Genomic DNA, 56688 nt, shown 5'->3' on the forward strand with positions numbered 1-56688 from the left:
CCGCTGTTCACGCCCGGTGGGCCGCCTCTCGCGCCACTTGTAGAACCACGACTCGCTCACGCCCAGGGCGCGGCACGAGACGGTGTGCGGGATGCTGTGCTCGGTCCTGTTGTCGCTGATCACCCCGGCCACGGCGGCCGGGTTCGCCGCAGCTACTTCACCCACAGGACCATGCAGCGTTTGAGGACATCACGCTCCATCCCCAGCTCCTTGTTCTCCTTCTTCAACGCCGCGTTCTGCGCCGTCAGCCGCGCGATCAGCGCTTCCTTGTCCTGCGGCCTGGCCGTATCCGCCCGCTTCGCCCGCGAGACCCAGCTCGCCAGCGTCGTCTCGTTGATCCCCAGGTCCTCCGCGACCTCGGGGACCGACTTCCCGGTCTCCATCACGATCCGTACCGCCCCCTCACGAAACTCCGCCGTGAACTTGCGACGCTTCTCCGCCATGACAACCAACATCCCCTGCTGTCACGGACTCCACGCTACGAGGGAAACCTCAGGCGTACTGGCGCTGCCAGTCCACCGTCCACCCGAGCGTGCCCGGGTTCCAGTCCGGATCGATCGCCGCGAGCGCGGCGGCTCGCCGCTGGGCGCGTACGGGGTCCTTGCCGAGTCCGCCGGGCCGGCGGACGTTCGTCAGCCACTGCCCCACCGCCCGGTCCAGGGCGGTCGCGTGCCGCGGCGCGGCCAGCGTCCCGTGCTGCTCGTAGTAGGCCCGTGCGGCGGCGAGGTTCTCCGCGAAGCCGGCGTCGGCGGTGGGGCCTGTCCGTTGACACCGCCGAGCGCGAGGCGCTGCTGCGCTACGCCGCCGACCGTCCGAACGCCACCCTCGCCTACGCCCCGGCGGAATAGCCGGCCGCAGCGTCCAGGTACGGAAAGGAAGCCTTCAGCATGCCCGGAGATCACCTCCACCATGTGCTCGCCATCGGCCTCGGGAAGCACGAGGTGGAAAGGGTGCCGAGCGGCAGCGGCCTGACCCTGGGGTTCGACACCGTCGAGACCAAGCAGGTCGGCAAGAACGGTCAGCTGATCATCAGGAAGCAGGCCGGTCACGAGCAACCTGCGGACATCACCGTCGTGCGCGGGATGGACAAGAGTCCCGCCTTCACTGACTGGGTGAAGAAGACCTTGGCCGAGTAGAAGCCCGACGAGGAGCACCCGGATCTGACCGTCACGCAGTACGACCCGCAAGGGCAGCCAGCGCACCGCGTCACGCTCAACGGCGCCACGGCCACTGGCTGGGACGGCGCCCGCCTCGACTCCTCCGCAGCGATCTGGCGAAAGAGACCCGTCACGATCGCCTCAGATCACCATCGAGTAGCACGCCACCCGTGCGCGCGGGGCCGGGCCCCGGGGCCCGCCCCCGCCGCAACGCGCCGGCTGGCCGGCGCGGTGGAGGCCCGGCCGGTCCCCGAGGGCGGCAAGACCGTCCACGTGCACCTGACCGCCGGCCCCTGAGCAGGGGACGCGCCGGCACGTCGTCCTCACACGCCCGGTGCAGGAAGCCCAACTGATGTGCCGGGAACGGGAACCGGAGTGATCGTGCCGACGTCAACGTCGGTGACGGGGCTTAGCGTGCACGGACGGAAGCGGGGGGCCGTTCACGCACGGACGCGTGATCCCGGACACACACATGACGTGTGCCAGGGCAGAGCCCCACGGCTCGATCCTCAGGGGGGATCTTGACTACATCGCACCGCACGTCACCGCAGCGCAGACGGCTGCGCGCCCTGGCCGCCGGGAGCGTTCTCGCCCTGGCCGCCGGCGCTCTGGCCGCCGCACCGAGCGTCGCCGCGCCGAGCCTGGGCGCGCCGAGTATCGCCGCGCCGAGCTTGGCCGTGCCGAGCCCGGCCATGCCGGCGCCGGGACCGTCGGCCGCGACCGGAACGGCCGGAGGCCAAGGGCTCCCGACCGTCGTCATGCCGGCCAGGGTCCCGGCCCAGGTGGCCGCTGCCGCCAAGCCGCGGCACGACGTCGACGGCGACGGCGTCAGCGACATGATCGTCATGGAGTACGACCAGGTCACGGCGGTCTACCTGTCGTCGATCAAGGCCTGGAGCGACTACACGATCTACAAGACCGATCCGGATCCCGAGGCCTCGTTCAAGGACCTGCTGCCGGTGGGCGACGTCGGCGGCACCACCCAGCCCGAACTCCTCTCACTCACGTTCGACGGCGTGCTCACGCTCTATGAGGCGGGTGTGAAGAGCACCTCGGCGCCCCTGTGGTCGGGCCGCGGCTGGCAGATCTACAACCGGCTCATCGCCACCGGCGATCTGACCGGCGACCGCCGCCCCGATCTGCTGGCCCGGGACCCCGCTGGTGACCTGTGGCTGTACACCGGAACCGGGACGGTCAGCAAGCCCTTCAACTCCCGGGTCAAGGTCGGCTCCGGCTGGGGGATCTACGACCAGGTCGTGGGCGCCAACGACGTCGACGGCGACGGCATCGGCGACGTCCTCACCCGTACCCTGGCTGGCGAGCTGTGGTTCCACAAGGGATCCGGCAGCGCCACCGCCCCGCTCAAGCCCGGCGTCAAGGTCGGCACCGGCTGGAACACGTACAACGTGATCACTGGCTCGGACGACGGCGACGGCGACGGCCGCAGCGACCTGCTCGCCCGCAACCACGACGGCGTGGAGTACTGGTTCAAGTCGATCGGCGGCGGCAAGTTCGCCGCACCCGCCTACTTCGGCAGCGGCTACGAACTCAACAAGTTCATCGTCGGCGCGGGCACCACATCGCTCTTCGGCAAGGGCCAGAACGTGATGACCCAGGCCGACAACGTCCTGGCCAAGTACTACGCCCTGGCCAACGGCGACTACCTGTCGCCGCCGGTCGCGGCCGGCAAGGAGACGCCCGGCTCCCGCAACACGTACGCCACGGGCCTCAACAGCCACAACCACGCCAGCTACGTGCAGAACATCGGCACCGACCTCTACGTCCGCGGCGTGAAGGTCAGCACGTCGTGGAACTACACCATGATGGCCGGCCCCGGCGACCTCACCGGCGATGGGAAGGGCGACCTGGTCAGCCGTGACTCCGCCGGCGTCCTGTGGCTACACCCCGGCGACGGCCTGCTGTACACGAAGTTCGGCACGCGCATCAAGGTCGGCACCGGCTGGAACGGCTACAACACCCTCGTCGGCGCGGGCGACTACTCCGGGGACGGGCGGCCCGACCTGCTCGCCCGGGACACCGCCGGCGGCCTCTTCCTCTACAAGGGCACCGGCACGGCCAGCGCGCCGTTCGCCGCCCGGGAGCAGGTCGGCAGCGGCTTCAACCAGTACGACACGCTGTTCGTCCCGGGCGACATCAACGGCGACAGCAAGGGCGACCTGATGGCCCGCCTCCCGGGAGGCGACGTGTACACGTACACCTCGACGGGCAAGACCGGCACCGCCACCTTCGCCCCCCGGGTGAAGTTCGGCACCGGGTGGAACATCTACAAGAACATGCTCTGACCCCCGCGGCCCCGGGCCGCTGAGAGCGACGGCGCGGGCTCGCCCGTCGGCCCCGGCCGGCGACCGGGCCCGCGCCCGCGCCCGACTCGGGCCGGCGCGTGAGCCGGCAGGGGGCCACCCCGGGAGGCGTCGTTGGTTCTGCACAGGCGGCGACAAGGGCTTTCACCGCGTACGTAGACGGCATGGCGTGCCTGTGGGGGAGCGGGTGTCGCCGGTCAGTGAATCTGAGCAGTCGTCACGCCTGTGACCTGGGGTTGTGCGGGTTGGTTGAGCGGGATGCAGGCTTGGTGGCTCACTGAATCGGACTTAACGCCTACTTAGGGCGGGGAGTGGAAGTCAAACGAGCAGCACCCGTGTGCGCGCGTCTCCGTACGGGGCGTGCGAATGCTGCGCAGAGCTGCATCGTGGAGGAGGCCGTGCTGCACCCCGGCCGGACAGCAGTAGCACGAGCAGCGAATTCGCCTTGCCCCTATTTACTCCGCTGCCGGTCCCGTCCCGAGAGCTGCCTTGCACCCCATTACTGAGGTTTTCAGGGTGGCGTCGGTGGGGTGATAGCCAGGCTGGGGTTTGCCCCCGTTTGTGGACATCTCTTGAAGATCGGATCGTGGGGGGGGTGAGCGCGTTCAGGGTCTCCGAATCCATGGTGAGCGTGATGTCAGGAGCAGGGCTCTCACCTTGCTTCACCTCGCAGGTACGGCCCGGCACCTTGATGAGTAGCGTGTACTTCTCGCTGTCGTCGATGACCAAGTTGACGTTCAGGTCCGTCCCCTGGTAGCAGCTTGCCTCGAAATTCGCCTTCAAGGTCTGGATGGTGTCAGCGATGGTGGTCACTGGCTCTCCCCAATCTGATGATCAAGATCAAGGGACCGTCTAAGCCGCAAGACTGACCGCTCCAGAGCAGCCGACGTGGACCCCCGCCCGATCTGACTGGTATCAGACCAGGGATGACCAGACTTCGATGGCGCGCCCCCCGCGCAGTCCACAACGGTGACTGGCGGCGCAAATACGCTGGCGTTTCGGCGGCAGGATCGACGGAGTCAACCCCGGCCACTGCCGAGATGAGCTGAGTACAGCTCCCTCCCGCGTGGCGCTGTCACCGGCCGTAGGTCTGGTGGCACCCACAGCGCAGTGAGGGAAGGGTTGGTCACGCCGTGCGCGGCGCGGCACAGCTCGGCCATGTCCACGCTGCCCGCGGCACGGCTGGGCGCGGGTAGAGCCGGGCGGGGTGATGTGGGCGTGCGGTGGCTCGGCCGGACCTTCTCCCTCTTGGGCTTGGCCGCGGCGGCGGTGCGCACCGCCAGCCTGCGTTCGGTGGCCTTGCGAGGCCGGGCGGGAGCGGATGCGACTGCCCGGCGGGGCGCCGGCTCGGCGCGCTGGTCCTTGTCGGAGGCTTCCCGGACCGAGAGGGCGGGCCGACGGTTGTTGCCGGCCGCAGGATCCGCTTCAGGGAGCCTCAGCGTCCGCGGCATCAAGACGGGCTCCAGTGCACCGGCCGGCGGCGTACTGATGTGGGCGGCCTACGAGTCGGTCGGCGACGAGACCCCTCTCATCCTCGGCACTTTGATGCAGCAGCGCGTGGACGGCCCGGACCCGTACGCGACCCAGAGCCTGGCTCTGGCGCTGACGAACAGCAGGAAGATCACCGAGGCGGTACGTATGGCCCTGACCGAGCCCTCGGGCGGCACCCGGCTCACCCGCCTCGGCGGAGCGGGCCCGCGCTTCGGCCCGTGGGGCCGGGCCGGCGGAGCCGGGAGTGCGTCAGAGGCTCCCGTGTACCGCAGGAGCCTTCGCAACCGCCACGCCCCCCGCGGCAGCCAGCCCGCCCTGGGGCCGTAGGCGGTCAACTCCCCATCCCGAATGTCGGGCTGTCAGACCGTCATGACAGCATGATTCGCACAAGCATTGGGGGAACGTTCATGGATTCGGGGGTGGGGCATGTCGGTCACGGTGCCCGACTGGGCGGACACATTGCTGGACTTGATCGGTGTGGCTTGGCCGAATGTCGACGAGGACGCGTACCGGGAGATGGCCGACTCGCTCCGCGAGTTCGCGGATGACCTCCTGGACGACGGCCAGCTGGCCAACAACCATGTCGAGCGCCTGCTGTCGGCCAGCAAAGGCGAGTCGATCGAGGCGCTGAACGAGCACTGGAACAAGGTCAAGGGAAAGCACTTCAAGGACATCGCAGGTGCGGCCCGCACCATCGCCGGGGCGATGGACCTGGCCGCCGGTGCGGTCGTCGGTATGAAGACCGCCGCTTTGGTGCAGCTCGGGTACCTCGCCTCCGAAGCGGGTATCGCACTCTCCCTCATTCCGGTCACCGGCGGTCTGTCGATGCTGATCGGCGCGGGGGCCATGCGCGCAACCCAAGAGGTCATCAAACGCCTTATCAAGGAGTGTGTCGAGGAAGCCGTCGGCTACATCGTCTCTGCGATGACCGAACCGGCCGTCGCGGCCCTGGAGGGCATGGCCGCCGACCTCGTCGTCCAGCTCGGCTCGATGGCCCTCGGCTTCCAGGATGGCGTCGACCTCGACCAGACGAAGAAAGCGGGCAAGGACGGCTTCAACGACGGCGTCCAGTCCGGCAAGGAGTCCCTCCACCTCGCCTCCGCAGGCGGCAGCGGTTCCGGAAACGGTGGAGGGACCGGCCTGGTCGACCTCCACATCGAGCACCCCGAGCATGCCCGTGCCGGTACCAACCTCAACCACGTCAGCACCAACATCCACGGCAAGACCACCGCGAAACTGACCAAGGCCAAGCACCACCACGGCCGCACCCGGGGCCGCGACTCCATCGCTCAGGCCATCGACCCGGTCGCAGACAAGGCCATGGCAGCCCTCACCAAAGCCACCAAGGCCATGGGCGACCACGTCGGCACCACCCTGCCCAAAGCCGTCAAACAGATTTCCACCGACCACAAGAAGAACGACCAGGCCCTCCAAGACGACTTCAACCGCATCAAGAAGCACGGATCGGGAGGGAGCGACCGGGACAGGACCGGCGCCGGCAGCAAGGACGCGAGCAGCCGCACGAAGCCCGATTCCCTGGACAAGGCCAAGGACGAGGCCCGCCGCAACGGCATCTCGCTGGACAAGAAGCGCTGCGAGAACGACCCGATCGACGTGGTCACCGGTGAGATGACACTGCCGCAGACGGACCTCGCCCTCCCCGGCACTCTGCCGCTCGTCCTCCAGCGCACGCATCTGTCCGAGTACTCCTACGGCCGGTGGTTCGGCCGCAGTTGGGCCTCCACCCTCGACGAGCGTCTGGAAGCCGACCCGGTCGGCTTCGGCGCCGTCTGGGCCCGGGAGGACGGCTCCCTCCTCGTCTACCCCCGCCTGCCGCAGGCCGGTGAGGAGCCCGTACTGCCCCTTGAGGGCCCTCGTCTCGCGCTCGCGCACGACGGCGAGCACGACGGTGAGACGACCTACACGGTCACCGACACCGGATCAGGGCTGACGAAGTCCTTCACCGGCAGCCCGTACCGCGCCTCGACGGCCTACTGGCTGACCGCGGTCTCGGACCGGAACGACAACGCCATCACCTTCCGGCGGGGCACCGATGGAGCTCCCACCTCCGTTTCCCACAGCGGTGGCTACCAGGTGCAGCTGACCACCGACGACGAGCGCGTCACCGCCCTGGCCGTGCGCGCGGACGACGGCCCCATCACCGTCATGTCGTACGGCTACGACGAGCCCGGCAACCTGACGGCCGTCACCAACTCCTCCGGTTCGGCTCAGCGTCTGACGTACGACGAACGCGCCCGCGTCACGTCCTGGACCGATCGCAACGGTTCTACCTTCCAGTACGTCTACGACACCGCAGGCCGCGTCGTACGCACCGTCGGACCGGACGGCTTCCTGTCCTCCACGTTCGCCTACGACACCGCGTCGGGGACGACCCGCTACACCGACTCCACGGGCGCGACCACCGTCTTCCGCTTCAACGACCGCCTCCAGGTAATCGCCGAGACCGACCCGGCCGGGCACACGAGCCGGCGCCTCTGGGACCCGTTCGACCGGCTGCTCGCCCACACCGACCCGCTCGGTCGGACCACGACCTACACCTACGACGGGCGCGGCGATCTCGTCCGTGTCGTCCACCCCGACGGCGCCGCGGCCACCGTCGAGTACAACGACCGGCACCAGCTCACCTCCGTCACCGGCCCCGACGGCGGCAGGTCGCACCAGGAGTACGACGACCGCGGGAACCCGACCCTCTTCACCCGCCCGAACGGAACGACGACCCGGCTCTTCCACACCGCACATGGCCACCTGACCGGCGTGGACGACTCCCTCGACGGGCTGGAGCGCATCCACTTCGACCCCGCGGGCCTGCCCCTCGTGATCCGCACCGCTCAGGGCACCGTCACCCGCTACGCGCGGGACGCGTTCGGCCGCGCCACGCGGATCACCGACCCGCACGGGGGTGTGACGGAGCTGGAGTGGACGGTCGAGGGCAAGCTCGCGTGCCGTACGGACCCGGACGGCTCGACGCAGTCCTGGACCTATGACGGCGAGGGAAACTGCCTGACCCACACGGACGCCGCGGGCGGCGAGTCGCACTTCGAATACACCCACTTCGACCTGGTGTCCGCCCGCACCACACCCGAGGGCGCCCGCCACTCGTTCGCCTACGACACGGAGCTGCGCCTCACCCACGTCACCAACCCCGCCGGTCTGACGTGGAGTTACACCTACGATGCGCTCGGCCGCTGCACATCCGAGACCGACTTCGACGGCCGCAGCCTCCACTACACCCACGACACGTTCGGTCGGCTGACCAGCCGTACCAACGGGCTCGGCCAGACGGTCCACTACGAGCGCGACTCCGCCGGGCGGGTGGTCGTGAAGGACGCCGAGGGCGCACTCACCCGCTTCACCTACGACGCCTCCGGTCGTCTGGTGCGCGCCGTCAGCCCCGACGCGGACCTCTCCTACGTACGCGACGCATCGGGCCGGGTCCTGCGCGAGCTGTGCAACGGCCGGGAGCTCACCCACCTCCACGACGAGACCGGCCGTCGTATCCGCCGCACCACCCCGAGCGGTGCGGTCAGCAGCTGGGACTTCCGGGGCGACCGCAGCGCCCTGCTCGACGCCTCCGGCCGGCAAGTGAGCTTCCGGTTCGACGAGGCGGGCCGCGAGACCGTCCGACGCGTCGGCGAGGACCTGACGATCGACCACGCGTACGACGACCGGGGGCGCCTCACCGGGCAGCTGGTCCGGGCCGTCGGCGACCGCACCGTCCAGCACCGCACGTACGCGTACCGGCCGGACGGGCACCTCACCGAGGTCGACGACCGGCTCACCGGCCCGCACCGGTTCGAGCTGACCCCGGAAGGCCGGGTCACGTGCGTGTCCACCGCGCAGGGGACCGAGCGGTACGCCTACGACGTGGCCGGCAACCAGACCGAGGCCTCCTGGCCGGCGTACGATGGCTCCGCCACGGGGCCGCGAACCTATGCGGGAACCCGGCTCACCCGGGCGGGCTCCGTCCGCTACGAGCACGACGCCCAGGGCCGCGTGGTGCTGCGCCAGAAGCAGCGCCTCTCGCGCAAGCCTGACACCTGGCGGTACGAGTGGGACGTGGAGGACCGCCTGGTCGCGGTCACCACCCCGGACGGCACCCGCTGGCGCTACCTGTACGACGCGCTCGGACGCCGCATCGCGAAGCAGCGCCTGTCGGCGGACGGGGGGTCCGTCACCGAGGCGGTCTCCTTCACCTGGGACGGGGACACCCTCGTCGAGCAGGTGAGCCATGTGCCCGGCTCACCGGAGTCCGTCGCGCTGACGTGGGACCACGACGGCGTGAAGCCGGTCACCCAGGTGGAGCGGCGGTTCATCGGTCCGGCGGAGGTCGACAGCCGCTTCTTCGCCATCGCCACGGACCTGATCGGGACCCCGCGCGAACTGATCGACGAGGACGGGGAGGTGGCCTGGTACACACGGGCCGCGCTCTGGGGCACCACCACCTGGAACCGCGACGCGCGCGCCTACACCCCGCTCCGCTTCCCCGGCCAGTACTTCGATCCGGAGTCGGAACTCCACTACAACCGCCACCGTCACTACGACCCGTCCGCGGGCCGCTACGTCTCCCCGGACCCGCTGGGTCTGGCCCCGGCTCCGAACGCGTTCACGTACGTGGACAACCCGACACGGTGGATCGACCCACTGGGGCTGGCCCTGTGCCCGCACCGCAAGAGCGACGGCCCTCGACACAGCGTGGTGCTGGGCTGGAACCAGCCGGCGCCCAACGGCCCCTCGAACAGGCTGGCACGGCACCTGCGCAACGATCCGAACGATCCGGACCACGATCCTGACCGGCCCCAGGATCCCGGAGCGCACACGTACAACGATCCTGCCTACGCCGCGATCGAGGGCGGAGCTCCGGTGTGGATGACGAACGTCATGGATGCCGTCGGCGACCGGAACACGACTCTCTCGATCACCCTGGACGGCATGCCGAACCGCGCCGGCGACCGAGGCAACTGGAACACCCCCGAGACCATCGTCGAGGCGTTCCAGCGCGCTGTCGCGGACGGTTCGCCCTACTCGACGCAGGAGGGGAACCGTCCGGAAGGTGTCGGCACGGCCTGGGAGATGAGCATCGTTGCCCGTAATGTGCGGATGCACGAGGCCGACGTCGCGGACGGTGACCCGAATCCCATGGGGCGGTCGTGGGACTCCATCCACTGGTATTCGGAGAATCAACGCATTGAAGTTCCCCGACCCGACATTCCCGAACTGAGTCCGCCGGACACCGGCAACAAACCGAAGAGGAGGTGAGCTCGCAAGATGACGGACAGTGAGAGCTCTCAGAAGGCTGCAGAGATCGTCGCGGAACGGTGGCAGGAGTTCCTTGGGTTCGGGGGAGACGTGATCGACCCGGCCATGGTGCGGGCCGCGTACGCGCAACCGCGGCTGCGGGTGCTCTTCCCCGGTGTCAGCCACGGCATTCTCTACCTCAGCCGGTGCACCGGCTACCCCGCCTCCCACGACGTGCCGCTCGTGTATCCGCTCGCTGCTGGCGGGTTCCAGGTCACGGGCCGGGCCGGGGAAGGTGTCCTCGGCGAGGTGACGACCTTGGAGGAAGCGTTCGCCCTGGTCGTGGCACACCTTCCGGAAGGCACCGGCCCCGCCGTCCTCGGAACGAAGGACGACCTGTGACCGTGACCTCGGCGGTCGGCCTCGTGGCCACTCGCAGGCCGGCCGCCTGCCGCGGCGTCCAGCGGGACTTCGGGTACCGGGCCGGAAGGATGAGCCGAGCAGTGAGCCGCACAGGCTTCGCGGCCGCCTGACGTCCGGTTTCACCGCCGTGCGCTTTCGCTCTCGCCGGTGCGGGGGTGGCGTAGGGCCTGGACCAGCCAGGGCTGGAAGGGCATATGTCCGGGGACGATGTGCCAGTCGTTGACGGTCCAGACCAGGCGCCAGTATCGCTCGACGAGCGGGTCGTGTCCCGTCTCGAACCGTTCCGCCATCCACTCGCGGAGTTCCGGGCCGGCCGGGCGGCCGGGAGGTCGGGGATGGCCGTGCGCAGCGCGGCGGCCGTGGGGTGGGCGGAGGGTGTACCGGCAGTGAGGCGGTCGATGAAGTCGGTGACCAGACGGTGTCGTTCGTCACGGGTGAGGCGGGTGAATCGGTGCACGAGAGAGGTCTCCTCGGGGCCGGCGCTCCGTCGGGCGAGGTAGCGCAGGATGCTCTGACGGGAGCGCAGTACGCGGACTTGCAGGTCGATGGCACCGGCATGTGCGGTGGCGACTTCGGCGACGGACAGGTCCCCGGTCAGGACACGGCGGATGGTGGGAAGGCCGACGTCGAGGTCGCGCAGGACGCAGATGGTCCTGAGGCGTACCGTCGGCCCCCGAGCAACGTGATTGAGACGTCAGACATCTCGATCAACAGCTCGGGGGCCTCGTTCGTTTGCGCTTCACGGCCCATCACCCGATCGGTGGCCAGCTCGAAGAAGCTCATTGAGCCCTTTCAGAACGGCCACCAATCGGGTGACGGCTGCGCTGTCGGTGTGAGGGCATGACGAATGAGGCCCCCAGCGGTTGAGAGAGATGTCTGAAGTCTCAACTGTTCCGCCAGGGAGCCCCGTTGGTCACCTATCCTGCCGGACTGGACCTGCCGCACGCCCTCGTCGAGTGGGTCACCATGCTCATCCTCACCCGGGAGGGTGACCGCCGGTGCAAGCTCCGGCCCTCGCAACGGGCGATCGTCGCGCTGGTCTATCTGCGCAAGCACGACACCCTCGCGCAGATCGCTGCCCAACACGGACTCGGTGAGCATCCGGCTCTGGATGCCGACCGACACGCTTCCGCTCTGGCTGGTACTGGCCGTCACGCTGCTGGTCGGCGGCGCCATCGGCTGGCTGGTCGCCCGTCGGCGGGCGAAGGGGTAGCCCCCGTCGTCAACGACGGAAGTCCGCCCGGTGCTCCTGCAGGAAGGCGTGCAGCGTACGGGGCGGGCGGCCCAGGAGGTCCGCGACCGTGCCGGTGGGACGTTCGGGGCGGGCCTTGGCCAGTTGCTGGATCTCGGTCACGTGGTCGGCGAGCCAGTCGGGCATCCCGGCGTGGCGGACCAGGCTCTCGCGCAGCTCCTGCGCGGGCAGGTCGACGTACCGGACCCGAGTACCGGTCAGCGCGGTCAGCCGGTCCGCGAGTTCGGGGTGGCTGACGGCTTCGGGGCCGGTCAGGGTGTACGTGCCGCCGGCGAGCTCGGCCCTGGTCAGTGCGGCGGCGGCGACGTCGCCGATGTCGCGGCAGTCGACGTAGTTGCAGGGCGCGTCACCCATGGCGCCGAGGAACGCGGACCGGGCCACCACGGCCGGGGCCAGGCGCAGCAGGTTCTGCATGAAGGCGTAGGGCCGCAGGACCGTGTGGGCGGGGCCGGCGGCGCGCAGGTGCTCCTCGACGGCGTGGTGCCCGCGGGAGATGGCGACGGGCGAGTCGGGTTCGGCGGCCGGGGCGGAGATCTTGACGATGTGGCCGATGCCGGCGGCTGCGGCGATGTCGACGGCCCGGGTTTCGAGTTCGACCTGCGCGGGGCCGTTGGCCATCGCGAGGAAGAGCTGGGTGGCCCCCTCGAAGGCGGCGTGCAGCGACCCGGGGTCGGTGGCGTCGGCGTACCGGACCTCGACGAGCGGGTCGCCGGCGCCGTCGCGTATCCGCTGCGGGGTGCGGGTCAGCGCGCGGGCGGGCACGCCGAGCGTGCGCAGGCTCTGGAGCAGCGCCCTGCCGGTGGCTCCGGTGGCTCCCATGACGGTGATCATTGTGCGTCCATTCCTCGGGTGTCGGTGGGGTGACGGTCCAGGTCAGGCGCGCCAACGGCCGATGGCGGCCCGCCAGCGCAGTGTGACGATGGTGGTGGCGAGGGCGGCGGAGATCGGCAGGTCCAGGCGGAGCCGGTCCAGCCACTTCCCCGTCGGAACGGCGGTGTGGGCGGGCAGCCAGCCCGCGGCGAACCAGCCCAGCAGGGCAGCCGCGGCGGTCGTGGCGGCGGCCAGCAGCCCCGTCAGCACCGGGCGCGGCAGGGTGGTGGTCCAGCGCCGCGGGCGTCCGCCGTGCCGCAGCCAGGCGCCGAGCAGGTACGCCACCACGGCGGAGGTACCGGCGATGGAGGTGAACGCCGCCAGGACCAGTCCGCTCTGGCCGGTGGCGAATCCGGCCGCGCCGGCCATCAGTGCCGGGGCGGTGTAGGCGGTCAGGACTTCGTGCCACAGCGTGAACGGACGGGCGTCCGCACGGCCGGGGGCGACAGCTTCCTTCGTTGACGTCATGCGGGCCTCTCTCTCGACCCGGGGCGGGGATACGAACCCACCTGGGGCAATCTAATTAGGCAGCTAACTATTGGGCCGGAAAACAGGCCCCTCCGAGATGCGGAGCCAGGACGGACGCGGGCCGGGCTACTCGTCGGTCAGGGCGGAACTGCCCCGCACTACGCGCGCGAGCAGATCCAGGAAGACCGCGCGCTCCTCGACGCTGAGGCCGCCCACCATCTCCTCCAGCCGCCCGAAGTGCTCGGGCGCCATCTCGCGCAGGCGCTGCGCACCACGGGCGGTGAGCACGACCACCGCGCCGCGCCCGTCCTCGACGGACGCACGGCGGGCGACCAGGCCGTCCCGCTCCAGGCCGTCCACCAGGCCGGTGACCGTGGCCCGGGAGACATCGAGGTCGGCCGCCAGCTGGGACGGGGACTTCTCCCCGCCGCAGTCCTCCAGATCGGCGAGCAGTCGGTAACGCCCGGTCGACAGGCCGAACCGGGAGAAGTGCGCCTCGGTCGCCCGGCCTACCCGCGCACCGGCGGAGATCAGCCTCACCGCGACCAGCACCGCCTGCGGATCGACGTCGAGACCGTAACGCCCGACCTGCCGCCTGGCCTGGTCCAGCGTGGGCGCCTCGCGATCCGTCCCGCCATTCGTCATGCAACTAATATGGCTCCTAACTACCTGGACCGTCAAGGCGTCGCAGTCGGCAACGGCGGGGCCACCAATCGGGTGACAGCTGCGCTGTCGGTGTGAGGGCTTGACGAATGAGGCCCCCCAGCGGTTGAGAGAGATGTCTGAAGTCTCAACTGTTCCGCCAGGGAGCCCCGTTGGTTACCTATCGTGCCGCACTGGACCTGCCGCACGCCCTCGCAGGCGGACTCACGCACACGCATGTCTATCTGCAGGGATCGCTGTAGCGCGCCCTGGTTTTGGTCACCCCTCGCAGCGATTCCATCGAAGGTGAGCCGTTCAAAAGCGGGGCCCGGCACAGAGGGGGCCTTGACCCAAGGCCGGGTAGTTAACGTTTTCGCAGGTCACGCAAGGGGTGTTGGGGTCCATGCCGTGGCGGCGTAGAGGCCGGAGCCGAGTTTGTGGATGAGGCCGGTCTCGGCCCATCTGGAGAGCTGCTGTCCGCGTACTTGTCTGTGTGCACCGCCAAGTACAGAGATATGTGCACCGCGTTAGCCCCCGTTCGCTGGCCTGCTTCAGTCCCGTAACGTCAGCTCTCTCAAGTGTTGGAGAGCGATGGAGGGCGCCTCTTGGAGGAGAGCGAAGCACGGAGTCTCGCGGAAGAGTTCGGCCGGACCCTGACCGATCGGTGGGACGAGTGGGCCTTCAAGCTTGGCCTATGGGCGACCCCGGCTGTCACGGGCATCTATGGCTTCACCTGGTATCCCACGGCGAAGGACGAGCAAGGGCGCCAGATCAGGATCGGGGGGAATTGGCCCATCCTCGTGGACCAGGACACGGGGTCATGCCGAATCGTGCAGGGGCCGAAAGAGATGGCTGCACTCAGAGGCACGTCAGAGGTTCGCACTGCACGTTGGCGTGACGCCACCGCTCGTCGGCAGCCCCGCCCCGACGCCCGCTAGCTCGTCCGGGGGCAGCTGCCGAGAGGAGCCGCTTTTCGTCAGGCTGCGTCTGCGTCTCGTTTGATGGCGGCGAGTCGGTTCTTGAGGCGATAGCTGGGGCCGTTAATGGAGATGACGTCGCAGTGGCGGAGGAGGCGGTCGAGGATGGCTGTGGCCAGGACCTCGTCACCGAACACCTGCCCCCATTCACTGAAGGTCTTGTTCGAGGTCAGGATAATCGAGCCCTTTTCGTAGCGCTTTGAGATCACCTGGAAGACCAGGTTGGCCTCCGCACGTTCGAGGGGCTGGTAGCCCACCTCGTCGACCACGAGAACGGCCGGCCGGAGATAGCTGCCGAGCTTGCTGGTCAGCCGTCCGGCGGCCTCGGCGGCTTTGAGGTTGCGGACCATGTCGTCGAGGCTGGTGAAGTAGATCGAGTAGCCGGCCCGGCAGGCCGCGACCGCGAGAGCGACGGCGATATGCGTCTTGCCCACTCCCGGCGGCCCGAGCAGGGCAGCGTTGGCCTTGGCCTCGACGAAGGAGAGGGTGGCGAGGTCCTTGACCTTGCGCGGGTCGAGCTCGGGCTGGAACGAAAAGTCGTAGTCGTCCAGCGTCTTGTGGTGAGGCAGTTTCGAGATCCGCAGGCCGGTGCGGAAGCGGCGGTCCTCACGGACGGCGAGTTCTTCGGAGAGGACCAGGTCGATGAAGTCGAGGTAGCCCATCTTGGCCTCGTCGGCCCGCTGGGCGTACTGAGTCAGGGCCTCGGCCAGGTGGGGCAGGCCCAGCTTGCCGGCCGTGTTGCGGATGCGGGTGGAGACCAGCTCGCTCAAGATGATTCCTTCGCGCTCGGCTTGGTGGTGAAGGGGCGGGTGCCGGTCAGCTCGTCATAAACCGACAAAGGCCGACGGCCAACCTCGACCTGGGTGACCGCGGCCCGGTTCAGCAGGGCCGACAGCGGCCCGGTCTGCGAGCCCGGAGCGTCGTGGCGGCGGGGCCGCGGCAAGCCACCGTCCCCGGCGGTGACGCGGCGGCCGGCCCCTGTGGGCAGGCCGTCCCAGTGCTTCTCGTCCACGATCCGGGCGCCTCGGCCGACCGCCCGCGGATGGACGGCCAGCAGCGTCTCGCCGACGTGATCGGGGGCAGTGCCATGGAGCATGATCTGGGACTTCGTGGCCCTGACCTCGACCAGCTGGCGGGGGCGGACCTTGCAGGCCGGCACCGAGTAGAGATTCGCGTCGAAGGCGACGAGGCAGTCCTTTCCAACGTGGCGGAGATGCCGTTGGGTGACCACATAGGGCGTCTGCGGCAGCGGGCGGAGGGCAACGTGGTCGCGGATCGCCCTCAGGCCGATGACCTCGCCGTGGGTTCCGTGCACCTTCGCCCGCCGCAGCGGCACCCAGGCGGTGAACGCGGCGTCGAGTTCCTCGATCGAGCAGAAGGCCCGGCCTGCCAGGACGTGGTCGCGGAGAATCAGCACCTGGCGCTCGACCCGGCCTTTGCCCGTGGGCCGGTAGGCGGCCAGTACGTCGGGATCGAAGTCGTAGTGCCCGGCAAATGCGACGGCCTCTGGATGGAGCGGGACGGCTTCACCTGGTGCGACGTGTCGGCGGACCACCGTTTTGGTGCGGTCGTAGACGATCGACATCGGGACGCCGCCGAAGTGCGCGAATGCCTGGCGGTGGCAGTCGAAGAAGGTGGCCAGGTCCTGGCTGGTAGTGAAACAGCAGAACGGATCACGGGAGTAGGACAAGGTCATGTGGAACGAATAGACCTTCGGGATCCCGACATGGGCAAGGATCCTTCCCTCGTGTCGGGTAGGAGCGCCGCATTGCTGCGGCGCTCCCCCCTCAGAACCGGGCTAGCAGGTTTCCCCGCACCACGGCTCAAGCAAGCCGCGAGGGCGTCACGAGAGTGCAACTGCTGCTGGTTTCCTGCGCTTTCGGACCCGGAGGCCGCGATGGCAGGAGGCGTGCACGAGGCGTGTTCGGTTCCCGTCTGGCGTGTCGGGCCGTCCATGATGGGTGAGATAGTCGGCGGCTATCGCCCTCTTGACGACGTTCAGCCACCATCGCTCCCATTCCTGGGGTGACTGTGGCGGCTGGTCGGCGGTGAGGAGGTGTTCCCCGCAGAGCGGACAGCGGCCGTCCTGCTTGGCGAGCAGGCGCAAGTTGTAGCTGTCCAACGGGGGTTTGACCCTTCTTCGCCGCTTGATCCAGTAGTCCGCCAGCTCGGGATCGTCGGGTGACGCCCCGCCTGCGATCAACTGGTGCCGGACGATGTTCGTCCAGGAGAACTTGATGAGGATGGGGATCTCCCCGCGGTCGTTGAGCACATTGCCGCGGTCGCCGAATACCCACCGGTCGTTCCTGAACTTGTTGAACCTGCCGAAGTAGCGTCGAACGATCCACTTCTTCGACTTGTTGGGGTGCATGCGTCTGGCCCACCGGTAGGTGAGCCACCACACGTAGTGATCCAGCGCCGTGAAGATTCTGCTGGCCACCACCCCCCGGTAGTAGGCTGCCCAGCCCCGAATGATCGGGTTGAGCTTGGCGATGACCGCCGTCGCGTTCAGGCCGCGCAGAGCGCGCACCTCGTCCGCGAGCCTCTTCCGGATGCGCCTGACCGCGTCCGCGCTCGGCTTGATCAGCAGCTTGCGATGTCGATAGCGGCGGAGGCTGAACCCGAGGAAATCGAAGCCGTCTTCGAGGTGGACGACGCGCGTCTTGTCCTCGTTGAAGACCAGTCCTCGGGGCGCCAGCCACTCCGCAAGCCGTGCCTTGACCTGCTCGATCTGCTCTCTGGAATGACAGCAGGCAACCATGTCGTCGGCGTACCTCACCAAGATCGGAGAACCCGCCACCACATCCCCGGCGTGTGTGCCGGTCGTGAGATAGCGGACCCCTGCGGCCTCCTCCAGCCCGTGGAGAGCCACGTTCATCAGCAACGGACTGATCACGCCGCCTTGAGGGGAACCCTCTTCGGTCGGCGAGAACTGCCCCTTGTCGACCACCCCGGCCTTCAACCACCGTTCGATCAGGTCCCTGGCGGGGAACGAACCGAGCGCGTCGAGCAGCCGTGCGTGGCCAATTTTGTCGAACGCAGCTGACAGATCGGCGTCCAAGATCCACACCCGTCGGGCGAGTGGCCCGCTGAGCGTGGAGAACAGGGAGCCGATCGCATCCGCGCAACTTCGCCCGGGGCGGAACCCATAGGAACGGGGCTCGAACCGGGCTTCCCACTCGGGCTCCAGCGCGCTGCGGACCCGTGCCTGATGACACCGGTCCAAGATCACAGGAATGCCGAGCGGCCGCTGCTTGCCATTGGCCTTCGGAATGTACACACGTCGTACCGGCATAGGGTCCCAGGAAGAGCGCGAACGGTGCACCCGCACCGCAACCGCCGCCCTGGTCTCGGGCGACAAGGCAGTCTCCCCGTCGATCCCGGCCGTCCGACGCCCAGCGTTGCGCTGAGTGACCTGCCGCACGCTGACCAGCGTGTTCGACCAGGACCTCAGCATCAGTTTCTGCAAGGACCGGACCTGAGCCCAGTCCTCTTCTCGTGTCGCCTTGAAGATCCTCCGCCGCAGCCTCGTTACGCTCTCTTCGTGAGTCCGCCAACTGACGGCGTCCCAGTCGAGAACGTCCTCGGGTCCGTTCACCGAAATGGTGTCCAACATGTCCCTCGGTTCGAGAGGCCCTCGGCCTCGGCGTTCAAAGGCTCACCAGCCCACGTCAGCGCCCTTTCGGGCCCGGTCGTCTTGACCGGCATCCGGCCGGTTCCCCGTGACAGCTACCTGGAGGGGCAGCTGTGATGCCACGAGTCCCGTTGCCTTTCGGCAGCCGGCATCCGCTTCTTGGGCTTCCTGTCCCGCCGGGGGCTTACGCCCCTCTCACGATCGGCCTACCCGGCCTCAAGGCCGGGACCCCGACGGGGTTTCCACGTTCCGCGTATACGAGATGCGACCGGGGAGGACGCCCCCTAAACCCCGGGACCAGCGGTGTTCACACGACCGACGGGGCAGGCTCCGGTCGTCGCTCGCCGCCTCTTCCAGCGGCCAGGCCCTATAACCCGGCATTCATCCCGTCTCCCGGGTTTGTCGATAACGAGGCATCACAGGGGGTTCACTCGCGTTCGTCCGTCCGGCCTTCTCCTTGCCCGGTTGCTCCCCCTGACGGATCGGGGGCCCTTGGGCGTCTTCCCTGAGCTTCGCACCTTCGACGGGCAGGACCCGCGAACGCACGTCAGAGCGGAGATCGGTCTCGAACACTGACCGAGAACTACGCAACCGGCATAACCGGCCTCCAATCTGCGAGTTCACTCATATACGCGACCTCGTGTCGCACCACCCCAGTCGACCTGGGCCTGAGCCCCCGGCACCACCTCGAACCTGCGGTGCAGCCCGGCCAGCTCACCCGGGCTGATGCCCAGCTCCTCCGCGACCCGCGGGCGGGCTTCCTGCAAGTACATCTTGATCCGCTGATAGCTGCCCGTGAACCCGTACTCGGCGACCAAGCGCTCGTGAATCACGGCACCTTTGAGCAGGATCTCGGCCCGCAGCATCGCGTCGATCAACGGCGCGACCTCATCCACCATCCGCCGGTACGGCTGCCCGTTGGGCGCCCTCCTCGGCGGCGCGACCGGCGTCTCACCCGACAGATACTTCACGACCGTGCGCCGGTTCAGCCCGGTCTCCTTCGCGATCTCACGCAGGCTCATCGCACCGGACTCATACAGACCGCGAAACCGCCTCAGCTCCAACCAGCGATGCGGATCCAAGACCACTCTCGCCGCCCTCCACCGACCCCGAACAGGACGACAGAAGACTCGCGAAACGCCGGTCACGCCGCATCAAGAACGGTGCACTTTCATCCGTACGCGGTGGTGCACGTTCACTTGTACGCCGACAGCTGCCGACACATGGAGCGTTTTCAGCGATGAGTCTCCAGGGTGAGGATGGCTCTGGCGATTGACGTGAGTCCGGTGGGGCTGCACCGGGCTTTGCGGAGGATGCGCCAGGTCTTGATCCGGGCGATCGTTACGCCGGCGATGTGTCCGCCGCAGCCGGGGAATGGCTCCCTGTCTCGATCGGCGGAATCGAAGAACACCTCAAGCCGGGCGAGGTCCGCCGCCTCGCCGAGCGCCACCCTGCTCGAAGACAGCAGCCGTCAGCTGAACGGCCTCGTCACCGAACAGCGTCAACACGTCACCGCCCTGCTCGACGCCCACCTGCAGACCGTCACCAACTGCATCGCCAACGGCCGCTACGACCGCGCCACCGGCCTGCGTCTCCATAAACTGGCTGCCTCGCTGGCCCAGACCGTCGCCTGGCACCGATTCGATCACGGACACCACGCCGCAGCTGGCAAGCTCTGGATCGCCGGCCTCCACAGTGCCCACGCCACAGGCGACCCCGACCTCGGCGCCGCCATGCTCGGCGACCTCGCGTATCAGGCCGCCTGGCGCAAGGACCACACCACCGCAGCCGACCTGCTCCGGCACGCACTCACCCGCACCGAACACCCCGCCGCCCGGTCCCTCCTCCACCTCCGTCTTGCCCGGACCCTGGCCGCCCAAGGTGACAAGCAGCCGGCCCTACGCGAGCTGAAGGCGGCAGAGCACCATCTCGGAGCGACCAGCGGGCGTCCCCTGCCTGCCTGGTGCGCGTGGATGTCACAAGCCGACCTCGCGGTCGACTCCGGCCAAGCACTCCTCGACCTGGGCGACACCCGGCAAGCACACCGACTCATCTCCGAGGGGCAGGCCCTCCTCCCCACCTCCCGGGACAAAACCCGCGGGGTCTTCCTTACCTACCAGGCCGCCAGCCACCTCCAGCTCAAGGAACCCGAGCGTGCAGCCCAGGCCGCCGGCGAGGCACTGAACCTCTCCCGCCGCATCGGAGCACCCCGCTGCGAACACCTTGTCCGCGAACTTCTTCCTGCCTTCGAGCCATACCGCACCGCGGACGGCGTACCGGAGTTGCTGGCACTGGCCGCCGCGTAGATACCGAATGCGGCTCGACGCAGGCCGGACACCTCATCCGTGCCCCAGCGGCCTCCGAGCCGGGTGGCGATGTGGGCATCCACCCGTCATGTCCGGGCCTGAACGGCGGCCTCCGGATTCCGTGCCTTGGGCAGGGTGATGCCCTCGCCTTGCGCGACTTGCCCCGGGCGCAACGTCCACGGCACCGTCCCCGTTTCGGTCAGCCACTCGTTCACCAGAAGCCGCCGCACGGCAAAGTTCCGCAACGCGTGATCCACCTGCCAGCCCAGGCCCGAGCCCAGCTGGGCATATGAGGGGCCGTGGCCGTGCTCGCTGCGAAAGGCCACGGTGAACTTGGCCGCCAGCTGGCCCCGGTCCGGGTGCGTGTCCTTCCACGCGCCGTAGGCGACCGCAGTGCTCCTGGAGAAGAACTGCGGGCGCCCGGGCACCATAAACGCCTGTGCGACGCGTTCCGGTGGCCGAGCACACACGGTGCAGTGCTCAACGGCCTCAACGTGTCGGCGCAAGGCCGGCGTGACCGCGCTCTTCCAATCGGCCCATGCCTCTGCGTCGAACTGGAATCCCGGAGTCGAGGCGAGCGCAACCGCCCTGCCCTCGTCCTTGGCACTCTGTGCCCTCTCCTCTTCGGAGGGCTGACGCATGCCCGACAAGTGACGCACCGTGGGGTCGAGGCGGCAGCGGTCCTCGGATAGCTCAGTGAGGAAGCCCTTCCGCAGAAGGTCGGGCAGGGCGGCCCGGCAGGCGTCGGGAAGTTCGGGCGGAATCTGACCGAGGAGCTTGGAGGTGCTGTGCGCCGCAAGAAACAGCCCGGCCAGCCGACCAGCGGGAGGGAGCTTCTTGACCGGCTTGGCGGACAAGGTCCGCGTGGTCCATCCGGACACCCGTGAGCGCGTGTTCTTCCCGAAAGGCAGAGGGTGGCCCGCTTCCCGGGCCAGATCCGGCACGGTGACCGGGACCGGTACTGCGGGATCACCGCCGAAGAGCGCATCATCCACCTGCCAGCCCAGCCCACGAAGGGCATCGACGGCTCCGCTCGCATCGCCCAGCCGCAGGGCCGACAGGTCCGCCCCGGTGATGTTGCCGACACCGCCACGCGCAGCTCGGATCGCCACCACCACTGCAACGAGCTGGGCATCGGCGTCGGGAAGGGCCAGCGAGGCCACGTAGCCGAGCAGCGTGCGCGCTGCTTCACCCTGTGGGGACGTCAAGAGGAAGCCCGGCTGCTGCTCCTTCCGGGCAGGGGCGGCGCTGGCATTGCTTGAGCTGGACGCGGTCTTCGGCACGGTCATTCCAACGTCCACCGGCGTCCGGAGTCACCACCCCTGCTCCGTCTGGAGCAGACAGCACTGGTCCGGGACCAGGCCGGCCTTGCCGGGGCGGACGTACCTCGCGCACTCCCCCCGCTCACACCGGCTGGCCTAGGCGGGCGTGCTCCGTGGCCGTTGCTCGGTGGGCGGGTGCGGGGCGGGTGGCGAGGAGGGTGAAGTGCTCGGTCGAGATGATCGACTCCCGCTCCGCTGCAGGGAGACGGGAGAGGATGCCGGGAAGTGGCCGCTCCTTGGCGGCCTCACTTCGGTGAGCCGAGATCGCGGCCCACTTCGCCTCGAGCCACTCGCTCACGTCGACCGTCGCGGTGGCGTGCTCGTCCGGAACGCTGAGGATCTTCTTCCCCACCCGCTCCAAGAGCGGGCCGAGCTCGCCCACCCCCGAGACCGGGTGTGTGGCCGCATACAGAGCAGCGGGCTGCCACGGGGTCCCTGCATCCGGGTGGAGGTGCTCAAGACCGGCGGCGTGGAACGCGAGGACGGTCGCTTGGTGGGTGCGGACGTGGTCGGGGTGGCCCGTCAGCTGGCCGTAGGCGTCGTGGGTCACCACAACCTCGGGGCGCACGGCACAGATGTGCCCGACGAGCAGCTCCACGACCTCGTCGATGGGAGCGTCGCACAGCCGGGCCCGACCGGGCGCGGACTCGGGGATGCGGGCGTCCGCGTAGCCGAGCATCCTCGGCTCGCCGGCTCCCAGCGCGGCCAGGGCGTCGGCGAGCTCGGGTGCCCGGTGGCTGGTGGGGGACCAGGTGGCGGTGACGACGTTCGTTGCTGCGCCCGCGGCGGCGTGCTGCGCGAGCACACCTCCGGCCAAGAGGGCCTCGTCGTCGGGGTGTGCGAAGACGCCGAGCAGGCTCGGAAGCGACACGACTGCTCCTTCGGTTGGGGTGTCGGTGCCGGCCCTCACGGTTGCGTGCGGGCCGCAGCATCGAGATGTCGGGGGTGGGGTCAGGTCAGAGGTCGGGGTTTCCGGTCGTGCCGGTGGCTGCTGGGACGGGTGTGCCGGTGAGCTGCTGGGCTCTGCGGGCCAGGTGCGGGCCAGGTGCGGGGCGAGTTCGGGGTGGGCGCCGCGGCCGGTGACCTGGAGGAGCTGAGCGAGGGCGACGAGTTCGCCGATCCGTCCCTCGGGGGTGTCGAGGACGTGGGTGAACTCGCTGCGGATGCGAGCGGCCGTGGCGGGTTGGGGGAGGGTGTAGGCGTGGAGGAGGCCCACGTCGTAGCCGGTGGGGAGCAGGCCGCCGGGTAACCCCGGCGCATTGCTGCGCCGGGGTCCCCTCAGAACCGTGCGTGCACCTCGTCGATGCACACGGCTCAAGCAAGCCACGAGGGCGTTCAGGTGGTGCTGTTCCGAATACGAGCGGCGTGTCGCCGTGCGCATTCAGCGTGTACCAAGCGGGTTTGATCGCCTTGCGGCGTCATCCTCCCCGTGTGCCGAAGGTAATCGACAGAGATCGCCTTGCGGGCGATCACTTTCCACCAGCGTTCCCATTCCAACGGGGATTGCGGTGGCTGGTGGGGAGTCAGGACATTTTCCCCGCACAGCGGGCAGCGTCCCTCCTGCCGGTCGAGCAGGCAGAGGTTGTAGCTGTCGAGTGCGGGCTTGACCCTGCGACGACGCTTGACCCAGTACTCAGTCAGGGCGGGGTCGTCTGGTGACGCCGCGCCCTTGACCAGGGTGTGTCGGACGATCTGCGTCCAGGACGACTTGACCAGGAAGGTGCCGCTGTCGCGGTCACCGAAGACCCAGTGGTCGTTCCTGAACTTGTTGTACTTGCCGAAGTACCGTCCGGAGATCCAGTGCTTCGACTTCTTGGGGTGCTGGTAGCAGGCCCACTTGTAGGTCAGCTTCCACATGTGGATGTCGATGTCCTTGAAGACCTCGGCAGCCACCACCCCTCGGTAGTAGGCAGCCCAGCCCCGGATGATGGGGTTGAGTTTGACGATGACCGCCTTCTCGTTGGATCCGCGCAAGTCGCGCATCACTTCCGAGAGCCGTTCCCGATGCCGCTTGACGGCGGCCTTGCTCGGCTTAATCAGCAGCTTGCCCACCGGATAGCGGCGGATGTTGAAGCCCAGAAAGTCAAAGCCGTCTTCGAGGTGGACAACCCGCGTCTTCTCCTCGTTGAAGGCCAGGCCCCTCGGCTTCAGCCACTCGGCAAGCTGTGCCTTGACCTCGTGCACCTGCTGCTCGGTGAAGCAGCACACGACGAAGTCGTCTGCGTATCTGACCAGCACCGCAGAATCCGGGCGCGTCTTTCCCGTCGCCTTGTGGGACGGGGCAGTTGCGAGTCGGACTCCAGCCGCCTCCTCCAAGCCGTTCAGCGCAACGTTCAACAGCAGAGGACTGATCACACCCCCCCTGCGGGGTGCCCTCCTTCGTCGGAGAGAACCCCATACCGGGCTCGAACACCCCGGCCCTCAACCATTGCCCGATCTGCCTCCGGCCCGGGAACATCCCAAGCGCGGAGAGCAACCGGTCATGGTCGATCCTGTCGAACGCCGCAGACAGGTCCGCATCCAGAATCCACACCCGCGTTGAGCCCTTGCGGAGCGTGGTGAAGAGCATCTCGATCGCGTCCTGGCAGCCTCGGCCCGGACGAAACCCGTAGGAACGGGATTCGAACCTGGCCTCCCACTCGGGCTCCAGGGCATTGCGTACCCGGCCCTGATGGCACCGGTCGACAATGACTGGAATTCCCAGTGGGCGCTGCTTTCCGTTGGCCTTGGGGATATACACCCGCTTCACAGGCAGGGGCTTCCAGGTGCCACGGCCTTGGTGCACCTGCACCGCGACCTTGGCCCGATCCTCGGAGGTCAGAGCAACCACCCCGTCCACCCCGGCCGTGACGCGGCCAGCATTACGCTGCGTCGCCTGCCGCACACTCAACAACGTGTTCGACCGACTCCGCAGCATCAACCTTTGCAGGTTCCGGACTCGCGCCCAGTCCTGCTCCTGAGTCGCCTTGAAGATCCTCTGCCGCAGTCGCTGTACTTTGAGCTCGCAGGCACGCCAATCCACCGCGTCCCAGTCGATCCCATCGTCCTCGGGTCCGTTCACCATAGGTGCCTAACTTGTCCCTCAGTTCCAGTGCCATGACACAAAATCATCAAAGGCTCACCTGTCCACGTCAGCCCGCTTTCGCGTCCGGGCGCCAGGCCCGGTATCCGACCGGTTATCCACGGCAGCCGGCGGAGGACCGACTCTATTGCCGCAGTTTCCCGTCTCCTTTCGGCAGTCGGCATTCGCTTCTTGGACATCCTGTTCCCACCCGGGAGTTCAGCTCTCCTCGCGGTCGGCCTACCGCCGCTAGCCATCAGCGACGGACCCGGATGGGGTTTCCACGTTCCGCACACATGAGATGCGACCGGGTTCGGGTGCCCTCTGTACCCCGAGGTCAGCGGTACTCTCGCAACCGGCAAATGGTCACCGGTCGCCGCCTGCCGCTCCTCCACGGCATAGACCCTGCACCCCGGAATCACTTCCATCCATCCGAGGTTTCTGGGTAACGAGGCATCATCGAGGGTTCACTGGTGTTCACCCACCCGGCCTTCCCCTACTCCGCGTCGCGGATGGATCGAGGCACGGTTCGCATGTTCCCTGAGCTTCGAACCCCGGGATTACTCCCAGCGCACGTCAGGGCGGGGACGGGCATCGAGTACTAGCCCGAGATCACGGAGCAGGCATACGCCCACCCTCCTCTCCCGTGATCCGCTCATATTGTGCGACCTCGTGTCGCAACCACCCCTCCCAGTCGAGGATCACGAGGGGCTCGGGCGTGAGGTTGCCCCAGTGGAGGTCCCCGTGCCCCGTGGTCCAGGAGTCGATCGTGGGCAGGGGGGTGCCGAGGAAGCGGGTGAAGTTGCGGTCGATCCACTGCTGCCGTACGGCTTGCCGGTCGGTTGGCACCGTCGCAGTGGTAGCGAGCGCGCTGCGCAGGTCTCCCCACCAGGAGCGGGGCAGGTCGACGTCGCCAGTCAGGACGGGTCCGCCGGATTGGAGCGCCGGTTGGGCGATGTACTCGGACAGCTCGGCCCGGTAGACGATGGCGTCGTCGGTCCACTCGGTGACGTCGTGCAGGCGAGGCCGGGGAACGGAGCGGGGCAGGGCGGAGTCCGCGGCGGCAGTGCCCTCCCACAGGCGGGCGTTGCGCTTGTCGGCAGGAGCACTGACCAGCCGCAGCCACCACCGGCCGGCTCGCCGGCCCAGGGTTCGGCCCTGCCATCCCCAGGCTTCCGGCCCGGACGCGGTCACGGAGAAGGCACGGGCGGCCTGCTGGTGCCGGCTGCGCATCCGCTGCTGGTCGCACGTCTCGGCGGGCGGTGCGAAGACTGCCTGCCGGGCCTTCGAATCGGTCATGCGGACCGTCCGAGAAGACGCTCCGCTCCGGCGTCCAGCAGCTGTTGGCCTGCGTCCTGCCCGACTTTATGAGCTGACGTCGAGGGGCCGGACGCGCAGGCGCGCAGAGGGTCACCGCCGGTCGGGTCGAGAACGGCGGCGTGCACGGTGACGACTCCCGACGCGGCGTCGAGGGTGGCGTGGGCGGAGGCGGCTGTCAGGCACCCGCCGTGCAGCGTGGCGAGCGCGGCTCGCTCGGCGTCGAGCAGGATCCGGGTGGGACCATGGGTGAGGCGTGCGAGCAGCTCCCCGGTGACCAGGTCGTCGACACGGTGCTCGACGATCACGGTTCCCGCGCCGGCCGCGGGCAGCCACACGGTGGGGTCGAGGATCTCCGAGGCCCGGTCCTCGTGGCCAAGGCGGCGCAGGCCGGCCAGGGCGGCGATCATCACGTTCGCGCCGAGCGTTGCCTCGTCCAGCTTCGAGAGCCGGCTGTCGGCGTTGCCGCGGATCGGTACCTGTACGAGCTTCGGGTGGAGGGCTTTGAGAAGGGCCGAGCGGCGGGGTGCGCTGGTTCCGACCCTGGTGCCGGGAGGGAGTTCGGCGAGCGTGGCCGCGGGATGGCCGGCGGGGAGGACGAGGGCGTCGCGGGTGTCCTCTCGGGGCAGGACCGCTCCGATGATGATGCCGGGGGACCGGTCGTGGGGGCCGGGCACGTCTTTGGCGCACGCGATCGTGGCCTGGACGAGGCCGTCGAGGAGGTAGCGGTCCGCGTTGCGGGTGAAGGCCCCTTTCCCCCCGATCGCCGAGAGCGGGCCGCGGTGCCGGTCGCCCTCGGAGACGATCTCGACGATGTCGAGGACCGCCTGCGGGTAGCGGGCGCGGAAGGCGTCGGCGAAGCGGGTGGTCTGTTCCAGGGCCATGGGGCTGGGTCGGGTCCCCAGCTGGACGGTGGTGAGGGTGGTGCTGCTGGTCATCAGGGTCGGGCTCCATCGGCGGTTACGGGGTGGGCGGGCGAGATACGGCTGAGGGCGGCCTGGAGGACCGCGTGCGCCGGCAGGGCGCTGGTGTCGATGACATGGCCTTCGGCGTGCATCCACGCAGTGGCGGCAGCGGCGTAGTCCACCGCCCTTCGCCGCCGGTACGCACGCACGGCCTCGCTACGGGTCTCGTCTCCCGGAAACTCCTCACTCGCGTCGATCCGGGTTTTCAGCTCGTCCGGTTCGACGTGGAGGACGAGATGGACGAGATGGACGAGCCCGGGCGAGCGCCGCAAGGGCGTGAACACTTCGGCGGCGTACGCGGGATTGAGCACGGTCATGGGCACGAGGACGTGACCGCTGGTGTGCGCGGCGATCTCGCTGATGTAGGCCGTGGTCAGGCGCCGCCAGGCCGGGTAATCCTGGTAGTCGCGGAGCTTTCCGGGGTGCCCGGTCAGGGTGCGGCGCAGCAGGTCGCCGATCTCCTCCGGGTCGGCCACCACCGAACCGGGCAGTGCCTGATGCAGGCCGGCTGCCAGGGTGCTCTTGCCGCTGCCGAAGGCCCCGTTGATCCAGGTGATCACTGCTCGTCGGACCTCCCTTTGGCCGTGTTCCGTCCAACGGCGGAGCCGGGGGCCTCGTCACGGCCGGGCCAGGAGACCACGATGCGGCAGTCGTTCTTCTCCACGACGTCTCCGGCGGGGAGCGCTGAGTCGGGGGTACCTGCGGGCATCACCGTCAGCCGGGGCGCGGCCCGGCCCCGAAGGTCGCGGTCCCAGGTGCGGACCGCGGCGGCCAGGGTGTCCGCGGCGGCCTTGCCGTCCGGCCCGAAGCCCTGGACTCCGAACTCCCACGTGGACGTGCCGCCGGCCTCGTCGTGCTCACGCCGCTCCGTCATCAGGCAGGCCAGCGAGCGACCTAGGACGATCGCTTCGGCACCCGATCGCTTCGGCAGCCGCACCGGCCCTGGCCGGTCCGGATCCCCCTCCATCCGGCAGAACCCGCTCAGGGAGGTGGCCAGCCACAGCTGCAGGTCCTCGAGCGTCTCCCCGCCAAGCACCGTCACCCCGGTCCACAGTTCCACGCCGCCCGCGGCCAAGGCTCGGTCCAGGCCGTTGGGCGCGGCGGGCGGGGTGTCCTCCCAGCGGATTCCGTAGCCTGTGTCCCCGATCGGGGCCGGGGTCTCGTCCCACCGGCCCGCACCCTGCATGGGGACGAACCCGCACGGGCTGATCTCCGTGGACACCAGAGCCGAGCCCTCCTTGCGCAGACCGACGGCCCGGGTGAACCCGCCGATCCGCAGAGGCACGACCAGGTGCCCGCCCTGTGCGAGTTGGCTCGTCCAGGGCCACGCCACGTCGTTCGAGGCGACCGTCACGATGATGGCGTCGAAGCCGTCCACCGGAAGCAGGTCCCCGGGCGCTCCGCCGGTGCCGTCGCCCAGGACGGCCCGGACCCGCTTGGCGTACCCGGTCTCGGCCAGGAACCGCTCCGTACGCGCATGCACGTAGGGGTCGATCTCCATGCACACCACCGACCCCTGGGGACCGACGAGTTCGGCGATCAGGCAGGCGTTGTAGCCGCCACCCCCGATCTCCAACACGTGCGCTCCCGGCCGGAGGTTGGCGCGGCGCAGCATGACCGCCTGCATCTCGGGCTGGGACACCGAGCTCATCGACCGCCCGCTGTCCTCGTCGAACACGGTGGCCACCGCCTCGTTGACATAGGCCCGGGCGAGTGACTGCTCGGGGAGGAACGCCTGCCGGGGCACGACCGAAAACGCCGCCCGCAGCTCCGGGGTGTCGGTCCAGCCGGCCTCGGTGAGGTTTTGGACCAGCTGTTCTCGGAGCCGGAGCGCTGCGGCCGGTTCGCCGAACGTCAGCTGCACGCCTCCGGTGGGCCTGGGCGTGTGGTGCGCGGGCGGGACGTCGGGCAGCAGACCCGGCCACACCACGTTCAGGGCCTGAGCGGAAGCCGTGAAGATCGGCTGGGGAAGGTTCCGCACCGCGAAGGGGCTGTGCCACTCCCACCGGGTGATCAACTCCGGCTCCCGGACGGTCGGCTCGCCGGTGTAGCCGGTGAGGCGGGCGATCTCGGTGACCCGGGTGAATCCGTGCGTGGAGTCGCACAACGTGCCCAGCAGGAGCACCGACTCCGGCCGGGCCTGCAGGCCCGCCTCCTCCGCGAGTTCGCGTACCGCTGTGGCCTCGAAGGCCTCACCCGGCTCCACCTTGCCGGCCGGGAGTTCCCACACTGCGCGAGAGGGGTTCCAGCCGAGGAGGACCTGCCCGCGGTCGTTGGTGACCACCACGGCGACGCCGGCCATCGCGGACGGCTTCGGGGTCCGCTTCTCGCTGTAGGCGACGGGGTCGGTCTTGGGCCCGCGCAGCAGCAGGACAGTGAGGTCGCCGGCCTCGATGCGCTCGGTGTGCTGCCAGCCGTCGGCGAGGAGGTCGATCTCGGTGTCGTCCAGGCAGATCCCGCGCAGCTCCTCGGGGTGGTGGTCGGCGTGCGGGGTGATCACGCACAGGGTGCCGTCCTCGTCGAGGAGGGCAGCGAGTTCGGCGACCGTGCGGGTGCGGTCGGGCAGGTGGGCCAGGGCCCGGCGCATGGTGATCAGCCGATAGCCGCCCGTACCGGCCGGGGCGAGGGCGGAGAGGTCCCCGCTGGTCAGGTCGAGGTGGTGGCAGCTGACCCCGGACGAGGCCGAGCTGGTCTTGTCGACGGCGGACAGGGCCCAGTCCACGGCGTCGACCTGGTACCCGGCTGCGGCGAGGAACCGGGCGAGCTCACCAGTCCCGCAGGCCACATCCAGGGCCCGGGCCGCCCCGGCGTCCTCAGGCAGGGCCAGGCGCTCGGTGAGGATGGTCTTCTCCGTGTCGCTCAGGGGGCGGAAGTCGCGGCCTGCCGCGTAGTGGAGGTGCCAGTCCTGTGCGGTGTGCGTGGTGCTCATGTGCTGCGGGGCTCCCTGTTCATCGGGTGGCTCAGGAAAGTTCGGAGGGATGCTGGGAGGCGGGTCCGTAGAGGGCTTCCGGCTTGCCGGCCATCAAGGCCCAGTAGCGGTCGCCGAAGGACCAGTGCCACCACTCGGTCGGGTAGTTGACGAGCCCGGCGCCGGTGAGCACACGGCTGAGGGTGGCGCGGTGCAGCCGAGCCCCAGGGGAGAGGCCGTCGGCCAGGGTGTAACAGCGGCCCCTGCTCTCCTCCGGGCTGGCGTTGACGCGGGTGCCCATGTCGAGCTCGGTGCCGTCCGCGTCCACGAGGGTCAGGTCGACGGCCGCGCCGGCGCTGTGCGGGGCGATCTCGGGCGGTGACACGTACCGGCTCGCCTGCGCCCGCAGCTCCTCCGCTGGCCAGTCGCCGTGGGCCGCGCGCAGCTCGGCCGCGTACTCCTCGAAGCACCGCTGCTGCAGGGCCGGCGGGCGGAACCCCTCGACGACGAGCAGGCGCAGGCCTTCGGGCAGCAGCAGCTGCGCCTGCAGGAGCCGGTCGAGGACCCCGGAGCGCAGGTGCGCGAAGGCGTACGCGGGATCGGAGCGGCGGTCATCAAGGAGGAGCTCTCCGCCGGCCCGAACGTCGGCCAAGGGCTCGCCGTTCTCCGCGACCGGGATGGCGGCGACCCGCGGGTCGGACATCAGGACGATGCTCATCTAGACCTCCCAGTCCCAGGTGTCGAAGTACGCCGGGATCCCGGTGCGGCGGGCGGCCATCACGGCCTCGAGCCGGGCGTGGTCGCGTCCCGGCATCAGGCGCTGCCACTCGGGGACGGCCAGGGCACGGACCTCGTCGTGCTCGTCCGGGTCCAGCACGATCCCCGCAAGCTGCCCGGGGGTGAGCCGGCCGCCGTCGAACACCCATCCCGCGGTGGCCAGCGGCCAGTCCTTGCCCGGCAGCCCGAACACCGTGGCCAGGAGCTTCGGCGGTCCCTCCACGCGGAGGCCGGTCTCCTCCAGGCACTCCCGCACAGCCGTCTCCCAGGGACGCTCGCCCGGTTCGGCGACACCGCCCGGCCACTGCCAGGGGTGCGTGATGGAGTACGTGGCCCGCAGCTGGACGGGCCGGTCGTCCTCGTCGGTGAAGAACACGGCCCCGAACATGGTGGCCTTCGGCAGCGTCGCAGCGAACTCCTCCGGAGGCAGCCACTTCCGCTCGCTCACGACGCGGTCCCTTCGACGGCGGCGGGGAAACGCGTCATCCGCATGAGCGCCGGGTCGGCAGCGAAGCCGAGCTGCTCGTACAGCGGGGCGGAGCCGTCGCTGGCGTACAGCTCGTACAGGGTGACCCCGTCGTCCTCCAGGTGGTCGAGGAGGGCTGCGAGCGCGGCCTTGGCGTAGCCGCGGCGCCGGTGTGCGGGGTCGGTGGCGACCGCGTGGATCCGTACGGCCAAGCCCTGGGGGTACTTCGGGGCGGGCAGGACGGCGTGGACCAGGCCGAGGGCGCAGGTGGCGAGCCCGCCGGCGGGGGAGTCGACGACGTACGCGCGGGCGTCACCGCCGTCCTGGAGGCGTAAGGCGAGCTGGTCGGCGCACGTGGTGAGCCAGGCTTCGTCGAGGGGTTCGCTGAGGATGTTCTCCGACCGCAGGCGGGCGATCTCGGCGGCATCGGCAGGGGTGGCGAGGCGGGGTTCGGGCACGGGGGTCCTTCCTTGGACGGGTAGAAGTTGCAGACGGGCTAGGGATGTTGGGTTCGGAGTCGGCGCAGGGTGCGGTGGCCGCGCTCGGTGACCTCGGGGTCGTCGTGGCTGGTGCCGTAGGCGATGCCGGAAACGGCGTCGAAGGCGGCCTCGCAGTCCAGGCGCAGCTCCTCGGCAGGGGTGAGCGCCCTGCCGTAGCCGTCGAGGAACGCGGCGTGCAGGTCAGGCCTGCCGGTCCAGGTGTCGCTCAGCCGCACCATGTCCCGGGTAGCGGTGTTGTACTCGGACCGCTCGAAGTCGAACAGCAGCGGTTCACCGTCGCCGTCCAGCAGGACGTTGCGGTACTGCAGGTCCCCGTGCGTGGGCACGAGCGTGGGCTTCGGGAGGTCCGCATATGCGCGGGCCAGGGCGAGGACCAGATCCGCATCCCCGTCGGCCAAGTACGGGCGGGCCCCGTCCAGATGGCGCTTGATCTTGTCCGCGGCCGTGGCTGATGCGGCGGGCCGCTCGGGTGCGCTGCGGTGAAGAACGCCTACGAGACGGCCCAGGGCCTGCTGGACGCGCGCCTCGTCGGCGGCGCCGAGGACCATGCCGTGCAGCGGGTGTCCGGGCAGCGCGGTGACGACGACGGCCTGCGCCGAGGTGCCGGCGGCGACGAGACGGGGAGCGCGCGCCCCGAGGGCCGGCACCCAGGACCGGTACGCGGCGACCTCCCGGTCATGGAACTTCGCCCCGCGGTGCCGCTTGAGGTACCAGGTGCCGCCCCCGGGCCCTGCCAGCTGCCACACCCGGCTGCCGGTGCGCACCCAGGACACCTCCGTCGCCTCCACGATCCTGCCGACGGCCTGCTCGGCGAACACCCGCAGCCTGTACGGCACCTCCACCCCACCGACGGGCGGTCCGCTCTGCAGGCGGGTGCGGTCGGGGCCGTCCGGCCGGTGCTCGACGGCGTCGCCCGGCTGTTGGAAGTGCACGGCGGCGGGCAGACCGGCGCGGTAGGCGTCGAGACCGGCTCGGCAGTACGCCACCATCGGGTCGGGGAGGGCTTCCAGCGGGTACCAGTCCATGTCGTCGCACCGGTCCGGCTCCATGATCCGAGGCCGGCCCGACCAGCGGCGGACGTCGAAGAAGACGCCGATACGGGACCGGGATCCCACCGGTGGGCGGTGGTGGACGGTGACCGCCGCGGTCACGTCCTCCGTCTCGATGAGTACGCCTGTTTCCTCGAGGGCTTCCCGGATGACGGCCTCGACCATGTCCTCGTCGGGGTCGAGGTGTCCGGACGGCAGATGCCACAGGCCCGATGCGTACACCGGTCCGGCCCGGCGGGACAGCAGCACCTCCGGTCCGCTTTCGCCGTCGCGGCGCAGGATGAGGTGGACGTCGACCGGCACCGTGTGCCGGGCTCCGCCGCTCACTGGGCTGCCCCGGGGCGTCGGGCGAGCAGCACGGTGAACACGCCGTCCTCGTGCAGGACTCCGTCCTGCGCGTGCTGGAGCAGGAGCGTCTGGGCCTGGTCCTCGAATCCGGCGTGGTCGGCGAAGAGGTCGGGCCGGGCGAAGCTGGTGGACCGCAGGTATCCCAGGACGCTGCGGGGGGTCCACGTGCGGGTGAAGGGGATGCGGTGCTCGGCGATGTCGCTGAACGCGGATTCGGAGAGGTCGTCTTCGTAGCGGCGGCCGGGCTCGCGGTAGGTGCCGGTGGTGCCGGCGCGGCGGTCTGTTCCGAGGTGGGACTGGATCAGGCCCTGGAGCGCGACGGTCCATTCGGCCTGGTGGGTCCACAGGCTGCCGTCGCCCGTGATCGCGACGGCGGCGTGCGGCGAGGCCACCCGGTCGGCCATGGCCAGCACTGCCGGGCGGTCCATCCAGTTTCTCTGAACTAACAATTTTGCCTCCGACTGTGTGGTTGGGGAGGGCGAAGCGCAGCCTCCCCAACCGGTCTGTCAATGGACGCGGTGCTGCTTGAGCCACTCGTCATCGAGGATGACGAAGGCCCATTTCTTCGTCTCTGCCTCTGCGCGTCCCTCTGGGAAGATCTCGTTGAACTCGTCTACTTCGACGAGGTAGAGGCGTACGTCCTCGTGCCTGATGGTGATCGTTGTTTCGGCGAAGGAAGTAGTCCTCTGCCCGGTCCAGCCCAGCGGGAACACCACGAGCATGAGGTGCGTGGTGCGGGCGGGGTCGAACGCCTTGCAGAGGTGCCGGTGGAGCTTGTAGTTGCAGCCGGGGTGTCGGACATCTCGCTGGCGGATGCAGGCACGAGGAGCGAACTCCATGATCCACAAGAGCCGTGCTCGTCTCATGCCCGGCCATTGGTGATCATCCGACCAAACCGGGATCTACTGAACTCTTCCCGGGGCCCTGGATGGCATCCAGAGTGCAGCGAGGTTGATGCGCTCATCTCAGCGCAAGGGTTGAGCCATCTTCCAGAAACCCCATCACAGCTAACGTTCCAGCGATATCATCCCGCCTTGGGCCACTCCAACCGACCACCCTATCGAAGCGGATACCACATGAGCGCGAACAGCCGCACCAAGGAATGGGCACGCGAGATCGAGATTGAATGCGCCGAGCCGGAGGCCCTCCAGCAACTCGAGGAAGAACTCGCCGACGACCCAGGGATCAGCCTTCGGGAGCCGAACGTGCATTCCCCAGGTCTTCGGTCCGAACTAATCCATACGATCATCATCGGAGTCTCCAGCGCGGGCTTCGCGTCGGCCACAAGTGCAGTGCTGATTAATTTCATCAAAAGTCGCCGCGTGAAGATCACGGTACGCCAGACTAAGGCAGGGAACACCGTTACATACGAGGGGCCCGTGCGAGACGGCAGGAAGGTTCTTGAAATTGTCAATCCATCCCAGACTCCAGAGCTACAAGAATGATGCAGACTCGCTCTCTCTGCGTTCTAACCATGGAAGTTTCGATCCCACAGCAGTTCTAATCGAGTTAGGGGGCCAGTCCCAGGAATCAGAGGAAACTACGAGCGAGGATGAAGCTCGTCAAATTAATTCCATCCTGCTTCACGAGCGACATCATTGGCTTCAGCATGTGGGCACCACTGGAGGGATTTACAACTCCCTACTCCTGCAGTTCGAAATGGGGCTGATCAATAGTACGCCTGGGCTTGAAACCCTCAAAGAGGAGGACATCCCGCTCCTTCGATCCGCACAATCCGAGCACCGAAAGACTGTAGACATTTGGGAAATCTGCGAACAAGTTCGCAGATCATTCTTCGGCTGCAGGATAGGCGACTTTCGAGAACTTGACACCGGAATCGCACTGCCCACTCGAATCCTCACTGACGCCTTGGTCAATCAGATTCAGAAGTATGTTCCAGGGCCGTCAGATCTCTCGCTCTCGCTTCCTCGATTTCCAGATGAAGTATTTCAAGGTGGAGGCGGCTACGTAGTACCACAACATCGCGGCTGGGTACTTGGCATCAGGCACCTCATGGAGTTCTCTGCACGTGTCAGCGAGATTTCCAAATTGGCTGTCGATGCCACCCTGCTGGGAGACAAGAAGCTAGACGTTTCGTCTCTCCTGGCCGGAATCTACACCGTCGCCTACGATGTCTTTTTAGAGTCGTGTGGCACCGCCGAGCGGAGCATGACGACACTCATCACCGCCGCGACGGTTTGCGACATTTCGCTAAACGGTTACCATTTCCCCATCGGCCCTGCACTTTTGCAATCTCCGGGACTTTTGTTTACTCAACTTTCTGGAGAAATGGGTGACTTCGACTTCCGGCGTCCTGTTGTGGTAAATGCCCCATCTACGGTACGCGAACTCATTCATGCAATCTATCGACACCTAGAAGACCGAACGAGTATTGACTGGAAACATGCCGCCTCGGCGACCTCAAGCCTCTTCGGCCACCTGACCCCCTTTAAGATGAATGAGCCCCTTGAAGGTAGACACCTGGAAGGCCAGCCCAATGCTTTCCCTAATTCCATCCAGTGGCTAGCCCCCCTCTGGGGTAAGTCCGCCAGCATCAGAATCAACCATCCTGAACTATTCATCCTCCCTGCTTGCATCTATACCGACGACCGATACCACTTTCATCAACTGTTCGACGAGATCGCACCTCCTGCGATCAAACGTCTGGGCACATTGCGCGGAACGCAATCCATCGACCCAAGCTGGGTTCCATGGATCCTGCAGTTCTCAATTGAAGCGGATCTACTGAGGGGGATGGTTTACCTGAATTCGAGCGAATTGGCTACAACTTTGGCTCGACATGCACAGTCGCTGTCAGGTAGTTCCGCGATGCGCGAGGGATCCCTGTCCGCCGTTTTCCATAGCGTATATTTCGCCTCCAAGCAATCTCCTCTGGGGATATCATTGGTTCACAAAATTGCTAGGATTCTAGGCGTTGACTCGCCTCTCGAAAACTATGAGTAACCCACTCTTGGTCGATTGAACTATGAACCGTTCCGGGTTCGGTAGAGAATCTAGTGTCTCGTGATCCTGCTCGTGGAACCATGGCCGTCCTGTTCGTTGAGCCTGGGATGGATCTCTCCTCTGAACAGTTGGCCGATCTTTGGGGGAGTTGGCGAACTCTCGTCACGTGCCGGCTGATGTGGCGTTGCGTGCGCGGATCGTGCTGTGGTCAGGCCAGGGGTGGCGGCGTATGGATGTTGCCGAACTGAGTGATGCCGCGCTCGGCAGCGAGCTTGCGGCCCTCATCGAGCATGTCGGGGTCGGGGTCGACGGCGATGATCTCGCGCACATGCTCGAACAGAGGGATCGCAACGGCCCCGGTGCCCGCGCCGAGGTCGAGGGCCTGCTGTGTGCCGTCGAGTTCGAGTCGAGTGGCGAGATGGGTGAAGAGCGCGGGCGAGTACCCGGCACGGTACTTGGCGTAGTAGGGGGCGGTGGAGGTGAACAGTTTGGGGGGCTTGTAGCGCACCGGGTCTGGTCTCCTTCAGGGCTGGTCTGGCTGTCGGCGAGGCGGGATGGCGGGCATGCCGAGGTTGGTCTGGCGGGTCATGCCGGCGAGTTTGCGTTCGGCGGCGGCGATGGTGATCTCGAGCCCTTCGACCTCGCCGAGCCAGCCGCGTTCGTGGGCCTCGGCCAGACGCTCGCGGAGGTTGGCGAGGATCTCGTCGAGTCGGCGCTTCTGGGCAGGGTCCGGCTGCAGGAGGGGGCATCGCAGGCAGGCGTGTTCGTGGGCGCACGGAGTGCCGTATCCGCGGCCACAGGCTCCGAGTTCGACCTTCCGTTTGGCGAAGTGCTGGTGGAATTCTTCCCACTCTTCTGTGGTGGGATCCCGGTACTCCTCGCTCGGCCGCAGGTTGCGGCGCTTGGCGAGGAATGCGCGGTAATGGCGAAGCATGTCTTCTGGATATACGGCCATGTAATGCTCAGTCGTGGACAAGTGTTCGTGCCCAAGAATCTTGGCGACGATGTGCGGGGGCAGGCCGCTGCTGACGGCCTCGCTCGCGAACAGCCTCCGGAAGTCGTGCGGGGTCAAATTCAACTCGCCGTGGCCGAGCGTGGTCAGGGCTTCATTGACCAGCCGCTGAACATAGGTGTCGGTGATGACTCGCCGTTGCACGCCGCTGCGGCGCTGGAAAAGAAACGGCAGCGGTGGGCTGAGTACCCGGTCATGGGGGTCCCATCGCTGTACCAGCGGGATGGCCTCCTGGTCGTCGCGGACCCGTTGCTTGATTCTGGCCAGGACGTGGGCGAGCTCCGGCGGGACGAGTAGGACGCGTTCCACGTCGGACTTGGACGGCACGATCTGCAGTAGGGGCACTGTCTCGCCGGAGTCCGGGAGTCGGAGCGTGGTGAGTGCGGTCTGGGTGATCTCCAGTAGTTCTTCGACCCGAACGCCGGTGTAGAAGAAGGTGTTGACGACCGCCCAGGTCCAGAAGGCGCGCTCTTCGGCGTAGAGCAGGTCGAGGTGCTTGCCGGTGGCCGGGTCGGTGGCATGCAGGCGACGAAGCTCTGTCTCGCCTTCGTCTTTGACCGCCGTGTAGACGCGGCGCCGGTGGGTGCGCCCGCCATGGGTGAACTCATCACCCGGTGCGACAGCGAGGGCACGATCGATGAACTCCTGCTGGAAGGAGAGCCGATTTTCCACGCTGGACATCAGGTGAGGCAGCAGCGGTGCCAACTGGCGGACCTTCTGGTGCATCCGGGCGGTTACGTGCTTGCGGTGCTTGGCGACCCCCTTGGTGTCCTGGAGGGAGACGGGGCACGGTGCCGCCCAGCGTGCCCAGTAGGCATCGTGCAGAGCCCACTGGGAGATATCCAGGTAGAACGCGCGGACAGCGAAAAGAACCGAGTAGCCCTCGTAAGGGCGGTCCGGATTTTCGTGCCCCATGCGCTTCTTCCACGCGTTGGCAACCTCGTGGGACAGATGCAGGCTGTCGACACCGGGGTGATGGTCTTCCAGGTCCTTCCAAAAGCGGGAGGCGAGCTTCCAGATGATCTGACGCGTGGTGCTGTAGTCGATGGCCGGCGCGCGTTCGCTCACGTACCGGACGATCAGATCACGCACGTCGGTGCAGGCCAGACCGTAGAAGTCGACCATCTCGGGGACGTTCGGCCGCTGGCGGCGCACGGCGTCATGTAGGGCGGGAGTGTCTGGTGGAAGGATGTCGAGTTCCCGCAGAACGTCCCAGGCCAGGGTGAGCCCGGAAGGGCGCTGCCCTCTGCGGATCAGGAGCCCTTGCCACAGGTCGAGCATGTCCTGGCAGGTGAGCTCGCGGGGCTTCTTCCCCGTGCGCGCGAGCGGGAAGGTCAGCATTCGCACGGCCTGCTGTTCTTGCGTCCGGGTCGCCTTCCGTGCCCGGCACGCGTCGTGGACGGCTGTGAAGAACTCGGGGTCGCGGGTCAGGCGGAGGCGCTCGAAACCGGCGGAGAATCGGAAGCGGCCGAGCCAGTTGTAGGAGGGGCGGATGACATCCAGGCAGAGCAGGATGCCCAGCCCGTGCATGACCTCGCCGCTCTTGAATGCACTGTGCCGTACCGCATCGCCGAACACGGTCGTCAGATCGGCGGCCTCATCCCAGCCGCCGTCTTTCCACCGTTGATGCCAACAATTGCCCTCTGTCCGGCGCAGAGCCGCCAGGACGGTTCGGACTCCGCGGGTGGCTGCCTGATAACGCTTGTCCGTGAGTGTGAGCAGGGCAGAAATTTGGTCGACGATGTCCTGCTCGCTCAGTTGTGTCCCGGGCCAGGGGCGCCACTCAGCGGGCCACCGGTCCACCGTCTCTGCCCCTGGGAGCGTGGTGGAGATCTCCGGCATCACCGGAGGCGGATCGACCACCCTCATGACGTTCCTCCGAACAGTTCGAGCATGTCGTTGGTGTCGTAGCCGAGCACCGGAGAGGGCATCTGTGGCTGGGCGTCGCGTCGGCGTTGCGGATCTCGTAGCCGCTCGAAATGCTCGCGCGCATGGGCCAGCACCTCCTGCTGCCGCGGCTGCAGGTACTGCTCGGTCGACCTCAGTGATCCGTGGCCGGCGATGTCCCGAACTTCCAGCAGGTTCAGGTCTTGGGCCATCCGCATGAGTGCCGTGTGCCGCAGGTCATGCAAGGTCCAGTCCGTGCCCAGCGCCTTCTGCGCCCGCAGCAGGACAGCCCGAGCGGCGTCGTATTCAAGGGGCCGCCAGGGGCGGCGCAGCGTCCAGAACACCGGCGCGGAGCCACGATGGCACGAAACAGGAAGATCCCGCTGATACAGCCGCAGCCATACGAACGCGTCTGGTGAGGCCGGCACATGCTGAAGTGCTTTCGTGCCCTTGCGGATGACGCCGATCGTCTGGTTCCCCGGATCGACCAACTTGTTGGTGACGCCCAGGAGTTCGCTCGGACGCGACGCGCTGCTGACGTAGAAGGCGAGTAGCGCGCGGTCGCGGTCGTACCTCATCGACGCGAACAGCTCGTCGAACGCCTCGTCGGGCAGGGATCGCGGCGCTCGCTTGGGTACCTTCTGCCGGAACGCTGCCCTACGACTGCTCGGAAACGACTGCAGTGGATTGTGATGCGCCGCGTACCGTTCTCCACCAGGCCCCGGCCGTCGGGCTGGCACCGGGTTGAGCAGCGGACCGGCCCCCGTGCTCAGGTGGTGCTTGTAGAACTCACTGATCACGGACAACGTTTGATTGATCGTGGTCGGCGCGGTGCCATTCCCCGGACGCCGTTTACCAGTCGTCGTGTTCACGGTTCCTGCCCGGCCGGGGCGGGGCTTGTGTCGGTGGAACTGGTTCTGCTGGAGCCAGAGCGTGAGGTCCCGTGCTTCAACGCTCGTCGCTCGGTCCCAGGGAACCTCAACGGCCCACAGGAATCGGAACCAGCGCAGAAGCGCGCGGGCGTACGCCTCGATACTCAACGACTCGAAGCTGCATGCCTGACAGGTGCGGAGGTAATCGAGTACCGGTACTACGGGCTGGTCGTGTGCGTCGAGCACCAGGAACGGCACGTCACCGCTGGATGGGGCGACTCGACCAACCTGGGCCAAGCGAAGGCGGCCGATGTCGCGGACAAGCATTCTTTCGTTCACAAGCAAGAAGTTGAGCAACATTCACACCCCTCCACACGCAGACACGCTGCAACCCACCTGACCTGGCATTATTCGACACTTAGTTCACTAAACGGGGTGGAACGCCCGGCAGCAGGTGACCAGATCCGCCTGATAGCCGGGTTGGGCGGGGGTGAACTTCTCAGCCGGGACGGCGTGCACGGTGGCGGTGCGCTCGCCCAGCTGGAGTCCGAGCTCGTCGAGCGCGATGCGGAGCATCCCCTCCTCCTGGTCCACGAGGTCCAGGTGGGATGCGGGAGGCAAGGTCGGCAGCATGGACAGGGCGACCTGTCCGGTGCCGGCGCCGAGGTCCAGCAGCCTGGGCGCCGCCATGCCGGCCAGTTCCCGGGCCAGGAGCTGGACCACCTGGTCGGGCAGCCGAGGGCGGTATCGGGCGTAGTAGTGGTCCACCGAGTCGAACAGGGACACGGGTCTCCGATCTCGTGGTGTGGGCGTGGTGTTCAACGGCGGGTGTCGGTGACCTGGGGCAGCCAGGGCACGGCGGTCTCCCGGAAAGACTGGTTGACCGGGACCAGGTCGGGCGGGTTGCCCAGCGCGGAGAGGGTGACTGCGATGCTGGTGGCGCCGTCGTCGAGGGCGCAGATCTGGCTGCCGCAGGACGGGCAGAAGCCGCGCTTGGAGTCCGGCCACGTGTAGTGCCACGACGGTTCGGCGCCAGACCAGGCCAGACCGTCGAGTGGGAAGGAGACCCACGACATCATCGGTGCCCCCGACAGGCCCTGACAGTCCCGGCAACTGCAGGTGGGGGTAATCGGGCTCCCCGGTGACCGTGAACTGGACCTTCTTGCACAGGCAGCCGCCGGACCGGGCAGCGGTGGAAGTGGGGGCGGGTGAGGTCATGAGGTGAACTCCTTCGGCACCAGGGTGGGTTCGGGGGCTTGCGGCGGGACGGTCCCTGCCGGCTGGAGGGCGGCGGGCAGTGGCCAGGACAACTCGTTCGGCCCGCTGCCGGCGCTGACCCACTGGGCTCCGTCCGGTTCGAGGTGCAGCCGGTATGAGGACGGTGCTCCGGCCGCCTGCCATCGGGTGGCGGTGTTCTGGATCTCCGCCCAGATGTCGCGAGGCCCGCAGACCGTGACCGTCCACGTCCCGGAGTCGTCCGGCCGGGCAGTGACCCAGGACCCGCAGGCGGGGGCCCCGATGACCAGGTGGTCGGCAGCCCAGTTCCGTACGAGCCCGGGGTGCAGGTGGTCCAGGGCCAGCCACAGACCCTGCGCATCATCCGGCGGCGGGCCGATGTGCGTGGTGCGGGTGCTGCCCCCGTCCGCGGCCTCGATCCGTCCCCGCAGACCGGGCTTCAGGTAGAGCTGGCTCCAGCCGTGGCCCGCCCGGTGCCCGAGGTGCACCGCTTCCAGACGGGCCCGGACGCGACCGCTGCCGGTCCTGGTGAGGACGGCCAGGCCCGGCCAGGACGGCGAGGACGTCGACAAGGTCGCGAGCACGAGCCCGTCGGCGGCCAGTTGCTGCGGCCAGGCATCGGGCACCCGGGTGACCGCGTACGACACGAAGATCCGGTCGTAGTCGGCGCCGGCGGGCCAGCCGTTCTGCCCGTTCCCCGTCACGGCCGTCGGCCGGTGGCCGAGCAACGCCAGCCGCTCGCGGGCGGCGGCGGTGACGTGCTCGTCCCGGTCCACGGTGACCACCCCGGCATCACCTGCGATCACGCAGGCGACGGCCGCGGTCACTCCCGCACCGGTCCCGACATCCAGGACCCGCTGCCCCGGCCGCAGATCCAGTTGCTGGAGGCGCGCGACGGTCATGCCGGCCGTGCTGGACATCGCCGTCATCGACCCGCCCGACCTCGGGGTCGGCACCCGGCCCAGGACCGGCTCGCCGTCGTGCTGGACCAGCACGCTCTCTCCTCCGTACAGCAGCCCGAGCAGCTCCTGCCGGTCCGCGGGCACTGCCCAGTCGAGCAGGTCCCAGCGCGGCGGGGTCTCGTCCGGGCCGCTGCGCCTCACGTACGCCTGCGGCATCAGCACCTCCCGCCGCACTGCGAGGAAGGCGTCCCGGACCGGGCCCGCCCGGAGATGGCCGGCCGCTTCCAGGCCGGCGACCATCTCCGCCCGCGCGACCCTCGCTCGCTCCTCAGGGGAAGTTTCGGTCCGGGCGGGCGGTGCGAGGGGATCGGGCACGTACGACTCCTTGGGCAGGGGGACGGGGACTGCTGGCGGGAAGCGCGGGGCGGTCAGGTCCACCCGAGCTCGGTGTAGGGGCGACCGGCGCGGATGCCTTCGATCGCCGCTCGGGTGTAGGGGACGATCGGCTCGGGGAGGGCGTCGGCGGGCCACCAGCCCCAGGAGACGCAACGGTCCGGCTCCCGGACCTCGGGGGTTCCCGTCCACTGCCGGGCGCGGAAGACGAACCCGATTCTGGGCTGGTCTCCGGGCTCGTCGACCATGTGCACCACGTGCGCGAGCTCGACGTCGGCCGGGTCGATGAGCAGCCCGGCCTCTTCCTGCGCCTCGCGGACCAGGCAGGCCACGGCGGACTCCTGCTCGCAGTGCCCGGCGAGGAAGTGGTGCGTGCCGCCGGCGTACGCGGAGCCGGGGTGCCGCAGGTCGAGCAGCACCTGGCCGTCGCGTTCCAGGTAGAGGTGGACGCCGACGATGTGCGGGACGCTGGTGCTGCCCGCCTTCGGCCTGTCCGGCGCGAGGGAGGCGTCCTGGGGCGCTGTCGTGCTGCGGGCGGCGTCGTGGGCGTGTCGGCGTACGAGGTCCAGGGCCGAGGAGCTCAGCCTCAGGCGCTCCATGGCGTCGGGGCGGAACCAGGCCAGCATCACGCCCTCGGCGAGCGGCAAGCGCGCAGGGTCGCCGTTCCACAGGGCGGTGAACACCTGCACCGGCACGGTCAGGCCGTCTGTACCGGTGGCGAACTCGACGGCAAACGGCTCCACGATCCCCGGCTCGAGCCCGGCCTCCTCACACAGTTCACGGCGGACGGTGTCCTCGAGCGAGGTATCGCCCGGCTCGCGGCCTCCGTCGAGCAGCGCCCAAGACCCGGGCTCCCAGATGCCGGGGAGATCATCGCGCAGGTGCAGCAGGTAGCGGCCGTGCCCGTCGTGGATCAGCGCCGAGGCATTGACCGGCTCGATGAGGCCTTCGAGCCCGGACGCGGAGAGCTTCGCCCGCAGCTGCGGGGCCGTGACCTTGTCGAAGGCGACCCACTGCGGTGCCGAGACCTCCTCCGGTTGCACCGTGACCTTGACGTCCCTGTCCACCAGCTGGAAGACGAAGCGGAAGTCCCAGTGCTGGTGCGCGGCCTCGCCCTTGGCCGGGTTGGCGTCGATGTCGAAGACGTCGATGTCGATGGGCAGGCTCCCGTAGGTGGCGGTGGCACACAGGGCGCCGGTCGGAATGCCGGCCTCCTCGTGGATCTCGCGCAGCGCCGTCTCCAGCAGCGAGTGATCCCCGGCCTCGACGTGCCCGCCGGGTGCCAGCAGGAGCCCGAACGTGTTGTGGTGGACGAGCAGGACCTGGCGGTTGTGGTCGACGACGACCGCGCTGCACGTGATGTGCCCCGGCATGGTCGAGCGGCTCGTGGGCTCGGAGTCTTCGTCCAGCAACTGCAACATAGGTGTCAGTAAAGGAACTTCAGCTGGGTGCCTTTCCAGGTAGGCGGTGACGAGATCGCGGATGTGTGCGCGGGCGGGTGGCATGAGGGCCTCACAGGTCGGTGGGACGGCGGGATGGAGGTGTCGGCGGCGCTCACGGGTGAGGGTCCGCTCCTGCGGCATCAGCGGGTGGACGTGTACCTCGGGCGAGGGCGGAGTCGTCGGGGGGAGGTGCGGGGACGGGCATCGCGGTCAGGCGGCTGACCGGGGAGCGCCAGAGCACGATCACCGGCAAGACCAGCACCAGCGTCCCGACGGCCAGAGCGGTACGTGCCCCGAACGAAGTGGCTACGGCGCCGCCGGCCAGGGCCGCGAACGGCTTGCTCCCCGAGACCAGCCAGGTCGACGTCTGCTGCGCCCGCGCCTGCAGGTGCGGTGGGCAGATCTGCTGGCGCATCGCTGGGTGGTACCTGCCACCGCCGCGGCGGCGAGCTGGAGGCCGCCCGCCGCGGCGAGGACGGCAAGCCAGACGGGCCCCGGCCGGGCCAACAGCAGGGGCACGCCCGCCACTGGGCAGGTCGCGAACCCGGCGAGCAGGGTGGGGCCAGGGCCGAACCGGGCCACGATCCGCGGCGCTGCCAGGGCGCCGGCGAGCGCGCCGACGCCGGAGACGCCCATCACGATCCCCAGCCCGGTAGGTCCCGCCTCCAGCGCGGTCAGCAGGTAGTACGCGAACAGCGCGCCAGTCACACCGACGCCCACACCGGTCAGGGTCAGCGCGAACACGAGGTCCCGGACCAGCGGAGTCCGCACGGTGTAGGCCAGGCCCTCCCAGATCTCCCCGGCCAACCTGCGCCTGGGCCGCCCCTCGCCCGCTGCCGGCTGACCGGGCTCCGGAATCCGGGATGCGCAGCAGGCAGACACCAGATACGACAAGGCGTCCAGCCAGAAGGCCTTGGCCGCGCCCACGGCCGCGACGACCGCGGTGCCGAGATAGGTTCCGGCCGTGTCCGCGGCCCCGAACGCGGCACCCACCCGGGCGTTGGCCCGGTGCAGCAGGGCGGGTTCGACCAGCTGAGGCACGATCGCGATGGCCGCCGCCTGGTGCAGCACGGTCACCGCACCCAGGACCAACGCGACCGCGTACAGCACGGACATTGACAACACCCCGGCCAGCGCCGCCACGGGAACCACCGTGACGACAGCAGCACCGGCCAGGTCGGTGCCCACCAGCAGAGCCCGCTTGGCGTACCGGTCGACGATGCCGCCGGCAGGGAGGGCCAGGAGGAAGGTGGGCAGGTGAGCCAGAGAGGAGAGCAGCGCGGCCTGCCCGGCCGTCGCGTCCAGTTGGAGGACGGCCAGGGTGGGCAGGGCCACCAGGTGCACCGACGTCCCGACCAGGCCAGCGGACTCCCCGCCGAGGTACAACCGGAACCCCGTCCCAAGTACCGGTGCCCTCTTGTGGGCGGAAGGCCGGGGGCGGGGCAGCGTCACCACAGGACGGCCTCCGTCAGCAGCCGGCCCGTGGGCAGGGCATCGGGAACGGGGACAGGCGGACGGCACTCGGTCTGCGAGCTGGTCTGCGGTCGGGCCTCGTCCCGTCCCGACGCCGGGCGGACGTTCACCCCGCCAGCCTGTTCCTGGGGCGCGGCGGCGGTCATGCGTTGCCCTGGGCGCGCAGAGTGTCGTGGTCGCCGGCCGACTGGCTGGGGATCGCGACATCGAAGGCAGCGGCCTGGACGAGGTAGGCGTCGCGGAAGTCCCCCGTGCCAGTAGCCGGGTCCATCAGTTCCTCCCAGGTGCCCGACTCGGCGACCCGGCCGTCCTTCAAGACGTGGATCAGGTCTGCATGGCGCACGGAATGCAGGCGGTGGGTGATGAGCACGATCGTCTGCCCGGTGGTCGCGGCCAGCGCCCTGATCTGGTCGAAGACCCGCTGCTCCGCGACCGCGTCCAGGGCGCTGGTGGGCTCGTCCACGATCAGGATCTCGGCCTGCCGGTACTTGGCCCGCGCGATGCCGATGCGCTGCCACTGCCCGCCGGAGATCTGGTGCCCGCCGCGGTAGCCGCGGGCCAGCAGCGTGCCGAGCCCGCGAGGCAGGCCGTTGAGGACCTCGTCGGCACCGGAGAATCCGGAGGCCTCCTCGACCGCCCGGTCGTCGATGGCCTGACCGGGCTGCCCGATCCCGACGTTCACCCGGAACGTGAAAGGCCAGTGGTAGAAGTCCTGCGACATCAACGCGACGCGGCCGAAGACCTGGTCGCGGTCGGCAGTACGGGCATCGACGTCGTCCCACCAGATCGTGCCGCTGCCCTCGTCCGGAAGGTAGAGGCCGGCGAGGAGCCTGACCAGAGTGGACTTGCCGGAGCCGTTCTCACCCACCAGCGCGATGATCTTCCCCGTCGGGAGCGCCAGGGACACCTCGCGCAACGTGGGCTCAGGCAGGGACTGGCCGCTGCCGGGGTACGTGAAGGTGACCTTCTCGAACCGGACCTCCCGCAGCCGCTCTGGTAGCGGGTCCCCGCCCATGGGGATGGCCCGGGTCTTCGCCTCCTGGCACAGCTGCTCGAAGTCGGCGACGAACAGGGACTCCTGGTGGAGTTCGGTGACCTGGAGCACCAAGCTGTCGAGGCTGGCGGCGCCGGTGCGGATAGCCAGTACCGCCGTGCCGGCGACAGCGAGTTCCATGGCTCCGCCCCAGAGGAGGGCCCCCAGGGCGCCGTAGGTGAGAAGCGTGGCGAGGCCGCCGGCGCCGTCGGCGGCGAGCCCGATCCGGGCGGCCCGACGGGCCAGCCGGGTCTGCTCGCGCTCGCTGGTCTCGGCCATGGCCCGGAAGTGCCCGAGCAGGAACGGCCCGACGCCGTGGACGCGGACCTCGGCGGCCGCTTCCTTCTGGGTCAGCAGCTGGCCGAGTAGGTGCCCGGCGCGGGCGTGCTGGACGAAGGCGTGGAAGGAGATGTACCGCTGGCGGGAGATCATCAGCGAACTCCACGCACTCGGCAGCGTCATCAGCACCAAGAGCGGCAGCAGCACCGGGTGCAGAACGGTGAGCACGCCCGCCGCGGCGATCAGCGACACCGCGGAGTTCAGGGTGTTGGTGCAGTACCGGATCATCCGCCGGGCCGAGTCGGCTCCGTACCGGGCCGCGTCCAGCAGCCGGTGGAACTCGTCGTCCTCGATCGCCGACAACTCCGTGCGGTGCACCAACCCGAGGTACTGCTCGGTGGCCACTCGCTGCACCTTCGGCTCCAGCGCCCCGGTGGCCGCCGTCGAGGCCGAGCGCAGGAGCGACCCGAGGAACGCTGTGACGGCCACGACCGCGAGCGCGGGCAGCGCCTGCGCCAGGCGCTCGTTCGTGCTGCCGGCCGCGAGGACGTGGCCGAGCACGCTGTTGACCGCGACCAGGCCGACCGCCTGCGCGACGCCCCGCCCGGCCTCCGAGGCCAAGACCACCCGCAGGGCCCGTGCGTCGGCGAGGTGGGCGAGCCGCAGGCCGGTCCCCGCCAGACGCGGGAGCTGCCGTGCCATTGTCCAGAGCCCGAGCTTGAGCCAGGCGCCCTCGTGCTTGTCCCAGCCGATGTCGTAGGCCAACTCGCCGCCGAAGAGGAGCCGCTCGGAATCCGACACCCCCGCGACGCCGGAGCCGCTCTCCGCGTCCTTGCTCACGCAGCCCTCCAGGAATCCGGTCGTGAGCCGCGGCAGCAGGACGATGAGGCTTCAACACGACCCCCCGCAGAGGGCAGGCACGGGGCGGGCGCGTGATGTTCGATTAATGGGAGGGTGTCGAGGTGCTTCGGCAGGAGATTCACGGGGTCCTCCGGATGGGCTCACGACTGGTACTGGTGCTCTAAGAACGCGCCGAATCCGGGGCCGTAACGGCCCCGGACGGGCGAATGGTTCGAACGCGAATGCGATCCTGGTGTCCGGGTCAAGGGGTGTCTGCCGGATCGCTTTTGAACTCACACGTTCGAGTGGTTGCCGACGTGCGGCACCCGATCAGGGGCTTGCGCGGTCCTTCCGCCCACCCAATGCAGGAGTGGGGCAGCGTGTGTGGAGACGGATCATGTCCAGGCCCTGCTGGAAGGTGACCGGGGTCTCCGAGAGGTTGAGCCGCAGGAGCTGGGCGCCGGGATACAGCGCGTCCCAGGCGGCAGAGGTCCCGCCGTGAACGACGGTCGGGTTGATCCGCAGCCCCGTTCGCCCGCACCGCACCACCCAGGCAAGGAAGTCATCTTGCGGGGTTCTGAGTTCGGCGAACGCGGAGTAACCCGCGGCCGGCTCCATACCCGTCAGGCGCCGCAACGGAGACCCTGGGCCATCGAACGCGTGAGCGTTGTGTCGGAAGCGCTCGGCCATGACGGCCAGGTGGTCGCGGACGCGGCGGAAGGTCTCTACCTCGGGGAGTGCCGCAAGACCTGCTCGGCGGACGCTGTCCTGGGCGATCTGGACGAGCTTGGCCGTCTGCTCGCCGGGCGCCTCCACCACGGTGAGGAGGGAGGCGTAGAAGAGCATGACGACCTCGCCGACGGGATCCCCGCTCATTGCCATCCGCTCGAACCGGTCGCGGGCAAGGTGCTGCAACAGCGCCTTGTTCCGGGTGACGACGACAGCTGCGCGCAGCCCGGGAAGGGACAGGTCCTTGGAAGCGGTCAGGATCAGGGCGGCCTGGCTCAGGTCGATGTCAAGGACGCGGTCGCGGAGCATCGCGGCGGGCTGCGGGCCTTCGGCCCCGATCTGGAAGGGGACGTCGAGGAGCGTGAAGTCCGGTTCGGACCGGTCGGGCAGGGTGTGGTGGGCGCCGGTGACGCCGTTGGGGAGTACCTCAACGAGGCAGGTGCGCGCAGCCGGGGACGTGCTGGTGGGATGGAGGGTGCCGTCGAGCCGGTAGTAGCCGGTCACCGGGGCTCCCCAGCGAACAGCGCACTGGTCGAAGGCGTAGTAGTTCGGCAGCGGCAGGATCAGACCGTGGCCGGTCGCGGCGAGATAGGAGATGGCCAGGCTGATGGCCTCTGTGCCACCGCGGGTGAAGAAGACGTCGGACGGGTCCAGCGTCATGTTCAGGTGGCTGCCGAGGAGTTCGGCCATCACCGCCCGGGCGCCCGCCTGATTCCGGCCGGCGTACGCGGAGAGGGTTCCGTCGCGGATGAAGCGGTCGAGCAGGGCGGAGAGGTAGCGGCCGAGGTCCGGGGAGGGCGGGAAGCGGTTGCAGCCCTCCCCGAGCTCGATGGTCGTCTCGGTGTCCGGGTCGGTGCCGGCGCGAAGGGCTCCGAAGGCGGTGAGGCAGTCGGCCTGCGCGGGGGCCGGGATGGTGTCGTGCACGGTGGCTCCGGTGCGCCATGGGCCGGGGCGCTGCCGGGCTTCCGCGGTGCGGACGTCGGCGACGTTACCGGATGGGGAGCGCCTCGGGGGCAGTTGGCTGCAACGGGGGGACCTCGTGCAGAGCCGGATGCCGCCCGTTCGGAACGGGTGCGGGGGTCAGGAGGATGCGGGCGGCGGCATCGAGGTCGGGTGTGTCGGTGTGCTGGTCACGCCGTACCCAGATGGCGTCGATGCCCGCGCGTTGAGCCCCGGCTGCGTCGGCCTGGGGGTTGTCGCCGATCATGACGAGCCGGCGTGCGGGGCCCGCCGCCGCCCGCGCGAGACGGAACGCTTGGGGGTGGGGTTTCTCGTAGCCGCTGGTCGCGGAGTTGACCACCGCCTGGAACCGGGTGTCGATGCCGAGAGCGGACAGGAGTGCGGGGAGTTCGGGGACGTGGTTGGACAGGAGGACGTGCGTCCAGCCATGCGCGGTGAGCCGGTCCAGGACGCGCAGTGTCTGTGGGTAGAGGCTCCACGCGGTGGGGTCGGTGTAGGCGGCGCGGGTCGCCGCCGCCGCGGCTGTGGCCGCGGAGTGAGAGAGCCCGAGGTGGGTGAGTGCCTGGGCGACGACGTTGGTGATCTGGTCCCACCAGGCGTCGGGGTCGCTCAGGTGCGTGTGGGGTTCCTGTGCGGCGTGCCAGGGGAAGCCGGTGGCGAGCGCCTCGAACATCTCGGGGAAGGCCCAGCGGTGGCCGGGCTCCTGGACGTCCAGGACTTCCAGGAGGCATTCGGCCCAGGTTCCGTAACGGCGGTGGCCGAGGGTGCCGTCGAAGTCCCATATGGCGGTCTTGGACGGTGTCACCACAGGCCGAGCGCTTCCAGGACGTGCGGGGCCTTGGGCAGCGGCGCGGCGGGCGCGGCGGTGAGCAGGTCGTCGGGGAGGTCCGTCTTCCTGTCGAGTTGGATCATTTCGCGCCAGCGCAGGACCTGCGGCCACTGCTGCGTCCAGGTGGGGCGCAGTTCGCCGGCGGGGATGTTCTCGAGGCGGCGTCGGTTGGTCAGGAGCCGAGCGGCGGTCTTGGCGCCGATGCCGCGGATGCCTGGGATGTTGTCGGCCGGGTCGCCCATCAGGGCGCGGAAGTCGGGCCACTGCTCGGCGAGGACGCCGTAGCGGGGCAGGATGTGCTCGCCGGCGGTGTAGCGGCGCTCCATGGCGAAGCCCGTGTTGAGCAGGCGCACGCTGGGGTCGGCCAGGAGCTGGATGTAGTCCTTGTCGGTGGTCATGATGTCCACCGCGCGGCCGTCGGCGCGGGCGGTGGTGGCCAGGGTGGCGATGACGTCGTCTGCCTCGTGGCCGTCCTGCTCGATCCACCGGACGCCGCTGTGGTCGAGGGCGTCCTTGACCAGGGTGAGGGACTCGATCAGGCCGGGCTCGGGGGCGGGGCGCTGGGCCTTGTAGTCGCTGTCCTGTCCGGCGCGGGCCTGGGAGCCGTCCTCAGAGTCGAAGACCACGAAGATCTCGAAGCCGTCGGCGTGCTGGACCTGGGCTTTGCGCAGGAGCGCGGCGAAGCCGAAGACGCCGGTGCGGTCGATGGTCTTGTCGCGGTTGGTGATGCGGGCGGCGAATCCGAACCAGGCGCGGTGCAGGAGGTAGTGGCCGTCGACGAGCAGCAGGGGTGCGGTCATGGCGTGGCCTCCAGGGAATGGTGCGTGCTGGTGGGTGCCTTTGACCGTGGCGTACGGGCATCCGTTGCCGGATGACCATGGAGTGTAGCGACGGGGGTGGCGCGGGGCCGCCAGAACGTGGCCAGCAGCGTCGCGAGGTGCTCGGCGGCGTTGCGCTGGTCGAGGACCTTGCGGTGGGCGGCGGCGCGCAGCCGGCCGCGTTCGCTGCTGGTCAGGGCGAGTGCGCGGCGGATACCTGCGGTCAGGGCGCCGGGGGCGGGGTCGTAGAGCAGGCCGTTGTGGCCGTCGGTGATCTGTTCGGGGAACCCGTCGATGTTCGGGGCCAGGACGACGGCTCCCGTGTGCTGGGCCCACAGGGCGGTTTCGAAGACGATGTTGGCCAGGGTCTCGCCGCGGCTGGGTACGGCCATGGCGACGGTGTCGGGCCAGGCGGCCAGCGCGCGGGGAAGGTTCCGGTCGTAGCGGCCGATGATGGTGGCGCTGAGCCCGAGTTCGGCGCTTCGCTCGCGGTAGAAGTCCAGGAGGGCGGCGCGGTCGTCGTCGGTGGGGACGGCGACCATCGCCAAGTGGACACTCTCGCGCAGAGGGGCGAGTTCCTCGATGAGGACGTCGAGACCCTTCGTGTGGTCGGTGCGGCCGATCGCGGCGACGACCGGGCGGCCCGCGGGGATGCCGAGGCCGCGCACGATGCGTTCGGCTTCGACCCGGGTCGGCGGGGTGAGGTCGGCGGCGGTGAGGTCGAGGCCGGAAGGCCAGGCCCGGAGCGTGCCCGCATCGAGCCTGTACTGGTCTTGGAGGTGGCGGGTGAGGAAGTCGCCGATGTCCGCGACCCAGGCGCCCGGGTTGAGGCCGACGGCGGCGATGGCCTCTTCCTCCCAGGCGATGCGGCCGGGGTCGGGGTGGGGGCGTTCGGTGATCCGGGCGGTGGAGAACAGGGCCAGCAGCACCTCCACCCCCGGGTGGGCGTGGTGGGCAAGACCGGCGAAGGGGGTGTCGACACCGATGGCCAGCACCTTCTCGTGCCGGTCGGCCAGGTGCCCGGCGGAGCGCGCGGCGCCGTCGGACAGGTGCCGCCAGGTGTCCGGGTGCCAGAAGGGCCGGCGGGTGTCGTAGGGAAGGGTGATCACCTTGCCGCCGAGGCCTTCGACGATCAGGCGTGCGTAGCGGAGGTCGTCTTCGTTGTAGCCCCAGGTGACCGGGCCAGGCTCGGGGACGGCCAGGTACGGGGTGAAGGCGCCCGCATGCGCGCTCAGGCGGTGGTGGTGGCGGGCGAGGGTCGCCAGGAAGGTCTTGGCCTGGCGGCCGATGCCGTTGGTGTTGTTCGCGATGCCGTTCACGGCGCAATACAGCAGCGCTTTGGTCGTGGACGTGGACAACGGGGTGTCTCCTTCCAGGTCAGCCTGCGGCGTAGAGGTCTTCCGGGTTCGGGCGCCAGATCTTCGACTTCGCCGCGGCCGGCTGCATCCCGTGCGCGGCAAACAGGCAGGTCAGGTGCCGGTAGGCGGCTTCCGCCTCGGGCTTGGTGGCGGTGAACAGGGTGTAGTTGTCCGTCATCCGCACGACCGTCCGTCCGGTCAGCTGCTGGTCGACGGGGGTCATCCTCAGGTTCGTCAGCATCGGGCTCAGGCCGCTGCCCGGCGCGAGCGGGTCGGGCAGCGCGGCCAGGATGCGGCGCAGCAGAGCGAGCACGCTCCCGTCGTGGATGAAGCGGGCGACGGAGTTGATCGCGTTCTCCAGCGTGACGCCGCGGCTGGCGGCGGCGACGTCGATGTCGGCCACCCAGGTGAGCCCCGCGTTCAGGTGTCGGGCGGCGGCCGCGACCGCGAGGGGCCGTCCGGCCCGCCAGTGCCAGCCGAACATCCAGGGCGGGTAGGCGTCCCGCTCCAGGATGGGCTCAATCGCGTTGCGCAGCGCCCGGTGGACGATCCGGTCGGTGACCGTGGGGATGGTGACGGTGTGCCGTTTACCCCAGGCGTCGAACTCCTCGGTGCGCAGCGGGCCGGGCCGCCAGGCTCCGGCCGACAGTGCTGCGGACAGGCCGGTGATGCGGGCGGGCATGTCCTGGCGGAAGGCTCTCCAGGTCATGCCGTCCGCGCCGGGGGAGCCGGTGCGGCCCATGCACTGGCGGGCGGCCCGCTTCAGGGCCCGCTCGCCGATGGCCTGCTGCAGCAGCGAGTGCGCCGCCGTACGGCTGGTCACCTGATCATCCCGGTCGCGGTCAGGAACGCCTGGGCGACAGCGGCCGGCGTGTGGGCGGCGACCTGGCGCGGCCCCTGTGCGGAGGCCGCGTGGTAGGCGGCCTCGTCGCCGAGCAGGGTCGTGAGCGTCTCCCACAGGGCTTCGGGCCCGCTCTCCAAGGCGGTCATCCGCCCGGCCGGTCCGGTGAGGGCGGGCAGGTGCCCGAGCCCGTAGCCGACCACCGGAGTGCCCGCGGACAGGGCCTCGGCGGCGACCATCCCGAACGTCTCCGGGCTGGTGGAGGAGATGACCGTGGCCGCGGCTCCCGCGAGGAAGCCGGGAACCTTCTGCCAGGGCAGGGCGGGGAGGATCTCGACGTCGGGCAGGGCGGCGGCCAGGTTCCGGCACTCGGTGACCACCTCGTTCTGCATGCCCGGCCAGTACTCGAAGCCAGCCTCGGCCAGCACGATCTGCAGTGGCCTGCCCAGCCCGGCGGGGTAGGCCTTCAGTAGTTCGGCGATGCCCTTGTGCGGCTCGGCCCGGACCACGATCCGCACGGGTCCCTGCACGCGCAGCACCTCCCGCTCGTCCGGCGTCGGCGGCGTGATGGTGTGCATGAGTGCGTTGGGGACCACCGCCCATTCACCGGTGTCCACGCCTTCGCGGGCCAGTTCCTCGACCATGAAGTTGGAGACCGTCAGGACCCGGCCCGGGCGGTGCTCCAGGCTCCGGTACAGGGGAGCGTCGGTGCGCGGGACGTGCACCATCAGCGCGGTGGCCATGTGCACCGGGGCCGGACTGAGGTACCCCAGCCCCCACACGGCGTCCACCCAGCAAACGAGATCCACCGTGTTCCCGGCCAGGAGGCGGCGGACCTCCTGCTCCACGGGTGCGGGATCGGCGAGGAGGGCGGTGAGGTGCTCCTCCACCGCGGGGCGCGGCAGGGTCAGGCTGTCCAGGCGGAGCAGGTCCGGGCCGTCGTCGGGGGTGGCGGGGCCGGCGGCGATGATCAGGACGCGGTGGCCGAGTTCCCGCAGGCCGCCGGCGAGGGCAGCGATGCTGCGCTCGATCCCGGCGGGCTCATCGGGGTTGTGGGTGAGCAGGACGAAGACGATGTTCACTCGGTGGCTCCAGTGCTTGCTGGGGTGGGGGCGGTGTCACGGACGGGCCGCAGCCCGATGCCCGGCGAGACGATGCCGGGCGGGACGTCGTTGGCGTGAGCGCACTCGGCGTACTGGGACAGGGAGTTGTAGGAGCCGCCGCGCAGCAGGGCGATCCGGTCGCGGCGCCATGGTGCCGTCGTCCACTCCCACACGTTGCCGCCCACGTCCCAGATGCCGTCCGGGGTGTGGCCGTCCGCGTGGGACCGGACCGGCGTGGGCTGGCCGGGGCCAAGGCCGCGCAGGTTGGCGTGCCCGGGCCCGGGGACCTGATCGCCCCAGGGGTAGCGACGGACTGCGCCCGCGGCCATCCACTCCCATTCGGCGGACGTCGGGATCCTGGCCCCGAGCCGGTGTGCGAGCTGGGCGGCCTGGGGCAGCGTCAGGCCGGTGACCGGCATCCCGGCGACGGCCAGCGGCGTCGACGCCCACCACAGCGTGGCCGCCTCCTGGGTGGGGTGCCATTCCCCGGCCGTAACGGGGCCGCCGGTTATGCGGATCCACTCCACCGGATCGACGTCTGCCGCTACCGTGGAAGGGTCCCGGGCAGCAGGCACGCTCCCCGGAGGAAGAACTGGTCCGCTCACCAGCACACGCGGGCTTGCCTCCGGCGAAAGACGGCCCTGTCCGGGCGCTCGCCCGCTCACCGGACCCCGGCCCCGGCCGCTGCGAGGAGCTGGCCGCCGAGGGCGCCTCCGTCGGCGAACGCGCCGCTCAGGCTGTGGGTCAGGGTGCGGGCAGCGTCTTGGCGGACACCCCGCATGCTCATGCACATGTGGGCGCCGTCGGCGACCACCCCGACGTCGGCCGATCCGGTCGCCTTGGCCACATCCGCGGCGACGCCGTCGACGATCCGCTCCTGGAGCTGGAGACGATGCGCGTGAGCGGAGACGATCCGGGCGAACTTCGACAGACCCAGCACGCTCCCGCACGGTCGGTACCCGATCGTCAACTCCAGCCTCATGGGCAGCAGATGATGCTCACACAGGCTCCAGGCCACGATGCCCTGCACGATGACCACCCGGTCCGTGCCGGCGGGCAGGTCCTCCTCGAACACGGTGTCCGTACGGCCCGCGTCGTGGTCGAGGAACTCCGTCCACCAGCGGGCGGCCCGTTCCGGGGTGCCGCGCAGTCCCTCGCGCTCGGGGTCCTCACCCACCGCTTCCAGCAGCTGCCGGTACAGGTCGGCGACCCGCGCGACATCCACACGCGGGCCCGCCACCGCGTTGTCCAGGCTCGTCATCAGGCAAAGGCCTTCGTCTCGGTCCGTGCACCGGCACGGAGAACGGAAAGGGCGTTCGGACCCTCGTGCAGCAGCAGGTCCACGGCGCTCAAGCCCGGACTCCAGCCCAGCGCCCGGCCGTAGCGCGGATGGGAGTACGTGGCGACCTCGACCGTGATGGCATGCTCGGCCAGCAGGCCGTGGTCGAGGTAGGCCAGCGCACCAGTTCCCACCCGCAGGCGCGTCGCGCCCCTCTGCTTGCAGAGGTCGATGAGCATGCCGGTCTGCCGTCCGGCCGGAGGCCGGTCGTTGGTGCGGACCACTGTGGACGGCAGGCCGAACGCCTCGAGCAGCAGCCGCAGCAACGCCTCGTTGAGGTCCGCGAGATGGGTCCAGGGCGTGCGGTAGAGGGCTTCGAGGGCCTCCCGGTGCGCGGGCCAGTACGGGGCGTGCCCGTACGTCTGGGCGAGGCTGCGCCAGTGCCGCCGGGCCCAGACGGTGTCGGCGATCCGGGTGTCGGCGATGCTCTGGCCGAAGCTGCGCCGCACCGGCACGGTGAGCCTGACCGGCCCGGTGGTGCCGCGGATGTAGTTGCGGTTCTGCCAGCCTCGTTCGGTGAACTGCACGTGGTCCAGCAGGACCAGTTCGTCCGCGTCGGTCAGCCGCGAGAAGTAGCCGGGCCAGGGCAGGTAGGCCGGCTGGTGGGTGACCAGGACGTCCCCGCCCATCAGTACGCCATCCGGTAGGCCACGAAGGCCTCGGCGCGCTCGGCTCCGCACGATGCCCCGGCCGCGGCATCGAGCGCCCGGATGCGGTCCAGGGACCGCGGGTGGTCGCCCTCGCGCAGCTCGCGGGCGTAGCACTCCAGCGCCTTGTCCTTCACCGCGGCGGTGCCGGTGACGTCGACCCACACGCTGGGATGAGGGAACTGCCGACTCCAGGCGTGGTCCTCAGGGCCGTGGAAGCC

At 69.1% G+C, this 56688-nt stretch carries 50 protein-coding genes and 6 pseudogenes (1 of these 56 only partly in view); 11 read left to right on the forward strand and 45 right to left on the reverse strand.

Features of this window, described 5'->3' with window-relative positions; all coding sequences use genetic code 11:
- Positions 1 to 152: 152 nt before the first annotated feature.
- Positions 153 to 443, reverse strand: coding sequence for a transposase (locus ABZZ20_RS29015; RefSeq protein WP_356874570.1), 291 nt, complete (start codon positions 441 to 443; stop codon positions 153 to 155).
- A 55-nt stretch (positions 444 to 498) separates the two neighbouring features.
- Positions 499 to 750: pseudogene (locus ABZZ20_RS29020) on the reverse strand (helicase associated domain-containing protein); the annotation flags it as partial.
- 137 nt (positions 751 to 887) lie between these two features.
- Here ABZZ20_RS29020 and ABZZ20_RS29025 point away from each other — a divergent pair.
- The 5 genes from ABZZ20_RS29025 to ABZZ20_RS29045 all read left to right on the forward strand — a co-directional run bounded on the left by ABZZ20_RS29025 (position 888) and on the right by ABZZ20_RS29045 (position 10627).
- A complete protein-coding gene (locus ABZZ20_RS29025; RefSeq protein ID WP_356874572.1) occupies positions 888 to 1136 on the forward strand; it encodes a hypothetical protein in 249 nt (82 codons plus the stop codon).
- A 542-nt stretch (positions 1137 to 1678) separates the two neighbouring features.
- Positions 1679 to 3460: a VCBS repeat-containing protein gene (locus tag ABZZ20_RS29030; RefSeq protein ID WP_356874574.1), complete on the forward strand. Its 1782-nt coding sequence runs from the start codon at positions 1679 to 1681 to the stop codon at positions 3458 to 3460.
- 1176 nt (positions 3461 to 4636) lie between these two features.
- Positions 4637 to 5296: a hypothetical protein gene (locus ABZZ20_RS29035; protein ID WP_356874576.1), complete on the forward strand. Its 660-nt coding sequence runs from the start codon at positions 4637 to 4639 to the stop codon at positions 5294 to 5296.
- Positions 5297 to 5395: 99 nt separating this feature from the next.
- On the forward strand, positions 5396 to 10246 hold the full coding sequence (locus ABZZ20_RS29040; RefSeq protein ID WP_356874578.1) for an RHS repeat-associated core domain-containing protein: 4851 nt from the start codon (positions 5396 to 5398) through the stop codon (positions 10244 to 10246).
- A 9-nt stretch (positions 10247 to 10255) separates the two neighbouring features.
- Positions 10256 to 10627 carry a DUF6193 family natural product biosynthesis protein gene (locus tag ABZZ20_RS29045; protein WP_356874580.1) on the forward strand — a complete coding sequence of 124 codons (372 nt, stop codon included), beginning with the start codon at positions 10256 to 10258 and terminating at the stop codon, positions 10625 to 10627.
- 140 nt (positions 10628 to 10767) lie between these two features.
- Here ABZZ20_RS29045 and ABZZ20_RS29050 read toward each other — a convergent pair whose 3' ends face one another.
- The gene (locus ABZZ20_RS29050) at positions 10768 to 10938 is read right to left on the reverse strand and encodes a hypothetical protein (protein WP_356874582.1); all 171 of its coding nucleotides are present in this window, start codon (positions 10936 to 10938) and stop codon (positions 10768 to 10770) included.
- Positions 10939 to 11557: 619 nt separating this feature from the next.
- On the opposite strand from ABZZ20_RS29050, the pseudogene ABZZ20_RS29055 reads away from it, so the two are divergent.
- Positions 11558 to 11725, forward strand: a pseudogene (locus tag ABZZ20_RS29055) (IS5/IS1182 family transposase); the annotation flags it as partial.
- A gap of 16 nt (positions 11726 to 11741) precedes the next feature.
- Positions 11742 to 11861, forward strand: coding sequence for a LapA family protein (locus ABZZ20_RS29060; RefSeq protein WP_356874584.1), 120 nt, complete (start codon positions 11742 to 11744; stop codon positions 11859 to 11861).
- A 9-nt stretch (positions 11862 to 11870) separates the two neighbouring features.
- Here the strand turns inward: ABZZ20_RS29060 and ABZZ20_RS29065 are convergent, their stop codons facing one another.
- The 8 genes and pseudogenes from ABZZ20_RS29065 to ABZZ20_RS29100 form a co-directional block, all read right to left on the reverse strand.
- Positions 11871 to 12719: an NAD(P)H-binding protein gene (locus ABZZ20_RS29065; RefSeq protein ID WP_356874586.1), complete on the reverse strand. Its 849-nt coding sequence runs from the start codon at positions 12717 to 12719 to the stop codon at positions 11871 to 11873.
- Between the two features lie 54 nt (positions 12720 to 12773).
- Positions 12774 to 13238, reverse strand: coding sequence for a hypothetical protein (locus ABZZ20_RS29070; protein ID WP_356874588.1), 465 nt, complete (start codon positions 13236 to 13238; stop codon positions 12774 to 12776).
- 126 nt (positions 13239 to 13364) lie between these two features.
- Positions 13365 to 13883, reverse strand: a complete 519-nt coding sequence (locus tag ABZZ20_RS29075; protein WP_356874590.1) for a MarR family transcriptional regulator — start codon at positions 13881 to 13883, stop codon at positions 13365 to 13367.
- Positions 13884 to 14856: 973 nt separating this feature from the next.
- Positions 14857 to 15627, reverse strand: a complete 771-nt coding sequence (gene istB, locus ABZZ20_RS29080) for an IS21-like element helper ATPase IstB (protein WP_356874592.1) — start codon at positions 15625 to 15627, stop codon at positions 14857 to 14859.
- Positions 15624 to 16604 (reverse strand): annotated as a pseudogene (locus ABZZ20_RS29085) (DDE-type integrase/transposase/recombinase); the annotation flags it as partial. The gene istB and the pseudogene ABZZ20_RS29085, both read right to left, overlap by 4 nt.
- Positions 16605 to 16700: 96 nt before the next feature.
- Positions 16701 to 18473, reverse strand: coding sequence for a group II intron reverse transcriptase/maturase (gene ltrA, locus ABZZ20_RS29090; protein ID WP_356874594.1), 1773 nt, complete (start codon positions 18471 to 18473; stop codon positions 16701 to 16703).
- A 668-nt stretch (positions 18474 to 19141) separates the two neighbouring features.
- Positions 19142 to 19579: pseudogene (locus ABZZ20_RS29095) on the reverse strand (IS21 family transposase); the annotation flags it as partial.
- A 146-nt stretch (positions 19580 to 19725) separates the two neighbouring features.
- A pseudogene (locus tag ABZZ20_RS29100) lies at positions 19726 to 19830 on the reverse strand (IS5/IS1182 family transposase); the annotation flags it as partial.
- Here ABZZ20_RS29100 and ABZZ20_RS29105 point away from each other — a divergent pair.
- Entirely contained in the window at positions 19805 to 20797 is a 993-nt protein-coding gene (locus tag ABZZ20_RS29105) for an XRE family transcriptional regulator (RefSeq protein WP_356874721.1), read from the forward strand. The pseudogene ABZZ20_RS29100 and the gene ABZZ20_RS29105 overlap by 26 nt on opposite strands.
- An 86-nt stretch (positions 20798 to 20883) precedes the next feature.
- Here the strand turns inward: ABZZ20_RS29105 and ABZZ20_RS29110 are convergent, their stop codons facing one another.
- Positions 20884 to 22086, reverse strand: coding sequence for a hypothetical protein (locus tag ABZZ20_RS29110; RefSeq protein WP_356874596.1), 1203 nt, complete (start codon positions 22084 to 22086; stop codon positions 20884 to 20886).
- 115 nt (positions 22087 to 22201) lie between these two features.
- On the reverse strand, positions 22202 to 22990 hold the full coding sequence (locus ABZZ20_RS29115; protein WP_356874598.1) for a PIG-L family deacetylase: 789 nt from the start codon (positions 22988 to 22990) through the stop codon (positions 22202 to 22204).
- Positions 22991 to 23164: 174 nt separating this feature from the next.
- Here ABZZ20_RS29115 and ABZZ20_RS29120 point away from each other — a divergent pair, with 174 nt between their 5' ends.
- Positions 23165 to 23368: a hypothetical protein gene (locus tag ABZZ20_RS29120; RefSeq protein WP_356874600.1), complete on the forward strand. Its 204-nt coding sequence runs from the start codon at positions 23165 to 23167 to the stop codon at positions 23366 to 23368.
- An 86-nt stretch (positions 23369 to 23454) separates the two neighbouring features.
- On the opposite strand, the gene ABZZ20_RS29125 is transcribed toward ABZZ20_RS29120, so the two are convergent.
- The 12 genes and pseudogenes from ABZZ20_RS29125 to ABZZ20_RS29180 form a co-directional block, all read right to left on the reverse strand.
- A complete protein-coding gene (locus ABZZ20_RS29125; RefSeq protein ID WP_356874602.1) occupies positions 23455 to 24474 on the reverse strand; it encodes a group II intron maturase-specific domain-containing protein in 1020 nt (339 codons plus the stop codon).
- Between the two features lie 61 nt (positions 24475 to 24535).
- Positions 24536 to 25183: pseudogene (locus ABZZ20_RS29130) on the reverse strand (reverse transcriptase N-terminal domain-containing protein); the annotation flags it as partial.
- Positions 25184 to 25792: 609 nt separating this feature from the next.
- A complete protein-coding gene (locus ABZZ20_RS29135; RefSeq protein ID WP_356874604.1) occupies positions 25793 to 26479 on the reverse strand; it encodes a hypothetical protein in 687 nt (228 codons plus the stop codon).
- On the reverse strand, positions 26476 to 27435 hold the full coding sequence (gene hemC / locus ABZZ20_RS29140) for a hydroxymethylbilane synthase (protein WP_356874606.1): 960 nt from the start codon (positions 27433 to 27435) through the stop codon (positions 26476 to 26478). Before hemC ends, ABZZ20_RS29135 begins: the two co-directional genes overlap by 4 nt.
- A complete protein-coding gene (locus ABZZ20_RS29145) occupies positions 27435 to 28022 on the reverse strand; it encodes an AAA family ATPase (RefSeq protein WP_356874608.1) in 588 nt (195 codons plus the stop codon). Before ABZZ20_RS29145 ends, hemC begins: the two co-directional genes overlap by 1 nt.
- Positions 28019 to 30391 carry a methyltransferase, FxLD system gene (fxlM, locus tag ABZZ20_RS29150; protein ID WP_356874610.1) on the reverse strand — a complete coding sequence of 791 codons (2373 nt, stop codon included), beginning with the start codon at positions 30389 to 30391 and terminating at the stop codon, positions 28019 to 28021. Before fxlM ends, ABZZ20_RS29145 begins: the two co-directional genes overlap by 4 nt.
- Before the next feature lie 31 nt (positions 30392 to 30422).
- A complete protein-coding gene (locus ABZZ20_RS29155) occupies positions 30423 to 31088 on the reverse strand; it encodes a M15 family metallopeptidase (protein ID WP_356874612.1) in 666 nt (221 codons plus the stop codon).
- Positions 31089 to 31595 (reverse strand): NUDIX hydrolase, encoded by a 507-nt coding sequence (locus ABZZ20_RS29160; RefSeq protein ID WP_356874614.1) that lies wholly within the window; start codon positions 31593 to 31595, stop codon positions 31089 to 31091.
- Entirely contained in the window at positions 31592 to 32071 is a 480-nt protein-coding gene (locus ABZZ20_RS29165; RefSeq protein WP_356874616.1) for a GNAT family N-acetyltransferase, read from the reverse strand. Before ABZZ20_RS29165 ends, ABZZ20_RS29160 begins: the two co-directional genes overlap by 4 nt.
- A gap of 38 nt (positions 32072 to 32109) precedes the next feature.
- Positions 32110 to 33465, reverse strand: a complete 1356-nt coding sequence (locus ABZZ20_RS29170; protein WP_356874618.1) for an NUDIX domain-containing protein — start codon at positions 33463 to 33465, stop codon at positions 32110 to 32112.
- A gap of 20 nt (positions 33466 to 33485) precedes the next feature.
- Positions 33486 to 33938 (reverse strand): hypothetical protein, encoded by a 453-nt coding sequence (locus ABZZ20_RS29175; RefSeq protein ID WP_356874620.1) that lies wholly within the window; start codon positions 33936 to 33938, stop codon positions 33486 to 33488.
- 78 nt (positions 33939 to 34016) lie between these two features.
- On the reverse strand, positions 34017 to 34349 hold the full coding sequence (locus ABZZ20_RS29180) for a hypothetical protein (protein ID WP_356874622.1): 333 nt from the start codon (positions 34347 to 34349) through the stop codon (positions 34017 to 34019).
- 237 nt (positions 34350 to 34586) lie between these two features.
- Here ABZZ20_RS29180 and ABZZ20_RS29185 point away from each other — a divergent pair, with 237 nt between their 5' ends.
- Positions 34587 to 34955: a hypothetical protein gene (locus ABZZ20_RS29185; RefSeq protein WP_356874624.1), complete on the forward strand. Its 369-nt coding sequence runs from the start codon at positions 34587 to 34589 to the stop codon at positions 34953 to 34955.
- Between the two features lie 166 nt (positions 34956 to 35121).
- Complete coding sequence (locus tag ABZZ20_RS29190) at positions 35122 to 36474, forward strand: hypothetical protein (RefSeq protein ID WP_356874626.1); 1353 nt, start codon at positions 35122 to 35124, stop codon at positions 36472 to 36474.
- Between the two features lie 208 nt (positions 36475 to 36682).
- Here ABZZ20_RS29190 and ABZZ20_RS29195 read toward each other — a convergent pair whose 3' ends face one another.
- The 20 genes from ABZZ20_RS29195 to ABZZ20_RS29290 form a co-directional block, all read right to left on the reverse strand.
- A complete protein-coding gene (locus ABZZ20_RS29195) occupies positions 36683 to 36982 on the reverse strand; it encodes a class I SAM-dependent methyltransferase (protein ID WP_356874628.1) in 300 nt (99 codons plus the stop codon).
- A gap of 15 nt (positions 36983 to 36997) precedes the next feature.
- A complete protein-coding gene (locus ABZZ20_RS29200) occupies positions 36998 to 39355 on the reverse strand; it encodes a site-specific integrase (protein ID WP_356874630.1) in 2358 nt (785 codons plus the stop codon).
- Positions 39352 to 40605 carry a site-specific integrase gene (locus ABZZ20_RS29205; protein WP_356874632.1) on the reverse strand — a complete coding sequence of 418 codons (1254 nt, stop codon included), beginning with the start codon at positions 40603 to 40605 and terminating at the stop codon, positions 39352 to 39354. Before ABZZ20_RS29205 ends, ABZZ20_RS29200 begins: the two co-directional genes overlap by 4 nt.
- Positions 40606 to 40671: 66 nt before the next feature.
- Positions 40672 to 41031: a class I SAM-dependent methyltransferase gene (locus ABZZ20_RS29210; RefSeq protein WP_356874634.1), complete on the reverse strand. Its 360-nt coding sequence runs from the start codon at positions 41029 to 41031 to the stop codon at positions 40672 to 40674.
- Positions 41032 to 41063: 32 nt separating this feature from the next.
- On the reverse strand, positions 41064 to 41324 hold the full coding sequence (locus tag ABZZ20_RS29215; RefSeq protein WP_356874636.1) for an aldehyde-activating protein: 261 nt from the start codon (positions 41322 to 41324) through the stop codon (positions 41064 to 41066).
- 135 nt (positions 41325 to 41459) lie between these two features.
- Positions 41460 to 42758 (reverse strand): 50S ribosomal protein L11 methyltransferase, encoded by a 1299-nt coding sequence (locus ABZZ20_RS29220; RefSeq protein ID WP_356874638.1) that lies wholly within the window; start codon positions 42756 to 42758, stop codon positions 41460 to 41462.
- Between the two features lie 53 nt (positions 42759 to 42811).
- Complete coding sequence (locus tag ABZZ20_RS29225; protein WP_356874640.1) at positions 42812 to 44197, reverse strand: NUDIX domain-containing protein; 1386 nt, start codon at positions 44195 to 44197, stop codon at positions 42812 to 42814.
- A gap of 327 nt (positions 44198 to 44524) precedes the next feature.
- Complete coding sequence (locus ABZZ20_RS29230) at positions 44525 to 45670, reverse strand: MFS transporter (protein ID WP_356874642.1); 1146 nt, start codon at positions 45668 to 45670, stop codon at positions 44525 to 44527.
- Positions 45667 to 45837, reverse strand: coding sequence for a hypothetical protein (locus ABZZ20_RS29235; RefSeq protein WP_356874644.1), 171 nt, complete (start codon positions 45835 to 45837; stop codon positions 45667 to 45669). Before ABZZ20_RS29235 ends, ABZZ20_RS29230 begins: the two co-directional genes overlap by 4 nt.
- The gene (locus ABZZ20_RS29240; protein ID WP_356874717.1) at positions 45834 to 47705 is read right to left on the reverse strand and encodes an ABC transporter ATP-binding protein; all 1872 of its coding nucleotides are present in this window, start codon (positions 47703 to 47705) and stop codon (positions 45834 to 45836) included. The genes ABZZ20_RS29235 and ABZZ20_RS29240 overlap by 4 nt, the downstream gene beginning before the upstream one ends.
- Positions 47706 to 48173: 468 nt before the next feature.
- Positions 48174 to 49496, reverse strand: coding sequence for an aminotransferase class I/II-fold pyridoxal phosphate-dependent enzyme (locus ABZZ20_RS29245; RefSeq protein ID WP_356874646.1), 1323 nt, complete (start codon positions 49494 to 49496; stop codon positions 48174 to 48176).
- A gap of 64 nt (positions 49497 to 49560) precedes the next feature.
- Positions 49561 to 50340, reverse strand: coding sequence for an HAD family hydrolase (locus ABZZ20_RS29250; protein ID WP_356874648.1), 780 nt, complete (start codon positions 50338 to 50340; stop codon positions 49561 to 49563).
- Positions 50334 to 51161 (reverse strand): 5'-3' exonuclease H3TH domain-containing protein, encoded by an 828-nt coding sequence (locus tag ABZZ20_RS29255; protein WP_356874650.1) that lies wholly within the window; start codon positions 51159 to 51161, stop codon positions 50334 to 50336. The genes ABZZ20_RS29250 and ABZZ20_RS29255 overlap by 7 nt, the downstream gene beginning before the upstream one ends.
- Positions 51158 to 52537 (reverse strand): glycosyltransferase family 4 protein, encoded by a 1380-nt coding sequence (locus tag ABZZ20_RS29260; protein ID WP_356874652.1) that lies wholly within the window; start codon positions 52535 to 52537, stop codon positions 51158 to 51160. Before ABZZ20_RS29260 ends, ABZZ20_RS29255 begins: the two co-directional genes overlap by 4 nt.
- A 19-nt stretch (positions 52538 to 52556) precedes the next feature.
- Positions 52557 to 53360, reverse strand: coding sequence for a reverse transcriptase domain-containing protein (locus tag ABZZ20_RS29265; protein ID WP_356874654.1), 804 nt, complete (start codon positions 53358 to 53360; stop codon positions 52557 to 52559).
- Positions 53357 to 54460: a glycosyltransferase family 4 protein gene (locus ABZZ20_RS29270; protein WP_356874656.1), complete on the reverse strand. Its 1104-nt coding sequence runs from the start codon at positions 54458 to 54460 to the stop codon at positions 53357 to 53359. Before ABZZ20_RS29270 ends, ABZZ20_RS29265 begins: the two co-directional genes overlap by 4 nt.
- A complete protein-coding gene (locus ABZZ20_RS29275; protein ID WP_356874658.1) occupies positions 54457 to 55008 on the reverse strand; it encodes an SUMF1/EgtB/PvdO family nonheme iron enzyme in 552 nt (183 codons plus the stop codon). Before ABZZ20_RS29275 ends, ABZZ20_RS29270 begins: the two co-directional genes overlap by 4 nt.
- 134 nt (positions 55009 to 55142) lie before the next feature.
- Positions 55143 to 55742: a GTP cyclohydrolase I FolE gene (gene folE / locus ABZZ20_RS29280; RefSeq protein WP_356874660.1), complete on the reverse strand. Its 600-nt coding sequence runs from the start codon at positions 55740 to 55742 to the stop codon at positions 55143 to 55145.
- Complete coding sequence (locus ABZZ20_RS29285) at positions 55742 to 56449, reverse strand: WbqC family protein (RefSeq protein WP_356874662.1); 708 nt, start codon at positions 56447 to 56449, stop codon at positions 55742 to 55744. Before ABZZ20_RS29285 ends, folE begins: the two co-directional genes overlap by 1 nt.
- Positions 56449 to 56688: the end of a PIG-L deacetylase family protein gene (locus tag ABZZ20_RS29290; protein WP_356874664.1), read on the reverse strand. 459 nt of this gene lie beyond the right edge of the window; the window shows 240 of its 699 coding nt (coding positions 460–699); the start codon falls outside the window, past its right edge; its stop codon occupies positions 56449 to 56451. Before ABZZ20_RS29290 ends, ABZZ20_RS29285 begins: the two co-directional genes overlap by 1 nt.

Source organism: Streptomyces sp. NPDC006430 (assembly GCF_040612395.1).
GTDB lineage: Bacteria > Actinomycetota > Actinomycetes > Streptomycetales > Streptomycetaceae > Streptomyces.

What these genes read in the sequence shown, in the direction of transcription:
- ABZZ20_RS29015 (WP_356874570.1), bottom strand. Translation starts at nt 443, where the DNA reads ATGGCGGAGAAGCGTCGCAAGTTCACGGCGGAGTTTCGTGAGGGGGCG.
- ABZZ20_RS29025 (WP_356874572.1), top strand. Translation starts at nt 888, where the DNA reads ATGCCCGGAGATCACCTCCACCATGTGCTCGCCATCGGCCTCGGGAAG.
- ABZZ20_RS29035 (WP_356874576.1), top strand. Translation starts at nt 4,637, where the DNA reads ATGTCCACGCTGCCCGCGGCACGGCTGGGCGCGGGTAGAGCCGGGCGG.
- ABZZ20_RS29040 (WP_356874578.1), top strand. Translation starts at nt 5,396, where the DNA reads ATGTCGGTCACGGTGCCCGACTGGGCGGACACATTGCTGGACTTGATC.
- ABZZ20_RS29045 (WP_356874580.1), top strand. Translation starts at nt 10,256, where the DNA reads ATGACGGACAGTGAGAGCTCTCAGAAGGCTGCAGAGATCGTCGCGGAA.
- ABZZ20_RS29050 (WP_356874582.1), bottom strand. Translation starts at nt 10,938, where the DNA reads ATGGCGGAACGGTTCGAGACGGGACACGACCCGCTCGTCGAGCGATAC.
- ABZZ20_RS29065 (WP_356874586.1), bottom strand. Translation starts at nt 12,719, where the DNA reads ATGGGAGCCACCGGAGCCACCGGCAGGGCGCTGCTCCAGAGCCTGCGC.
- ABZZ20_RS29070 (WP_356874588.1), bottom strand. Translation starts at nt 13,238, where the DNA reads ATGACGTCAACGAAGGAAGCTGTCGCCCCCGGCCGTGCGGACGCCCGT.
- ABZZ20_RS29075 (WP_356874590.1), bottom strand. Translation starts at nt 13,883, where the DNA reads ATGACGAATGGCGGGACGGATCGCGAGGCGCCCACGCTGGACCAGGCC.
- ltrA (WP_356874594.1), bottom strand. Translation starts at nt 18,473, where the DNA reads ATGTTGGACACCATTTCGGTGAACGGACCCGAGGACGTTCTCGACTGG.
- ABZZ20_RS29105 (WP_356874721.1), top strand. Translation starts at nt 19,805, where the DNA reads ATGCGCCAGGTCTTGATCCGGGCGATCGTTACGCCGGCGATGTGTCCG.
- ABZZ20_RS29110 (WP_356874596.1), bottom strand. Translation starts at nt 22,086, where the DNA reads ATGACCGTGCCGAAGACCGCGTCCAGCTCAAGCAATGCCAGCGCCGCC.
- ABZZ20_RS29135 (WP_356874604.1), bottom strand. Translation starts at nt 26,479, where the DNA reads ATGACCGATTCGAAGGCCCGGCAGGCAGTCTTCGCACCGCCCGCCGAG.
- hemC (WP_356874606.1), bottom strand. Translation starts at nt 27,435, where the DNA reads ATGACCAGCAGCACCACCCTCACCACCGTCCAGCTGGGGACCCGACCC.
- fxlM (WP_356874610.1), bottom strand. Translation starts at nt 30,391, where the DNA reads ATGAGCACCACGCACACCGCACAGGACTGGCACCTCCACTACGCGGCA.
- ABZZ20_RS29155 (WP_356874612.1), bottom strand. Translation starts at nt 31,088, where the DNA reads ATGAGCATCGTCCTGATGTCCGACCCGCGGGTCGCCGCCATCCCGGTC.
- ABZZ20_RS29175 (WP_356874620.1), bottom strand. Translation starts at nt 33,938, where the DNA reads ATGGACCGCCCGGCAGTGCTGGCCATGGCCGACCGGGTGGCCTCGCCG.
- ABZZ20_RS29180 (WP_356874622.1), bottom strand. Translation starts at nt 34,349, where the DNA reads ATGGAGTTCGCTCCTCGTGCCTGCATCCGCCAGCGAGATGTCCGACAC.
- ABZZ20_RS29185 (WP_356874624.1), top strand. Translation starts at nt 34,587, where the DNA reads ATGAGCGCGAACAGCCGCACCAAGGAATGGGCACGCGAGATCGAGATT.
- ABZZ20_RS29200 (WP_356874630.1), bottom strand. Translation starts at nt 39,355, where the DNA reads ATGAGGGTGGTCGATCCGCCTCCGGTGATGCCGGAGATCTCCACCACG.
- ABZZ20_RS29205 (WP_356874632.1), bottom strand. Translation starts at nt 40,605, where the DNA reads ATGTTGCTCAACTTCTTGCTTGTGAACGAAAGAATGCTTGTCCGCGAC.
- ABZZ20_RS29215 (WP_356874636.1), bottom strand. Translation starts at nt 41,324, where the DNA reads ATGATGTCGTGGGTCTCCTTCCCACTCGACGGTCTGGCCTGGTCTGGC.
- ABZZ20_RS29225 (WP_356874640.1), bottom strand. Translation starts at nt 44,197, where the DNA reads ATGTTGCAGTTGCTGGACGAAGACTCCGAGCCCACGAGCCGCTCGACC.
- ABZZ20_RS29235 (WP_356874644.1), bottom strand. Translation starts at nt 45,837, where the DNA reads ATGACCGCCGCCGCGCCCCAGGAACAGGCTGGCGGGGTGAACGTCCGC.
- ABZZ20_RS29240 (WP_356874717.1), bottom strand. Translation starts at nt 47,705, where the DNA reads ATGGCACGGCAGCTCCCGCGTCTGGCGGGGACCGGCCTGCGGCTCGCC.
- ABZZ20_RS29255 (WP_356874650.1), bottom strand. Translation starts at nt 51,161, where the DNA reads ATGACCGCACCCCTGCTGCTCGTCGACGGCCACTACCTCCTGCACCGC.
- folE (WP_356874660.1), bottom strand. Translation starts at nt 55,742, where the DNA reads ATGACGAGCCTGGACAACGCGGTGGCGGGCCCGCGTGTGGATGTCGCG.
- ABZZ20_RS29285 (WP_356874662.1), bottom strand. Translation starts at nt 56,449, where the DNA reads ATGGGCGGGGACGTCCTGGTCACCCACCAGCCGGCCTACCTGCCCTGG.